The following is a 57,671-nucleotide window of genomic DNA, read 5'->3' as shown; positions in this document are numbered from 1 at the left end:
CGGCGACGTCGACGAGATCATCGGCGCCACGCTCGCCATGGACACCGCCCGGCTCATCGACTTCAACCGGATGACCGGCCAGGTCGTCAGGGCGATCCGGGAGTGCCCGTTCCCCGTGATCGCGGCGGTGCACGGCGTGGCCGCCGGCGCCGGCGCGGTCCTCGCCCTGGCCGCCGACTTCCGCGTCGCCGACCCCACCGCCCGCTTCGCGTTCCTCTTCACCCGGGTCGGCCTCTCCGGCGGCGACATGGGTGCGGCGTATCTGCTGCCGAGGGTCGTCGGCCTCGGACACGCGACCCGGCTGCTGATGCTGGGTGAGCCGGTGCGCGCGCTGGAGGCCGAGCGGATCGGCCTGCTCAGCGAACTGTCGGAGGAGGGCAAGGCAGACGAGTCCGCCCGAGCTCTCGCCCGCCGCCTGGCCGAGGGCCCGGCTCTGGCGTACGCCCAGACCAAGGCCCTCCTGACGGCGGAACTGGACATGCCCCTGGCGGCGGCGGTGGAACTGGACGCCTCGACCCAGGCCCTGCTGATGACCGGCGAGGACTACAAGGAGTTCCACCAGGCGTTCACCCAGAAGCGCCCTCCGAAATGGAGCGGACGGTGACGATGCCCACCTCAGGGGCGCGGGGAACCGTGCGATCGACCACCGGCCACCCGCACCCGCGTCAGCACATGAACCACCCCCTACGCGTGGCGGTCATCGGCGGCGGCCCCGGCGGCCTCTACGCCGCCGCCCTGCTGAAACGCCTCGACCCCCGACGCACCGTCACCGTCTGGGAACGCGACACCCCCGACGACACCTTCGGCTTCGGCGTCGTCCTCTCGGACGAGACCCTCGGCGGCATCGAGCACGCCGACCCCGCCGTCCACGAGGCGATGCGGCGCCACTTCGTCCGCTGGGACGACATCCACATCGTCCACCGGGGCATCCGCCACACCTCCGGAGGACACGGCTTCGCCGCCCTCGGCAGGAGACGCCTCCTGGAGATCCTCCACCGGCGCTGCCGCGACCTCGGCGTCGAGCTGCGCTTCCGGTCCGAGGCGCCGTACCCGGCCTGGCTCGCGGAGACCCACGACCTGGTCATCGCCGCCGACGGCGCGGGCAGCACCACCCGCGAGGCCTACGCGCACGTCTTCCGGCCCCAGCTCACCGCCCACCGCTGCCGCTACATCTGGCTCGCCGCCGACTTCCCCTTCGACGCCTTCCGCTTCGAGATCGCCGAGACCGAGCACGGCGTGATGCAGCTGCACGGCTACCCGTACGCGGACGACGCCTCCACCGTGATCGTCGAGATGCGCGAGGAGGTGTGGCGCGCCGCCGGTCTCGACCTCGTCGACGAGCAGGAGTCCGTCGACCGCTGCGCCAAGATCTTCTCCGACGCCCTGCGCGGCCGGCCCCTGCGGTCCAACAAGTCGGCCTGGACCACCTTCCGCACGGTCGTCAACGACCGCTGGTCCGCGGGCAACGTCGTCCTCCTCGGCGACGCCGCCCACACCGCGCACTTCTCCATCGGCTCCGGCACCAAACTCGCCGTCGAGGACGCCCTCGCCCTGGCCGCCTGCCTGGAGGAACAGCCGGACCTGCGCAGCGCGCTCGCCGCCTACGAGGAGGAACGCAAACCCGTCGTCGCCTCCACCCAGCGGGCCGCCCGCGCCAGCCTGGAGTGGTTCGAGGAGCTGCGGCACCATCTGGGCCAGCCGCCCCGCCAGTTCGCCTTCAACCTGCTCACCCGCAGCCGCCGCGTCACCCACGACAACCTGCGGCTGCGCGACCCGCGCTTCACCGAGGCCGTGGAACGCGAGTTCGGCTGCCCGCCCGGCACGCCCCCGATGTTCACCCCGTTCCGGATGCGCGGACTGACCCTGCGCAACCGGGTGGTCGTCTCGCCGATGGACATGTACTCGGCGGTCGACGGCCTCCCCGGCGACTTCCACCTCGTCCACCTGGGCGCCCGGGCGCTCGGCGGCGCCGGGCTGGTGATGACCGAGATGGTGTGCGTCAGCGAGGAGGGCCGCATCACCCCCGGCTGCGCCGGGCTCTACACCGGCAAGCAGGCCGAGGCCTGGAAGCGGATCACCGACTTCGTGCACCGGCAGGCGCCCGGCACGGCGATCGGCGTCCAGCTCGGCCACTCCGGGCGCAAGGGCTCGACGAAGCTGATGTGGGAGGGCATGGACGAGCCGCTGCCCGACGGCAACTGGCCGCTGGTCGCCGCCTCCCCGCTGCCCTACAAGCCGGGCAGCCAGACGCCGCGGCAGCTGTCCCGGGCCCAGCTCACCGATCTGCGCGAGCAGTTCGCGGCGGCCGCCTGCCGCGCCGCCCGCGCCGGGTTCGACCTGCTCGAACTGCACTGCGCGCACGGCTATCTGCTCTCCGGCTTCCTCTCCCCGCTCACCAACCGGCGCACCGACGCCTACGGCGGCTCGCTGGAGAGACGGCTGCGCTTCCCGCTGGAGGTCTTCGACGCCGTACGCGCCGTGTGGCCCGAGGAACGGCCCATGACCGTGCGGATCTCCGCCACCGACTGGGCGCGGGGCGGCACCACCGCCGAGGACGCCGTCGCGATCGCCCGCGCCTTCGCCGCGCACGGCGCCGACGCGATCGACGTGTCGACCGGGCAGGTGGTGGCCGAGGAGCGGCCGGAGTTCGGGCGGTCCTACCAGACGCCGTTCGCCGACCGAATCCGGCACGAGGCCGGTGTCCCGGTGATCGCGGTCGGCGCGATCTCCTCCTGGGACGACGTCAACTCCCTCGTGCTGGCCGGACGCGCCGACCTGTGCGCGCTGGCCCGCCCGCATCTGTACGACCCGCACTGGACGCTGCACGCCGCCGCCGAGCAGGGCTACGACGGTCCGGGCGCCGTCTGGCCGGCCCCGTACCGGGCGGGCAGCAGACGCCCCCGGACCGGGCGCACCGACGCGCCCAAGCCCCGTCTCACGCTCGGGAGCTGAGGTCCACCATGCCCGCCGTGAGGGTCGCCCCGTCCGCCGGGTCGACGAGGGAGAACGCGCCGGTGCGCCGGGACACCGCGCAGTCGTCGAGGGGCAGCGGCTCGGCGGTGCGCAGGGCGATCCGGCCGAGGTCGTTCACGGTCGGCTCCGCCGCGCCGCCCAGGTCCGCGACGACCGCCCGCACGGTCCGCGTGGTGTGCCGGACCAGCACGCGGTCGCCGACCCGCGCCGGCCGGTCGGCCGCGAACGACCTCACGGACGCCAGGCAAGGAGTGTGAGAGGAAGGACAAAGGAGTGTGAGAGGAAGGACAGAGGAAGCTGAGGCTTCCGTCAGCGGGCGGTGACGCCGGCGAAGGCCGCCCCCGCGTCCCGCAGCCGCTCGTGCAGCCCCCGGAACACGGCCGCCGAGCGCACTCCCGGCCAGTCCTGCGGCAGCAGCCCCGCGGGCAGCCCCGGGTCGGCGTACGGCAGATGGCGCCAGGAGTCCAGGGCGAGCAGATAGTCGCGGTAGGCCTCCTCGGGCGGGGTGTCCTGCCGTCGCTCCCAGTCGTGCAGCACGCCCGCGTGCCGGTCCAGGAACGCCTCGTGCTGCTTGGCGATCGCTGCCAGGTCCCACCAGCGGGCGACCGCCTCGACGGTCGGCGCGAAGCCGAGGTGCTCGCCGCGGAAGAAGTCCACGTACGAGTCGAGGCGCAGCCGCTCCAGGGTGTGCCGGGTCTCCTCGTACAGCCGGGCCGGGGCGATCCACACGCCGGGCGCCGCCGTGCCGAAACCCAGCCCGGCCAGCCGGGAGCGCAGCACGTGCCGCTTCTGCCGTTCCGTCTCCGGGACGGAGAACACCGCCAGCACCCAGCCCTCGTCCTCCGGCGGCGCGGTGGCGTAGACCCGCCGGTCGCCGTCGTCGAGGAGCTGGCGGGCGTCCGGGGACAGCTCGTAGCCCGCCGCGCCCTGCCCGGTGCGGGCCGGGACGAGCAGACCGCGCCGTTTCAGCCGGGACACCGACGACCGCACCGAGGGCGCGTCCACGCCGACCGCGGCCAGCAGCCGGATCAGCTCGGCGACGGGCACCGGGCCGGGGAAGTGGCGGCCGTACGCCCCGTAGAGCGTGACGATGAGGGACCGGGGTGCGTGCTGCTCGGACACGTTGATCATTTTAGGTCGTGCCGGCGTGTGCGGATCACTGCTGGTCAGCTTCGGTGCGCAGGCGGAACCTCTGAAGCTTTCCGGTCGCCGTGCGCGGCAGCGCGGCCAGGAACACGATCTCGCGCGGGCACTTGTACGGCGCCAGCTCGCTCTTGACGAACACGCGCAGCGCCCCGGCGTCCTGCTCGGCGCCCTCCTTTACGACGACGTACGCCACCACGGCCGCCCCGCGTGCCTCGTCGGGCCGGCCGACGACCGCCGCCTCGACCACGTCGGGGTGGCGCAGCAACGCGTCCTCGACCTCCGGGCCAGCGATGTTGTACCCGGCGGAGATGATCATGTCGTCGGCGCGGGCCACGTACCGGAACCAGCCGTCGGGCTCGCGGACGTAGGTGTCGCCGGTGATGTTCCAGCCGCCCCGCACGTACTCCGTCTGCCGGGGGTCGGCGAGATAGCGGCAGCCGACCGGGCCGCGCACGGCCAGCAGACCGGGCTCCCCGTCGGGCACCGGCTCGCCGTGCTCGTCCTGCACCCGCGCCTGCCAGCCGGGCACCGGCACCCCGGTGGTCCCCGGCCGGATGTGCTCGTCGGCGGCCGAGATGAAGATGTGCAGCAGCTCGGTCGCGCCGATGCCGTTGATGATCCGCAGGCCGGTGCGTTCGCGCCAGGCGTGCCAGGTGGCGGCGGGCAGGTTCTCGCCCGCGGAGACACAGCGGCGCAGCGAGGAGAGGTCGTGCCCGTCCGGTTCGGCGAGCATCGCGCGGTACGCCGTCGGCGCGGTGAACAGCACCGACACCCGGTGCTCGGCGATCGCGGGCAGCAGCTGCCGGGGGCCCGCCTGTTCCAGGAGCAGCGCGCTCGCGCCGGCCCGCAGCGGGAAGACGACCAGGCCGCCGAGGCCGAAGGTGAAGCCGAGCGGGGGACTGCCCGCGAAGACGTCGTCCGCGTGCGGCCGCAGCACGTGCCGGGAGAAGGTGTCGGCGACGGCCAGCACGTCCCGGTGGAAGTGCATGCACCCTTTCGGACGGCCCGTCGTGCCGGAGGTGAACGCGATCAGCGCCACGTCGTCGGCCGCCGTGTCGACGGCGGGGTACGGCGTCGCGGGCGCCGGACGGACCAGCAGGTCGTCCGGGGCGTCACCGCCGTACGTGGCGATGGACAGGCCCGGTATCTCGGCCTTCGCGAGGTCGTCGACCGCGCGGATGTCGCACAGCGCGTGCCGCACCCGGGCGATCTCGCACATCGTGGCCAGCTCGTGCGGACGCTGCTGGGCCAGCACGGTCACGGCGACCGCGCCCGCCTTCAGCACCGCCAGCCAGCAGGCCGCCAGCCACGGGGTGGTGGGTCCGCGCAGCAGCACCCGGTTGCCGGGGACCACGCCGAGGTCGTCGGTGAGCAGGTGGGCGAGGCGGTCGACGCGGGCGCGCAGATCGCCGTACGTCCAGGTCGGGCCGGTCGGGGTGTGGAAGACCGGGCGGTCGTCCGGGGGGCCGTCGAGCAGGGCCGCGGCGCAGTTGAGCCGTTCGGGGTGGTGCAGCTCCGGCAGGTCGAAGCGAAGCTCGGGCCACTGGTCGGGCGGCGGGAGGTGGTCGCGCGCGAAGGTGTCGACGTGGGCGGAGCGGATCGGGCGGAGCGGGCGGGTCTGGCCGTCCATGGCGGTTCGCCCCCTTGCCTGGTGGGCGTCGGGTGGGGTCGCGGTCGAAGTCGCGGCCGGGGTCGCTGTCGCACTTGGAGCGTATCGTCTTGATGACGGCAGTCAATGGAGCGCGATACCGTTCGGGTGAGGCGTCAGGCGAGGCGTCAGGCCTTCGAGTGGCCTTCGAGAGGGAGGACCGCACGTGCCCGCATTCTCACTCGACCCGGAGCGCACCGCCTGGTGCGCCGAACTGCGCGCCCTGGCCGCCGAACGGCTGCGCCCGCTCGCCGAGAAGAGCGAGCCGGGCCACGTCAACCGCCCCCTCGTCGCCGAACTGGGCCGGCTCGGCCTGCTGGACCGGCTCTTCGGCTCCGGCGCGCTCGACCTGTGCCTGATGCGCGAGTCCCTCGCCCACACCTGCACCGAGGCGGAGACCGCCCTCGCCCTCCAGGGCCTCGGCGCCCACCCCGTCCACGCCCACGGCAACCCCGCCCAGCGCGACCGCTGGCTCCCGGCGGTCCGCGAGGGCACCGCGATCGCCGCGTTCGCCCTGACCGAGCCGGGGGCCGGTTCGGACGCGGCGGCACTGTCCCTGACCGCCGCCCCCGACGGCCCCGCGGGCTGGCGGCTCACCGGCGGCAAGTGCTGGATCTCCAACGCGCCCGAGGCCGATTTCTACACCGTGTTCGCCCGGACCACCCCCGGCGCCGGCGCCCGCGGGGTGACCGCGTTCCTCGTGCCCGCAGACCGGCCAGGACTGACCGGCACCGCGCTCGACATGCTCTCCCCGCACCCGATCGGCGCCCTGGACTTCGACGCCGTACCCGTCACGGCCGACGACGTGCTCGGGAAACCCGACCGGGGCTTCCGGGTCGCCATGGGGACCCTCAACCTGTTCCGGCCCAGCGTCGGCGCCTTCGCCGTCGGCATGGCGCAGGCCGCCCTCGACGCGACCCTGGAGCACACCGCGCGCCGGGAGGCCTTCGGGGGCCCGCTCCGCGACCGGCAGGCCGTCGCCCACCAGGTCGCCGAGATGGCCCTGCGCACCGAGGCGGCCCGGCTCATGGTGTACGCGGCGGCGACGGCGTACGACGACGGCGCCGCCGACGTGCCCAAGCGCGCGGCGATGGCGAAGCTGCTGGCCACCGAGACCGCTCAGTACGTCGTCGACCGCGCCGTCCAGCTGCACGGGGCCCGCGCGCTGCGCCGCGGCCATCTGCTCGAACACCTCTACCGCGAGGTGCGCGCGCCCCGCGTCTACGAGGGGGCCAGCGAGATCCAGCGCGAGATCATCGCGAAAGAGCTGTACCGGGAGGCCCAGTGACCGCCGAGCGCGTCAACCCGCCCGACCTCTCCCCGCCGACCGGCTTCTCGCATGCCGTCGTCGCCACCGGCTCCCGCCTCGTCTTCCTGGCCGGCCAGACCGCCCTCGACACCGACGGCAAGATCACCGGTGACGGTCTGCCCGAGCAGTTCGAGCGGGCGCTCGGCAACCTGCTGACGGCGCTGCGCGCGGCCGGCGGCACCCCGGCCGACCTGGCCCGCGTCACCGTCTACGCCACGGACGTCGCCGACTACCGCGTCCACGCGGCCGAACTCGGCCGGATCTGGCGGCGGTCCGCCGGCCGCGACTATCCGGCGATGGCGGTCGTCGAAGTCGTACGCCTGTGGGACGAGCGGGCGCTCGTGGAACTGGACGGGTTTGCTGTGCTGCCGTGATGGTGGTGGCGGTGGGTTCGCTGTGCTGCGGTGACGGTGGTGGCGGCGGTTGCGGCCTGATTGCCGTGCTGCCGTGGCGGCGGTTGCGGCCTGATCGCCGTGCTGCCGTGGCGGCGGTGGCGGCGGGTTCGCCGTGCCGCCCGACCGCTGTGCCGCCCCGACCGCCGTGCCGCCCCACCGCTGGACCCGGGTGACGCGCCACCGGAGGGGTGACGGTCACGCGGGCCGGCCCGGCCGCCCGTTACCTGTGGAAGCCCCACACCAGGAGGTTTCCCATGCCCGTTCGCCCGCTCCTCGGCGCTGCCGCCGCGGCCGTCCTGGCCCTGACCGCCGGCGTCTGCGCGACGCCCGCGGCCGCCGCCGACCCGTACGGGTCGGTCACCGTCGACCCGATCGGCCGGATCACCCCCGACGGCACGGTCACCCTCTCCGGCACCTATCGCTGCACCGGCGGCACCGGCCCGGTGTTCGTCAGCTCCTCCGTCGCCCAGTCCGCCGCGTCGATGTGGCAGGGCATCGGCGGCACGCGCGCGGTGTGCGACGGTCTGGAGCACCGCTGGGAGAACACCGGCAAGGCGCTGCTCGGCGCGCTGAAGCCGGGCGCGGCCCAGGTCGAGGCCACCGTGACGGAGCTGAACACGGGCAGCGGCCTGCCACTGCCCGTCTTCCACGCGGCGCACCGGCAGGACGTCACCCTGGTCGCGTCCTGACCCGCGTCCTGACCGCACGCGCCCGCGTCACACGGCCTCCCGGGGGCTTCCACAAGCCTTGACGAGGGAACAGTCAGACTTGATGATTCCATCATCGCGACTCGTTGCCGCGCATCGCGGCGCCGTTGCACGGAGGGCACCATGTCTGACACCCGCGGCCGACACCCGGGCCGGTCCCGGAACCCCGTGATCAAGGTCGCGGATCTGGCCTGGCTGGAGTTCGAGAAACCCGACCTGGACCGGGCCGAGGTGTTCGCCCGCGACTTCGGCTTCCAGACAGCCGCACGCACCGAGGGCGAGCTGTGGCTGCGCGGCACCTTCGCCGGTTCGCCGTGCATGGTGATCCGGCGCGGCCGTACGTCCCGTTTCATCGGTCCGGCGTTCCGCGCGGCCGAGCGGGCCGACGTCGACCGGCTCGCGCGGGCGACGGGGACGGCCGTACGGGACGCGGACGTGCCCGGCGGCGGCAAGGCGGTCGCCCTGCTCGACCCCTCGGGCATCCCCGTCCGGGTCGTGCACTGCGCCGAACCGCTCCCCGAACTGCCCGGCCAGCGGCCGCTGCTCCTCAACGCCGGCACGGACCACCCCCGGGTCAACGCCCCCCAGCGCCCGCCGAGGGAACCGGCCCGTATCCAGCGCCTGGGCCATCTGGTGCTGGAGACAAGGGTGTTCGCCCGCGCCCTGGACTGGTACCTGGACACCCTCGGCATGATCGTGTCCGACTTCCTCTTCCTGGACGGCCAGCGCGACCGCGGCCCCACGATGGCCTTCATCCGCTGCGACCTGGGCAGCGTCCCGGCCGACCACCACACGCTGGCCATGCACCTGGGCCCGGGCACGGGATACGTCCACTCCGCCTACCAGGTCACCGACCTGGACGCCCTCGCGGCCGGCGGCGAGTACCTGGGGGAGCGCGGCTACAAACGCAGCTGGGGCATCGGCCGGCACATCCAGGGCAGCCAGCTGTTCGACTACTGGCGCGACCCCGACCACTTCATGCTCGAGCACTTCACCGACGGCGACCTGTTCTCCTGCGACATCGAGCCCGGCTGGGCGCCCATGTCCACGAGCGGCCTCGCCCAGTGGGGCCCGCCGGCCACCCGTGACTTCCTCGGCGCCACGCCCACACCCGCGAAGCTCCGCGAGGTCCTGACGGCCCTGCGCGGCGACAACGAACTCGACCCCGCCCGCCTGCTGGGCCTCCTGAAAGCCGTGAACTCATGAGCATCAACGTGCTGCGCACCGCCGAGGGCTGGTGGGCGGTCCTCGGCGACCGTGCCGTCCCCGTCGGCACCGACGCCGTCACCACGGCCGAACTGCTGGCCGACCGCACCGCCGTACGGGAGGCCGCGGGCTCCGGCGCGGCGGGCACACCCGTCACCGAGCTGGCCGCTCTCTCGCCGGTCACCACCCCGTGCCGGGTGGTCGCCCAGATGGTCAACTACCACAGCCACGCCCGCGACTCGGGCTTCACCGGAGACATCCCGCCCACCTTCTTCCGCAAGGCGTCCGGCTCGGTCAGCGGCCCGTCGGAGGCCGTCGTACGGCCCTCCCACGTACGGTTCCTCGACTACGAGATCGAACTAGGCCTGGTCATGGGCGCGCCGCTGCCGGTAGGCACCGTCGTGGACGAACGCGACCTGCCGACGTACGTCGCCGGACTAGTGATCACGAACGACATAAGCGCCCGCGACGTACAACTGACCAAGACGCAGTTCTACGAGAGCAAGTCGTACCCCACCTTCACACCGACCGGCCCGTACCTGACGCTGCTGGAACCGGAGGACTTCACCCATCTCCTCGACCTGCGGCTGAAATTGAGCGTCAACGACGAACCGCGCCAGGACCGCACCCTCGCCGACATGATCGTCCGCCCGGCGCGGGCGCTGACCCTGCTGGCCCGCTTCCAGACCCTCGACCCCGGAGACCTGCTCCTGACCGGCACCCCCGGCGGCACCGCGCTGAAGGCCCCGCCCAAGCCGGTGGAGAAGATCGGCGCGCTGCTGCCGCCCGCCCTGAAGTGGAAGGCGTTCTTCAGGACCCAGGCCCGCAACCCGCACTACCTGCGTGCCGGTGACGTGATCACGGCGACGATCTCGACCCCGGACGGCCGGATCGACCTGGGCGAGCAGCGCACGCCCGTCACGGACGGCAAGAGCATTCAGGGGTGATCCGCCCATGACCGCAGACCAGGCCCCCGACCACACGCCTGTCGTGATCATCGGCGCGGGCCCGGTCGGCGTGACCGCCGCCCTCCTCCTCGCCCGGCGCGGAGTCCGAACCGTCGTCCTCGAACGCCACCACGACATCTACCCCCTCCCGCGCGCCGTCGCCACCGACGACGAGGTGCGCAGAATCCTCCAAGCGGCGGGTGTCGGCGAGGAGTTCGCCGCGATCGCCCGCCCGGCGGCCGGACTGCGCCTCCTCGACGCCCGGCACCGGGTGATGGCCGAGTTCCGGCGCTCCGGGCACGGCCATCACGGCTACCCGCAGACCAGCATGTTCGACCAGCCCGAGCTGGAACGCCTGCTGCGCGACGCCCTGGCCCGCCGCCCCGAGTGCGAACTGCGCGGCGGCGTCGAGGTCACCGGCATCGGCACCGGCACCGCGGGCCCCGTGCGCGTGACCTACCGCGACGACGACGGGGAACACCACCTGTGGGCCGACGCGGTCCTCGGCTGCGACGGCGCGAACGGCCTCACCCGCGACGCCATCGGCGCCGTATGGGAGGACCTGCGCTTCGAGGAACGCTGGACCGTCATCGACGTGCGGACACCGGCCGAAGTCCGCTGCTGGGAGGGCGTCGACCAGGTCTGCGACCCGGAGCGGCCGGCCACGTTCATGCGCGTCGGCGAGGACCGCTACCGCTGGGAGTTCCGCCTGCGCAATGGCGAGATGCCGGTCCGCGAACTGACAGCCCCCTGGCTTCCCCACGCCTACGACGGCGACTTCGAGATCGTCCGGCGCACGGACTACACGTTCCGCGCCCGCATCGCCGACCGCTGGCGCCGCGGCCGGGTCTTCCTCCTCGGCGACGCCGCCCACCTCACCCCGCCGTTCATCGGGCAGGGCCTCTGCGCGGGCCTGCGGGACGCCCACAACCTCACCTGGAAACTCGCCCGCGTCCTGAAGCAGGGCGGGGACGAACGGCTCCTGGACACCTACGAACGCGAACGCAAGCCGCACACCCGGCACATGATCCGCCTCGCGGTCGCCATGGGCTGGGCCATGACCGGCGGCCAGGACGGCGCCGCCGCCCTCCGCCGCGGCGCCCTCGCCGCCGCCTTCCGCATCCCCGGCCTCGCCGCCCTCGCCGGCCGCGACCTCAGCCCACCCCTGACCGCCGGCCCCCTCGTACGCCGACGCGCCCACCTCACCGGCCGAGGCCTCGCCGGCACCCACTGCCCACAACCCTGGATACGCTCCACCGACCGCCCCACTCGCCTCGACGACCTCCTCGGCGACTCCTTCACGATCCTGACCGCCACCACCCCCTGGCCCTCCCTGACCGCCCTCGCCCAAGCCCTCGACGCCCCCACCGTCCCCCTGTCCACCCTGAACGACGACGGCACCCTCACCGCCTGGCTCCACGCGGGACGAGCGGACGCCGTGCTGCTCCGCCCGGACCGCGTGGTGACGGACGTGGTCCCGTGTGGGGGGCGGGGGTTCACGGATGCAGGGGTGTGGGCGCCGCTGCTGCATACCTCGCGCGGCAGTGCAATGGATTGGGACGGCGGGGACGGCTGACGCCTCACGGCCTGCCGTTTCGGGCCTCAGTGGGTGAGGCAGGCCCTTGCCCACTGAGAACAGCTCACCACACGGGCACATGGTGGTCCTTGTGCTGAAGGAGCTGGACCCGCAGCTGCTGTTGAGCTGCGGGGCCATGGGAGCTTCCGTTGCGGCGGCCTTGCCGCTTCAGGGTGTCGTGGGCCTTAGGCCGAGGGTGCTCGGGACGGGTGAACTGCGGGCCCGGGCTCCGGTTCTGGACCTGCTCAAGGCAGGTTCCTCCGGCGGCGGTGACGTACCGGGAGACGGCTGGCCGGCTCACGACGCCCGGCGTCGCCGTTCAGTCGGCGATGTCGACCCCGTATCTGCGTGCGAGGGCGTCGAGGCCGTGGTCGTAGCCCTGGCCGACGGCACGTAGACGCCAGAGCGGACTCTGGACCACTACCAGGCACGCCACTACCGGGCCTGGTACCGGCACATCGAGCGTGAACGAGATCAGCCGCCTGCTGGCCAAGATCGTCCACGCCGTCGGGCACGGGGCCGGACACCTCCTTTACTGGTTACGCCGGCAACGCCGCCACCAGCACCGAGCCCGCCTCGGCCACTACCGCCGCCGCGGCCAACGACGCTCGTAACCGTGGCTGCGTGATTCAGGCCCCAGGATCTCCCGCCCCCATGGCAGCTCCCGCCCGAAGCCGCTCCATGCCCACCGCGCGTTACGGTGCGGTTCACACGTGCCAGGGAGCGACAGAGGTGATCATGAACGATGAGACGATCAAGGTGGGTGACATCTTGCGTGTCAGCTGTGCCTTCACCCCTACACGGGCGGTCAAGGTCTCAGACTGGGACGTGTCCATCATCTGGCCATGGGAGCAGATCGATCCTGACTCTGAAATCCAATGGAACGGACAGTACGCCATACCGCGCAAGCAAGGCTCCTTCGAGTCTCGGCTCAGCCTCTTCCAGACCGATCCTGCCCCCTGGACGCTATCTGCGGGCGACAGCTGCGGCGTGGGTATTCCCGAGCAGTTGGTACGGGTGATCGACATCGGGTATTGCGATCCGCCTCAAGATGTTGGGTGGCTGCCGCGTCCGCACACGATGTTGATCGTGCTACCCGTCGATTACGAGGACCCTCAAGGTCTCGCTGAGGGCGACACAATCTCCATACCATCCGTGGCGCCGGTCAGGTTCGAGCTTGTGTAGCAGCAGACTTGCTCCAGCGGGTTAATCGGCGTGCCCGATCGCATGTCTCCTATCCGAGGTAGGGCGTCGGCGAGTTCTCCAGAAAATGTCGGAGTCTCAAGCGTTGCGTGTGGTGCATGGGCAGCTCGTCAAGGTGTGACGGCGCGACGAAGCGGACCTCTGTCGACTCGTCCGAGATGGTCAGTTGCCCTCCGACGATGCGGGCCCGGAAGCAGATGTTGAACTGGCGGCGTACTTCGCCGTCGCCGTAGGCGATGACGTGGCGCGGATCTGTGTATGTGCCGACAAGCCCCGTGATCTCGATGTCGTAGCCGGTCTCTTCCTTGACTTCCCGAACGGCGCAGCCGGGCAATGAGTCGTCCATGTCCATGCCGCCGCCCGGCAGGGCCCACAGGCCGTTGTCGCGGCGGCGCTGGACCAGGATGCGGCCCTGATCGTCGGTGACCACGGCCGAGGCCGCGACAACGAGGCTGTTCGGCTTCGGGGCGTTCGGGTCGTCGTAGTACTCAGTGCGGGTCACTGGGCTTCCTCCACGGGCCGGGCGGTCTGCCACACGGCCTCGAAGCTGTCGGCGTACGTGTCGAACATGCCACCTGGGTCGTTGCGGCGCAGATGCCACACAGGGGCACGGTAGGCATTCGTCCCGAACACGTGGGCGTTGACCAGTATCTGGTCATCGGCGCGGTACAGGCTGTTGTAAAGAGTCGTAGCGTGCGTGCGCACTTCGATTTTCTGCACTGCCAGGAGCGGTCGGCAGTGCAACAACACCAGTCGGCACCGGGACTCGATTCCGTGGCCGAACTGCTCTCCTTGCCTCGCTGGCGGACGTTCGGAGAGTCGGCGTCGCCCAGTGCGATGCGCACCGCACAGCCGGCCTCAGCCCGTTCCCGCAAGAGTTCATTGAAGCGGGGGTACGCCTCGTGCAGGAACACCGCGGCGTATACCAGGATGTCGATGCGTTCCCGCGCCAATGCCAGGAGGTTGACGAACACGGACACCGGCAGGTCCGCCCGGTGGCCGTAGAGAGCGACGAGTTCAGGGCTCACCGCCCGCGCCGCTTGCGCCTGCCGTAGTGCCGGCCATAAGGCGCGATAGGCGCCCAGCTCCACGACGAGTACCGGCAGGCGCGGCGCGGGCCCGGGGTTCGGCAAGGACGACCTGCGCCTGGGGCCGCCGACGACTGAGTGGTGCGGTCCTGGTGCGGCAACGCTCACCAGGGCCGGCAACCAAAACCCGGGTCGATGGCCCTGGGGGCGAACGAGCCAGCGGGGTTACGGCGGGCCGGGTTGCATTGCCCGCCGTTCCACGCTGGGCCCCTCGCCTCTGGTGCGCTTCCGGTGCGAGCCACCACCGACGGTTGCAACCGGCACGGCAAGGAGCTCACTTCCTGCGGCGCCTGCTCGCCTTCTTTTTCAGCTCGGCCTGGCCGCGTTTCGTCCAGTCACCTTGATGCAGGTAGCAGCGCGAGGTGCCCTTCATCGTCTTGTTCTGGCAGCGGCCACCTGCTGCAGTTGGCCATCCGCACTTTCCTTGCTTCCAATCACCCACCGTCCACCCCCGGGTGTTTGCTTCAAGGACCGGAACCCAGAATGCGCTTCCAATCAAGCATCGGGGTAGGGCTCACGGCCGACGGCATGAAGGCTCCATGCGTACGCGAGTCCGTACATCCGGCGCGTGGTCTCGATGCGGGCTTCCCAAGCGGACTCTGGGCAAGTGAGCCGGTGTCGCACAAACTGTGCGCATGGATACCGGCGCTCTGTGGGCGGCTCTACTGACCGCGGCTACAGCGGTGATCGCCAGCTGGGTGACCAGCAGGGGCAACGCGCAAGCTGCTCGCATTCAGGCACAGGCTGTCGCCGAAGCCGCGCACATCGCTCGGGTACGCGAGGCACGCAGAGCCACGCAGCTCGACTTCATCCAGCAGGCCAATCAGATGGGGATCCTGTACCGCAGGATCCCCAAGTTCCTGGAGGTGGAGAACGAAGAGGCTAGATCGGCATCCATCACAGAGCTTCGCGATCAACTCCGTGACTCCTACGGGCCCTTTCTGCGTGCCCTGGCTGTCGTCTCTCTGGAGTGTGACCCCGAGCCGATAGCAGCGGCGCACGCTGTCCACACGGCCTCCGGTGGGGCTTACATTCGTCTCGTCGCCGTCGAGGCGGACATACGCGAGGCCGAAAGCTTCCGCCGGGCCATGAACGCCTACTTGTCCTCAATCGACTCATTCATTGAAGCAGCGCGCCAGGCGGAGCACGAGTCCTGATTTCACCCGGCAAGTGGCGTGATTCTCTTCGGGCTCGGCCGCCTTTCCCGTCGTTCCGTCCTGAGCTGTTGCGCTTGTGGTGCGCCGGCGGCGGTGGGCTCAGCGGCGGTGGAGTGTTCAGCAGTTCCCGCCACTGCACTGTGAGTTCATGCCGGTCGAGGCCACCTGCCACTCTCGCTCGCCGGCCGTTCCAGGCCATGTCCGGACGCTGTCGCCGTGCTCGTCGTGTTCACCCCCGTTGCAGGGGAACTGATCGCGGCGAACTCGACGGCTGGGGGACCGGGCGCGCGGAGTGGTGAACTACTCGATGCGGCGAGGTTCAGCGGCGATATGAAATGACCGGCTCGCGCCCAGTTTCACGTCTGTACCCAGGGCGCCTGTCCTGGCCCCTGCCCGCGGGGCCGCCCGGGGTTTACGCCTCGGTGCGCTCCGCGCCGTAGCGGACAAGCCTTGATTACACACAGCAGTCATCTGAACACTTAATGTCAGCGCGGTCGTACGGCTGCGTCGTCGATCAGATCCGCCGTCAGGTTCCGCGCGGCCCGCGCGGAGGCGGGTCGCGTCTCCTGTGTGGAGGAGAAGATGACGGACATCACCAAGGTCAGCGTCAAGCTGTGGACGGCGGACGAGACGGGTGCCGGCACCAACGGCTTCGTGTACGTCGGGATCGCCGGCCGGGAGCTCCATGTGGACTCTTCCCGCAACGACTTCGAACCCGGCGACAACTACACCTACGTCTTCGGCGACGGAGCCAACGTGCTCGACGCCGCGCGCAACGACCCGCGCCGGCCCCGCCTCGACACCGACGACGCGGACCGGTACCCCGTCTACCTCCGCTTCGAGGGCAACGACAACGACGACGACTGGTGCCTCGAAGGTGTCACCGTCACCGTCAACCCGGGCGGCAGCGGCACCCGCACCTACGACAACCCGCGGCTCGCCGGGACCGGCGCCGACGAGAAGATCTGGCTCGGCAAGCGCTTCGGCGGGACCGTCCACCTCCGGCGTATCTGACGGGGCGTCCTCCGCCGCACGTCTCCCGGGTTCGCGGGAGTGCCGGTCGGCGCGGCGGAGGGTTCCGCGACAGCCTTGCCCGCCCCTCAGATGTCCCGGAAGATCTCGATCTGCGCCCCGATCGAGTTCAGCCGCTCCGCCAGATCCTCGTAACCCCGGTTGATGACGTACACGTTCCGCAGTACGGACGTCCCCTCCGCCGCCATCATCGCCAGCAGGACGACCACGGCGGGGCGCAGGGCCGGTGGGCACATCATCTCGGCGGCGCGCCAGCGGGTGGGGCCCTCGACCAGGACGCGGTGGGGGTCGAGGAGCTGGAGGCGGCCGCCGAGGCGGTTGAGGTCGGTCAGGTAGATCGCGCGGTTGTCGTAGACCCAGTCGTGGATGAGGGTCTTGCCCTGCGCGGTCGCCGCGATGGCCGCGAAGAACGGGACGTTGTCGATGTTCAGGCCGGGGAACGGCATGGGGTGGATCTTGTCGATGGGCGCCTCCAGCTTGGAGGGGCGTACGGTCAGGTCCACCAGGCGGGTGCGGCCGTTGTCGGCGAAGTACTCGGGCGTGCGGTCGTGGTCGAGGCCCATCTCCTCCAGGACCGCCAGCTCGATCTCCAGGAACTCGATGGGGACCCGGCGCACCGTCAGTTCCGACTCCGTGACGACCGCGGCGGCGAGCAGGCTCATCGCCTCGACCGGGTCCTCGGAGGGGGAGTAGTCGACGTCCACGTCGATCTCCGGCATGCCGTACACGGTGAGCGTGGTGGTGCCGACGCCCTCCACCTTCACGCCCAGGGCCTCCAGGAAGAAGCACAGGTCCTGGACCATGTAGTTGGAGGAGGCGTTGCGGATGACGGTGACGCCGTCGTGCCGGGCGGCGGCCAGCAGCGCGTTCTCGGTGACCGTGTCGCCGCGTTCGGTCAGGACGATCGGGCGGTCGGGGCGCACGCCGCGGTCCACCATGGCGTGGTACTGGCCCTCGGTCGCGGCGACCTCCAGGCCGAACCGGCGCAGCGCGATCATGTGCGGTTCGATGGTCCGGGTGCCGAGGTCGCAGCCGCCGGCGTACGGCAGCTTGAAGCGGTCCAGGCGGTGCAGCAGCGGGCCGAGGAACATGATGATCGAGCGGGTGCGGCGGGCCGCCTCCGCGTCGATGGAGTCCAGGTCGAGACCGGCCGGCGGCACGATCTCCAGGTCGACGCCGTTGTTGATCCAGCGGGTGCGCACGCCGATGGAGTTCAGGACCTCCAGCAGGCGGTACACCTCCTCGATGCGGGCGACCCGGCGCAGTACCGTGCGCCCCTGGTTGAGCAGCGAGGCGCACAGCAGGGCCACGCACGCGTTCTTGCTCGTCTTCACATCGATGGCGCCGGACAGCCGGCGGCCGCCCACCACCCTGAGGTGCATCGGACCGGCGTAGCCCAGCGAGACGATTTCGCTGTCCAGGGCTTCTCCGATGCGGGCGATCATCTCAAGACTGATGTTCTGGTTACCGCGCTCGATGCGATTGACGGCGCTCTGCGAGGTGCCGAGCGCCTCGGCAAGCTGCGACTGCGTCCAGCCCCGGTGCTGCCGGGCGTCACGGATGAGCTTGCCGATGCGTACGAGGTAGTCGTCTGCCATGAGGCTGAGGTTATCTCAGATATGAGATGGCACATCCCTCGGGGGCCATTCGGGTGACGTTTCGTCAACGTCGCCTGGTGGTACGCGTCCGGCGCCACCCGAAAGGTCCGGGCAAATCCACCGATGTCGTACGACGTCCGGTGCTGCTGTAGGTGCGGCGGGGGCCGTTCCGGCCGCCCGTGGTGAGGGACCAGGAGCGACGGTTGATGTTCAGGCGCACGCCGGGCAGGATGCGGATGCTCTTGCGGAAGGTGAGGGGCATAATGCCTCCTTTCGCTCGTCCGCCCTTCGGGTACCCCGCGTCCGGGCTCCAAGCCCTTTCCGTTGAGCTCGAGTTCGGTTGAGGTCCTAGGTCGTGTCCGCATGTCACGGCAGCCAGAGTCGCAGGCACGCGATGGTGACCAGGGCTTGGTAGTGACGGGCGCGTTTGTCGTAGCGGGTCGCCAGGGCTTTGTTGTGCTTCAGCTTGTTGAAGCAGCGCTCGACGGTGTTGCGGCGCCGGTAGGCGGCCCGGTCAAGCCGGCATCTGCTCTCTCCGCGTCGGATGCGGCCGTTGATCTGGTCGATCCGCTCCGGAATGGCGGCTTTGATGCCGCGCCTGCGCAGGTAGGAGCGGATCTTCGTGGACGAATACCCCTTGTCCGCGACGACCAGGGTGGGTCGGGTGCGAGGACGGCCGGGCCCGCACCGCCCGATGCGGATGCGGGCCATCACCGCTTCGAACTGGGTGCAGTCGTTGACGTTCCCGGCGGTCAGGGTGAAGGCCAGTGGCCTGCCCTCGCCGTCGCAGGCGAGGTGGATCTTCGTGGTCAGCCCGCCGCGGGACCGGCCGATCGCCTCACCCGGCCAGAGCCCCCTTTTCGCGCCCCGGCCGCGTGCTGGTGAGCCCGCACGGTCGTGGAGTCGACACACACGACCGTCCAGTCAACGGCACCGACGGCATCCGAGTGCTGCTGGACGTGGGCCAGCAGCCGGTCCCAGGTGCCGTCGGCCGACCAGCGGCGGAAGCGTTCGTAGACCGTCTTCCACGGCCCGTAACGCTCGGGCAGGTCCCGCCAGGCCGCCCCCGTGGACAGCTTCCACAGGATGCCGTTGAGGACCTGCCGCCGGTCGCGGGCCGGGCGGCCCATCCGCGACGGAGCCAGCAACGGCTCAATGACCGCCCATGCCTGATCAGTCAGCTCGTGACGACGCACCACGAACAGACCAACGCGCCAACCACTTTGCGGACACGACCTAGGGGGTGTCTCGTCGATCAGGCCGGATCAGGGAGCGGCGTCTGGTGCCGTGCATCGCAAGGCGGAGGAGGGAGCCGATGCGGCGCATCGGGGACCGACGACAACGCGGCGAGGCGCGGTGCCAGGCGCCGCGAGCCCGGCATGATCGGCGAGACGCCCCCTAGCGTCCGCCGCATGATTCTCGTCACCGGTGCCACCGGAAACATCGGCTGTCCCCTCGTGTCGGACCTGTACCGCCACGGCGCCCTGCCGGTCCGCGCGCTGAGTCGCGAACCGGCGCGGGCCGGTCTCCCGGAGGGTGTGGAGGTGTTCGAGGGCGACCTCGCGGACCCCGGCTCGGTCGCGCCCGCGCTGAAAGGGGCGCGCGCGCTCTTCCTGCTCTCCGGTCACGGTGCGGAGGCGGACCTGCTCGCGGCGGCCCGGGAGGCGGGTGTCGGGCACGTGGTGCTCGTCTCGTCCCTCGCGGTGGGTACGCACCCTCGTCTGCGTGCCGTGGCCGGGCATCTGGCCGCCGAGCGGCTGCTGCGGGACAGCGGCATGGCGTGGACGGTCCTGCGGCCGACCCGGTTCGCCTCGAACGCGCTGTGGTGGGCGGACTCGATCCGGGCGGAGGGCGTGGTGCGCGTGCCGTACCCCGACGTCGGCCTGCCGGCCGTCCAGCCCGCCGACGTCGCCGCCGTCGCCCGCGTGGCGCTGACCGAGCCGGGCCACGCGGGACGGGTGTACGAGGTGACCGGGCCGGAGCGGGTCACGCCCCGGGAGCAGGCCGCCGCCCTCTCCGTCGTGCTCGGCCGGGACGTCGGCGTCGTGCGGACCGATCCCGAGGAGGCGCGCCGGGAGCTGTCGGCGCTGATCGGCGAGGGCGGCGCGGCCGGCGTCCTCGACCTCACTGGCCGGCACCTCACCGACGATCTGGTCAGGGTGCGCGACACGGTGCCGCGGATCACCGGCGCGCCCGCCCGGACCTTCCGCGAGTGGGCGGCCGGGCAGCGCGCGGCGTTCTGCTGATCGGGGCGGCGTGGTGCTTCGGTGGGGTCAGGGCATGACCATCCGGCCCCCATGTACTAGAGTTATCTCGACATCGAGATATCTGCCGAGGCGCACTGCCGCCGCACGCCGCTGACGAGTCTGACGGTAAGGGTTACCTAACTTAGCCTTACCTTAGCGGATCGGCCAATACGGCGTGGCGGCAGGATGCGGTGAAACGCGCACATCAATGAAGGAGACTGTCGTGTCGGCGAACAGCTTCGACGCCCGCAGCACGCTGCAGGTGGGCGACGAGTCGTACGAGATCTTCCGGCTTGACAAGGTCGAGGGCTCCGCCCGGCTGCCTTACAGCCTGAAGGTCCTGCTGGAGAACCTGCTCCGCACCGAGGACGGCGCGAACATCACCGCCGACCACATCCGTGCCCTCGGCAACTGGGACTCCCAGGCCCAGCCGTCGCAGGAGATCCAGTTCACGCCGGCCCGCGTGATCATGCAGGACTTCACCGGTGTTCCGTGCGTCGTGGACCTCGCGACCATGCGTGAGGCCGTGAAGGAGCTGGGCGGCGACCCGGCGAAGATCAACCCGCTGGCCCCGGCCGAGCTGGTCATCGACCACTCCGTCATCGCCGACAAGTTCGGCACGCCGGACGCCTTCGGCCAGAACGTCGAGCTGGAGTACGGCCGCAACAAGGAGCGCTACCAGTTCCTGCGCTGGGGCCAGACCGCGTTCGACGAGTTCAAGGTCGTCCCGCCGGGCACCGGCATCGTCCACCAGGTGAACATCGAACACCTGGCCCGTACGGTCATGGTCCGAGGCGGCCAGGCCTACCCCGACACCCTCGTCGGCACCGACTCGCACACCACCATGGTCAACGGCCTCGGCGTCCTCGGCTGGGGCGTCGGCGGCATCGAGGCCGAGGCCGCCATGCTCGGCCAGCCGGTCTCCATGCTGATCCCGCGCGTCGTCGGCTTCAAGCTGACCGGCGAGCTGCCCACCGGCACCACCGCCACCGACCTGGTGCTCACCATCACCGAGATGCTGCGCAAGCACGGCGTCGTCGGCAAGTTCGTCGAGTTCTACGGCGAGGGCGTGGCCGCCACCTCGCTCGCCAACCGCGCCACCATCGGCAACATGTCGCCCGAGTTCGGCTCCACCGCCGCGATCTTCCCGATCGACGGCGAGACCCTGAACTACCTCAAGCTCACCGGCCGCTCCGAGCAGCAGGTCGCGCTGGTCGAGGCGTACGCCAAGGAGCAGGGCCTCTGGCTGGACCCGGCCGCCGAGCCGGACTTCTCCGAGAAGCTGGAGCTGGACCTGTCGACGGTCGTCCCGTCGATCGCCGGCCCGAAGCGCCCGCAGGACCGGATCGTCCTCGCCGACGCCGCGCAGCAGTTCGCCAAGGACGTGCTCAACTACGTCGAGGCCCCCGTCGCGCAGTCCCCGGAGGCCGCCGCCTCCCCGGTCGACGAGGCCAGCGCCGAGTCCTTCCCGGCCTCCGACGCCCCGGCCTACTGCCACCAGGAGAACGGAGCCGGTGCCCCGCAGCACGGCCAGGGCACCGGTGCCGTACCGTCCAACCCGGTCCAGGTGACCGCCCCCGACGGCACCACCTACGAGCTGGACCACGGTGCGGTGACGGTCGCGGCCATCACCTCCTGCACCAACACCTCGAACCCGTACGTCATGGTCGCCGCCGCGCTCGTCGCGAAGAAGGCCGTGGAGAAGGGCCTGACCCGCAAGCCGTGGGTCAAGACCACCCTCGCCCCGGGTTCGAAGGTCGTCACCGACTACTTCGACAAGGCGGGCCTGACCCCGTACCTCGACAAGGTCGGCTTCAACCTCGTCGGCTACGGCTGCACCACCTGCATCGGCAACTCCGGCCCGCTGCCGGAGGAGGTCTCCAAGGCCGTCAACGACAACGACCTCGCGGTCACCTCGGTCCTCTCCGGCAACCGGAACTTCGAGGGCCGTATCAACCCCGACGTCAAGATGAACTACCTGGCGTCCCCGCCGCTGGTCGTCGCCTACGCGATCGCCGGCTCCATGAAGGTGGACATCACCAAGGACGCCCTGGGCACCGACCAGGACGGCAACCCGGTCTTCCTGAAGGACATCTGGCCCTCCGAGGCCGAGGTCAATGACGTCGTCGCCAACGCCATCGGCGAGGACATGTTCTCCAAGTCCTACCAGGACGTCTTCGCCGGCGACGCCCAGTGGCAGTCGCTCCCGGTCCCGACCGGCAACACCTTCGAGTGGGACACCGAGTCGACGTACGTCCGCAAGCCCCCGTACTTCGAGGGCATGGAGATGGAGCCGGCCCCGGTCCAGGACATCGCGGGCGCCCGCGTCCTCGCCAAGCTGGGCGACTCGGTCACCACCGACCACATCTCCCCGGCCGGCGCCATCAAGGCCGACACCCCGGCCGGCCAGTACCTCACCGAGCACGGTGTGGAGCGTCGTGACTTCAACTCCTACGGCTCCCGCCGAGGCAACCACGAGGTCATGATCCGCGGCACGTTCGCCAACATCCGCCTGCGCAACCAGATCGCGCCGGGCACCGAGGGCGGCTACACCCGCGACTTCACCCAGGACGGCGGTCCGGTGTCGTTCATCTACGACGCCTCCCGCAACTACATCGAGCAGGGCATCCCGCTGGTCGTCCTGGCCGGCAAGGAGTACGGCTCCGGCTCGTCCCGTGACTGGGCGGCCAAGGGCACGGCCCTCCTCGGCGTCAAGGCCGTCATCGCCGAGTCGTACGAGCGCATCCACCGCTCCAACCTCATCGGCATGGGCGTCCTCCCGCTGCAGTTCCCGGAGGGCCAGTCCGCCGAGTCCCTCGGCCTGACCGGCGAGGAGACCTTCTCCATCTCCGGCGTCACCGAGCTGAACGACGGCACCACCCCGCGCACGGTGAAGGTCACCACCGACACCGGCGTCGAGTTCGACGCGGTCGTCCGCATCGACACCCCCGGTGAGGCCGACTACTACCGCAACGGCGGCATCATGCAGTACGTGCTGCGCAGCCTGATCCGCAAGTAAGCCTCTGCGGCACGGCGTTCGAGGGCCGCTCCCCCGGTGACGGGGGTGCGGCCCTTCGCCGTGCCGGGACGGGTCAGTTCACACAGCCCGGAACGGCTCCCGCCGGACGGCAGTCGTTCGGAACGTTGCCGGTGACGGAGGCGCCGATCAGGGACACCTGGCTGCTCGTGCCCTCGAATATGCCGCCGCCTCCCAGCAGGCCGTTCGCGGTGTTGCCGGTCACCGTGCTCTGCACCAGCGTCGCGGTGCTCGTCCCGGAGGCGCGCAGGCCGCCGCCCTCCTGAGCGGCCGTGTTGCCCTGGACCCTGCTGATGTTGAGCCGCAGCGTGGACCCGGCGTGGCTGATGCCGCCGCCACCGCCGCTGCCGGTCGCGGTGTTCCCGCTGACCAGGGTGTAGCTCAGGATGGCCGCGCCGCCGTCGCGGGTGTGGATGCCGCCGCCGGTCCCGGCGTTGTTGTCCCGCACGCTGCCGCTCTGGACGGTGAGGGTGCTGCCGGTGCCGGAGACCCGGATGCCGCCGCCGGAGTCGCCCGGCACGTTGCCCCCGCGGACGTGGATCGAGTTCAGGGTCAGGTCGCCGCCCGCCTCGACGTCGAAGACACGGAAGTCCGGTGTCCCCGCCGCCGCCGAGCGGCGGACCGTGGTGTTGTACCCGTTGATGGTGTACGAGCCCGTGACCTGCGGCAGACCGTTGTCCGGCGACACGGTCGTCGAGATCGTGTACGTGCAGAACGGCGCCAGGGTTATGTTCTCGTCACTCGCGTTCGAGGCGGTGATCGCGTTCCTGAGCGCGGTGATGTTGTTGCAGGGCACGAACGTCTGCGCGTGGGCCGGCGAGGCCGGCAGCAGGGTCAGGGTGAGGCCGAGACCGGCCAGGGCCCCCAGGACCGTCGGGCGGTGCGTGCTCTTCCTCGTCATCGAGGACTCCTCGGTTCATGCGCGATGCGCGCGTGGACGAATCCGCTCCCCTGGGCACCCGTTGGCAACGGGTGCCCATCTCTCCGAGCGGCGCTACCAGAGAACGCCCGGGTCGAGGGGACACGCCAAGCGGACTGGGCCGAACAGGGACCGGATCCACCCGTCCGGCCGCCCGGGGCTCCGAACCGGGCCGCGCGGCCCCGGGCACACCGCGGAGCCGGGCAGGGCGTCGGACGTCCGAGCACGACGCGGAAACCGGCACGCCGAAGGCGCGGAAGCCGCCGTACGGCTCCCGCGCCCGCCCGTCGTCGGTCACTTCGGGTCGAGTACGACCCTCAGCTCCTCGAGGCCGCGGAAGGCGGGGAAGGGAACCTCCAGCCACCGGGGCTCGGCGGCCGGGTCCGCCAGGGTCATCCTCGGGTACCGGCCGAACAGTCCGGTGATGGCCGCCTCCGTCTCCACCCGGGCCAGCGGGGCGCCCAGGCAGTAGTGGGAGCCGTGCCCGAAGCCGAGATGGGCGTTGTTGGCGCCCTTCCGCGTCACGTCGAACTCGTCCGGGCGGTCGAACTTCAGCGGATCGCGGTTGGCCGAACTGAGCGCGATCTGGACCAGCGAGCCCTTCGGGATGCGCGTCCCGGAGTACTCCACGTCCTCGGTCGCGTAGCGGAACGTCGAGCTCTCCACCGAACCGTCGTAGCGCAGGACCTCCTCGACCGCCTGCCCCACCAGCTCCGGGTTCTGCTGCACGGCGCGCAACTGCGCGGGGTGGGACAGGAGATGGTGGACGGCGTTGCCGAGGAGGTACGCGGTCGTCTTGTGGCCGGCGAACATCAGCAGGAACGCCGTGGAGACCAGCTCGTGCTCGCTGAGCCCGCCGTCGTTGTCCCACACGGAGGTGAGCGCGCTCATCAGATCGTCACCGGGGTTCTCACGCTTGGTCCGCACGAGGTCCGTGAAGAACGCGTGCAGATCCAGTTCGGCCTGCTGCTGGGCCCGCTTGGCCTCCTCGCTGAAGCCTGTCTGCGCCACCGTGGTGGACAGGTGCTGCATCCGCTCCCGGTCCAGCGGCGGCACGCCGAGCAGGTCGCAGATCACGATGATCGGCAGCGGGAACGCGAAGACGGGCAGCAGGTCGAACGGCTCCCGGGCCGGGCAGTCGTCGATCAGCGTCTTGACGACGGCCTCGATCTGCGGCCGCAGGGCCTCCACGCGCCGCGGGGTGAACGCGGAACTGACCAGCTTGCGCAGCCGGGTGTGCTTGGGCGGATCCGAGTTGAGCATGTTGTCGTCCAGCGCCACGGACGAGTCACCGAAGATGCTCCGGTAGGCGTCCATGGCCCCGTACATGTCCTTGCTCAACCGCGGGTCCGCCAGGGCGGCCCGCGCGTCCTCGTACCGTGTGATCAGGTACGTCTCGTTGCCGTGCGGCGGTCTCATGGGGCAGACCGGCGCCGCTTCCCGGAGTTGGGCGTAGACCGCGTGAGGGTTGCGCCGGTACTCCGGAGTGCACCGCTCGGCCGCGGTGACGGCGTCTTGGGTGGTGGTCACGGACGACTCCTCAGGTCGAAGAGGGCCTCGGCGTTGCCGCCGAGGATGCGCTGCTGGGACGCCTTGTCGATCGGCAGCTTCTCGATCATGCGGACGAAGTCCTCCAGCGGCGCCGCCATCGGCGGCGAGTCGGTCGCGAAGAGCATCCGTTCGGGGCCCAGTACCTCCGCGTTGAGGTTCAGGTGGGCCTGGCTGAACGGGCTCGTGTCGACGTACATGCGCTGGAGCGCCGCGGCGGGGTCGGCCGATGGCGGGGCGGCGGCCCCACCGGGGGGCGGTGCCCCCCCGGCCCAGTGCCGGGGGCGCGCCGCCGTCTGCAGGCGCTCCGGCAACAGCGCCATCGCGCCGCCGCCGGTCGCGCCGATCAGCCGCAGACCTGGGTACTTGTCCAGCCATCCCGCGAACGCGATCATGGCCATGCCGATGGTGAGATCACCGAACCGGCCGATCTGCTCCACGAAGGAGATGTCGTCGACCCGTTCCGTGCCGGCCGGTTCGGCCGGGGCGTGCACCAGGACCGGCACCCCCGCCTCCGCGGCCAGCGCGAAGAAGGAGTCGGCGCGCGGGGAGCCCAGCAGCTCCCCGTGCACACTGGACGTGGTGATCAGGCCGACGAACGCGGGATCCTCCAGGGTCTCCCGCACCCCTTCCAGATGATCGTCGTCACCGAACGGGTTGGCGTACACGTACCCGCGCAACTGGTCCGGGAACTTGGCGATCAGGCCCGACATCCAGGCGTGGAAGCCGCGCAGCCTGTCACGTGGTTGCGCGTAGTTGTCGACGCCCGGGACCCGCGCCATCGCCCCGGCGCCCACGGGGCTGCCGATGATGGTGAGGTCGATTCCGGCCTGGGCGCGGGCGGCGAGCATGCCGTCGACGTCGGTCAGGCTCGGGGGCATCGGGAACCGTTCCGCCGCCTCCGGTGGGGACAGGTGCCCGTGGATGTCGATGATCATGTGTGGTTTCCCCGGTTGGGTGTCAGTGCGCGGACGATCGCGGCGCAGTCCTCGTCGCCCAGCCCCTGCTCACTCGCCCGGCGATGGGTCTCGGCCGCGGCCGCCGCCAGTGGCAGGTTCAGGCCGCACGCTGCTGCCTGCTTGGAAGCGAGCATGAGGTCTTTCGCCATGAGCCGCAGCTTGAAGTCCGGCTCGTCGAAGCGTCCGGAGGCCAGCCGCCTGGACTTGAACGCCATGACCGGCGAGGCGAAGCCGCTGCCCGCGATCGTCTTGAGGACCTGCTGCCGGTCGAGCCCGCAGGCGGCCGCCAGCTCGGAGGCCTCGGCCATGGCCTGCACCTCCACACCCATCAGCAGGTTGAGGAGGAGCTTCATCCGCATGCCGGACCCGAGTGCGCCCAGATGGACGACCTCCTTGCCCAGCGTCTCCAGCAGCGGCCGGCACGACTCGAACACCCGCTCCTCGCCGCCCACGAACAGGCGCAGTTCGCCGTCGTGGGCGTGCTCGCGGTTGCCGAGCATGCCGACGTCCAGGACCGACGCGACGTCCCCGGCGATCTGCATGACCTCGTCCGGGCCCACGGTGCCGGCGCAGATCAGGACGCCCTCGTACGGGCCCTGGGACAGCACGCCGTCGGGACCGTGCAGCACGGAGCCGAGGGCCTCACCGTCGGCGAGGGTGCACACCGCGGCGCTCGTCCCCTCGACGGCTTCCCGGGGGTGGGCGGCCGTGAAGGCGCCCATGCCGGCGAGCGGTTGGGCCCGCTCCGGGGTACGGTTCCAAACCCGCACCTGAATTCCCTGGTCGAGGAGGCGGGCGGCCAGGCCGGTGCCCATGCTGCCCAGACCGAGTACGGCGACGGGGCCGTGGGGCGTGTGCGTCATGACGCCACCCCCGCAGTCTCCTTGACGATCCGGAACCGCAGCGACTGCGTCGAGTCGACCCACTGGCGCAGCGGGGCCACCAGCGCCTGGTGCTCGTCGCTCTGCTGCCAGGCGAAGAAGTGCTCCGGCGTCTCCCACTCGCTGGTGATCACCCACTGACGGGAGTCGTCCACGGGTTCGCCCAGCCGCTCGACGATGTGGCCGGGGGTGCGGGAGACGGACTCCCGCATCTTGTCGTACATGTCCAGGAACCCTTGCTCGCCGCCCTCGATCACACGGACCGTGAAGACGACGCACAGCTTCTCGGCCGAACGGCCGTTCTGCTTGGTGCCCATATCTCCTCCTGAAGGTGAGATCCGGCAGGACACGACACCTACCGACTCATGTCGCCCATGCGGACGCAACTCCGAACGGGGGACGACCCAGTCCCCACAAGGGCGTCACGCTCCGCTGTTGGGCCGTTCGGGTGAGTGACGGAGGCGTCCCGTGACGGTCTCGCCGGGGGTGGGGCGGTGCCTGGGTCGCCGGGGCGGACGAGAAGGAATTCTTGGGAATGCGTAAGGAAATCCGAAGCGGGTCCGTAGGCGGGTCCGAAGGAAATCCGAAGGGGAACGAGAGGAAATCCGAAGGGCGCCCGAAGGGTGAATTGTCGGCAGGTCGACAACCGGTAATCGAAAAGGGCCGGACCTCCGAGGGAGTCCGGCCCTGATGTGTGTGCGTGTGTCAGGACGCCATGGCCTGGTCGGCCCGGCGGTCGTACTCCGCGCGTGCCGCGGCGATCTCGTCCTGGTGGTCCTCCGTCCAGACCACCAGGCTCCGGATGGTGTCGTGCAGCGTCGCCCCCAAGGGGGTCAGCTCGTAGTCCACGCGCGGCGGCACGACCGGGTGCACCGTGCGGCTGACCAGGCCGTCCCGCTCCAGCTGGCGCAGGGTGACGGTCAGCATGCGCTGGCTGATGCCGTCGATCCGGCGGCGCAGTTCCGAGAAGCGGAGCCTGCGGCGGTCCAGCAGCGCGATCACCAGCAGGGACCACTTGTCCGCCACGCGGTCGAGGATCTGCCGTACCTCACAGCCCTGCCGGGTGTCCCACTGCAGAGCGTCGTAATCGCCCTCGGTATCCGCGCAGTGAGTCGGTGACTTCAAAGTGCCTTCTTCCATGGTCGCCGAGCCTGCCTGAAAATTCCTGTGGTTACAAGTGGGAACCGCCTTTCATTCGTTTTCTCCACTTCTCCAGCAGGGAGTTGTTTCCGTGTCCGCAACGCAATCCCCTCAGGCCGGCGGCGCCGACCGTATGACCGGGCGCGCCTGGGGCGTGCTGTTCGTGCTCTGTGGCGCGATCTTCCTCGAAGGCGTCGACGTGGCCATGCTCAACGTGGCCCTGCCGTCCATCCGCGCCGACCTCGGGCTGTCCACCGGCATGCTCCAGTGGGTGATGAGCGCCTACGTCCTCGGCTACGGCGGCTTCATGCTGCTCGGCGGACGCGCCGCCGACCTGTTCGGGCGCCGCCGGATGTTCCTGTTCTGGCTGACCGTCTTCCTGCTCTTCTCCGGGCTGGGCGGTCTCGCCGACGACGGCTGGACGCTGATCGTCGCCCGGTTCGTCACCGGTGTGGCGGCGGCCTTCATGACGCCCGCCGGCCTGTCGATCATCACCACGAGCTTCGCGGAGGGCCCCCAGCGCAACAAGGCCCTGCTCGTCTACTCGGGCACCGCCGCCGGCGGTTTCTCCGTCGGCCTGGTGGTCGGCGGACTGCTCGCCGCGGTCGACTGGCGCTGGGTGTTCTTCGCCCCGGTGATCCTGTCGTTCCTCGTCCTCGTCGTCGGCACGGCCCTCATCCCCAGGCCGGCCGAGCCGGGCGGCCGCGCCGGCCGGCGGGTGGACGTGGCCGGCGCGGTCAGCGTGACCGCGGCCGTCCTGCTCCTGGTGGTGTCCGTCGAGCGCGCCGGACACGAGCCGGCGGGCGTGACCGCGCTGACCGTCGCGGCGGGCCTGCTGCTGGTCCTCGCGTTCGTGCTGATCGAACGCAAGGCCGCCGAGCCGCTGGTCCGTCTCGGCCTCTTCCGCAGCGGAAGCCTGGTCCGCTCCAACCTCGCCGGTCTGCTGTTCGCCGCCGGGTTCTTCGGCTTCCAGTTCGTCGTCGTGCTCTATCTGCGGGAGCTGCGCGGCTGGTCGACGCTGGAGACCAGCTTCGCGATGATCGTGATCGGGGTCGACGCGATCCTGTCGCCCACGCTCACCCCGAGGCTGGTGAGCCGGTTCGGCAACGCCCGGGTCATCTTCGGCGGGCTGCTGCTGGCGACGCTGTCCTACGCGCTGATGCTGCCGCTGGGGCCGGACTGGACCTACCTGATGATGTTCCCGAGCCTCATCCTCCTGGGCCTCGCCTTCTCGCTGGCCTACGGCCCGCTGACCATCGTCGCCACCGAGGGCGTCGCGGAGGAGGAGCAGGGCGTCGCCGGCGGACTGCTGTACACCTCCTTCCAGTTCGGTGCGGCCCTCGGCCTCTCCGCCGCCACCAGCGTCATCACCGCGGCGACCCACGGCACGAGTGACCAGGCCGTCCTCGACGGTCACCGCGCGGCCCTGCTCGTCCCGCTGGTCGCCGCCGCGCTCGCCACCGTGATCAGCGCGTTCGGCCTGCGCCGCAAGCCCGGCACGGCGTCCACGGAGCCCGTCCGGGCGCACGACGTCCCCGCACACGACGTCCCGGCGTACGACCCCGCCCTGGAGTCGACCGACTCCGCCCGCTGACCCTCGTTCTGGAGCCCCCGGCAGAACGCCGTCTTCACAAGGGCAGCCCGGCCGGCGTCGGCTACGACCCGCGGAACTTCTGGAACTCGGGCCCGTCGCACCCGGAGTACCACGTGCTGCGGGGCTCGGACCTGAGCAGCCGCATCTGGACGGACGTGGCCCACCGCTGACCGTCGCGCCCGGCGGTGCGCCTCACGCCGGGCCGCCGGCCTCCCGGCCCAGCTCCGCGTCCGCCGCCCCCCGGTGATCCACCGCGCGCCCCACCGCGTGCTCCGCCGTGAAGGCCTCCGCGCCGAGCGCGTCGCGGGCCCGCGACGACACGCGCCGCACATCGCCCTGTTCCGCCGGGGGCAGCGGCGCGCCGGAGCGCTCCCGGGTCGCCTCCGCGGTGCCGAGCAGCCGGGCCGCCCTGGCCGGCCGGCCGCCCAGCGCATGGGCGCCGGCCAGGCCCTCCAGGGCGAGCGCCACCGCACGCGGGTCCTCGGAGGCCAGTGCGGCGGCGAGCCCGTCGCGATGCAGGGCGAGGCTCCGCCCGGCGTCGCCGCGCAGCTCCGCGCAGAAGCCCAGTTCGGCCAGGATCAGCGCGACGCCGATGTCCGCGCCCCGGCTGCGGTTCCAGTCCAGCCACGGCCGCAGGTGTGCCTCCGCCGCGTCCAGGTCGCCCCGGCGCCGGGCGCCGAGTGCCAGCCCCAGTTCGGCCATCTGCTCGGCAGGCTGGTTGCCCTGTTCCACCGCCAGGCGCAGCGCCCGCCGGTGGAACGCGTCCGCCTCGTCGTGGCGTTCGGACAGCAGCGCGATCCGGCCGAGGCCGGTCAACCGGCTCGACACCTCCGGCCACAGCTCCAGGGACTCCGCGATCAGCAGCCCTTCGCGGTGCAGCCGGGCCGCCTGCTCGTACGCGGCGACGATCTCGGCGTGCGCGGCCAGCGCCTGCGCCGCCTTCAGCTCGCCCCAGGCGTCGCCGAGCCGGACGAACCGGGCGCGTGCCTCGGACGCGTCGTCGTGCAGGCTCGCCAGGTCCCCGCGCGTCATGGCCAGTTCGGCCCGGCTGCTCAGCGCGGCGGCCATGCCCCAGGCGTCGTCCAGGGCCCGGAAGTCGGCCAGGGCGCCGTCGGTCCGCCGCTCGGCCGCGGCGAGCGCGCCCACCTCCCACAGGGCGTGACCGACGAACCACTTGGCGCGGGCGAGGCCCGGGGTGCGGGCCGTGGGAGCGGTGTCCTGGCCGGGGGCCGGGCCGTGGTCCTCCGGCTTGAGCTCGCCGAGCAGCAGCCGTACGCCGTCACGCCAAGCGGCGGCCTCGGCCACCAGCAGCCCGGCCTCGGACCCCTCGGGGCCGGGCCGCAGCACCGCCGTGTCCAGAGCCGAGGACAGCGCCCGATGGGCCTCGGTGAGCCGGCCCCGCAGGATCCAGAACCAGGCCAGCGCGTTGACCAGTCGCAGGGCCGGCGCCGCCGACCGTGCCCCGCGCAGTTCCCGGAGCGTCCGCCGGAAGTTGCCGCTCTCCGCCGAGAGCCGCCGCAGCCACCGGCGCTGCTCGGGCCCGCCGAGGTGCGGGCGGGCCTCCTCGGCCAGCCCGGCGTAGTGGGCGGCGTGCCGCCGGGCCAGCCGCTCCGCCTCGCCCGACTCGGCCAGCCGGGCCTGCGCGTACGCCGCCACCGATTCCGGCATCCGGTACCGGATGCCGGACGGGGTGTCGCCGCGCACGAGCAGCGACCGGTCCACCAGCCGGGCCAGGACGTCGACCACGTCGGCGGCGGCCAACTCGCCGCCCGCGCCGACCTCTTCGGCGGCTTCCAGCGTGCAGCCGTCGACGTGCACGGACAGCCGCCGAAGCAGGGTCCGTTCCTCGGGTGTGAGCAGGCTCCAGCTCCACTCGAGGGTCGCCTGGAGCGTCCGCTGGCGGTGCGGGGCGCCCCGGTAGCCGGAGTTGAGGACGCGGAACCGGTCGTCGAGCCGTTCCAGCAGCTGGTGCGCGCCGAGCGCCCGCACGCGGGTGGCGGCCAGCTCCAGCGCCAGCGGGATCCCGTCCAGGCGGCGGCAGATCGCGGCGACGGCGGGAGCCGTCCCGGCGTCCACGACGAAGGACGGGTCGGCGGACCGCGCCCGCTCGACGAACAGCCGTACGGCACTGGACCGTTCCAGGGCGTCCGGCTCCGCGGAGTCCGGCAGTTCCAGCGGGGGCACGGGCCACACCGTCTCGCCCGGCACCCGCAGCGGCTCCTGGCTGGTGGCCAGCAGGGTGACGCCGGGTGCCCGTTCCAGGAGCCGGCGCGCCAGCGTCGCGACGTCGTCCACCAGGTGCTCGCAGTTGTCCAGGACGAGCAGCATCCGGCGGGACGCCGCGAACTCCTCCAGCCGCCGGTCCGACCGGCACCCCTGGCCGTCGGCCTCCGCCGCGGCGCTGCCGGGGCCCTCCCGGATGTCGAGGGCGGCCAGCACCTGCTGGGACGGACAGATCCCATGGGTCTCGTCGACGGACCCGAGCCCCGCGAGTTGCACCAGCCAGACCCCGTCCGGGAACTCGCCGACGAGCCCGGCCGCCGCCGCGACGGCCAGCCGTGTCTTGCCGACCCCGCCCGGCCCGGTGAACGTGACCAGCCGGTGCCGGGCCAGGAGCCGCTGCCCCTCGGCCACCGCGTCCTCCCGCCCCACCAGGTCGTCCGCGGCGAGCGGCAGGTTGGTGCGGGGCCGTGTCGGAGGCGCGGGCTCCGGCGGGGCCGCCGCGCCGCCCGGCGCGGGATCCCGGCGCAGGATCGCCTGCCGCAACGCGTCGATGGCCTCGCCGGGCGCCAGGCCCGGCTCGCCGGCCAGCCGGCGGCGCAGGTCGGCGTGGCTGTCGAGCGCCTCCGCCGACCGGCCCAGCTGGTGCAGCGCGCGCATGTGCGCCATCCGCAGCCGCTCGCGCAGCGGATGGGCGGCGACCAGCGCCGTGAGCTCACCCACCAGCAGGCCGTGCTCACCGAGGTCGAGACGCGCCTCCAGGTGCTCCTCGACCGCGGTCAGCCGTTCCTCCTCCAGCCCGGCGACCGCGGCCCGCACGAAGGGTTCACCGGCGAAGTCCGCGAACGCCGGCCCTCGCCACAGCGCCAGCGCGTCCGCGAGGGACGCCGCCCTGGCCCGCGGGTCCTCCAGGGTGCGGGCGTGCGCGACCAGGGCCCGGAACCGCTCCGCGTCGACGGCGTCCGGCGCGGCTCGCAGCACATAGCCGGGGGCCTGGTGCACGACCAGGTCGCGGGCGCCTTCCTCGGCGTCCTCCAGGGCGCGGCGCAACTGGGAGACCTTCGCCTGCAACGAGGCGGCGGGGCGGGCGGGCGGCGCTCCCGCCCACAGTGCCTCGACCAGCCGGGCCGCTGGGACGACCCGGCCGGGGTCGGCGATGAGACCGGCCAGCAGGGTGCGGACCTTGAGCTCCGGCACCCGGACCGGTCTCCCCGTCGCCGTGCGCACTTCCAGCGGGCCCAGCACCCCGAATCGCATGGCGCCACAGTAACCCGCAGGTCGACGCGGTCAGGCCAGCAACTCCACCTCCGCCAGGGCCGGTTCACCGTCGAAGACCAGACGGTAGTGCGCGTACGCGTCCGGTGACCGGACGGAGAACGCGCGGGTCTGCCGGTCCCAGCGGAACGACTCCGCCGAGCGCTCGTCCAGCGTCTCCCAGACCGTGCCGTCGGCCGAGCCCTGGAGGGTCCAGCCGGTGGGGGCGCGGGTGTGGTCGGCGGGGGAGGTGAGGGTGTACTGCACGGCCTTCACCCGCCCGTCGACCGGCAGGTCCACCGTGGTCACGGGCGCCTGCGTCGCAGAGGTGTCGTCGAAGAGCGGACCGCCGGGCCTCAGCGCGTCCGAGCGCGGGGCCGGCATCTCGTCGCCCCGGGTGATCGACACCGGCGCCGCGTGCTTGCCGGTGCCCCAGTCCGACGGCCTCGGGCCCATGTCGAACTCCATGACCCCGCCCCGCGCGATGAGCTTGTGGGGGAGCGAAGTCGACTGCCACCGGTGGCCGTTGATCCTCACGCCCTGCACGTAGACGTTCCGCGCGCTGTTCCGCGGCGCCTTGATCACCAGGTCCCGGCCGTTCTCCAGATGGACGGTCACCTTGGTGAACAGCGGGGAGCCGATGGCGTACTCGCCGCTGCCCATGACCAGCGGGTAGAAGCCGAGCGCGGAGAACAGGTACCAGGCCGACTGCTCGCCGTTGTCCTCGTCGCCGTGGTAGCCCTGCCCGATCTCGCTGCCCACGTACAGCCGCGACAGCACCTCGCGGACCTTCTCCTGCGTCTTCCAGGGCTGCCCGGCCGCGTCGTACATGTAGATCGCGTGGTGGGCGACCTGGTTGGAGTGGCCGTACATGCCCATCCGGACGTCCCGCGCCTCCGTCATCTCGTGGATCACACCGCCGTAGGAGCCCGCGAACTCCGGTGACGCGGTCTCCGGGGTGGCGAAGTACTCGTCCAGCTTGTCGGCGAGACCCTGCCTGCCGCCGTACAGGTTGGCCAGGCCCCGGCTGTCCTGTGGGGCGGTGAAGGCGTACCCCCAGCCGTTGGTCTCGGTGTAGTCGTGGCCCCACACGCGCGGGTCGTACGCCGAGGAGTCGACCCGCCAGTCGCCCCGCGGGGTCCGGCCCTGGAAGAACCCGGCCTTCGTGTCGAAGAGGTTCACGTAGTCCTGGGCGCGGTCCAGGAAGTACGCCGACTCCTCCTTGTAGCGCCGCTCGCCGGTCTCGCGGTACAGCGCCTGGCCCATCTTCGCGATGCCGTAGTCGTTGAGGTAGCCCTCCAGGGCCCACGACAGGCCCTCGTGGGTGTCGGTGGCGGTGTAGCCGAGGAAGGGCGAGGTGGCCATGCCCTTGCGGCCGACGCCCGAGGCGGGCGGCACCACCGTCGCGTTCTTCAGGGCCGCGTCGTAGGCCGCCTCGGCGTCGAAGCCGACGCCCTTGACGTACGCGTCGGCGAACGCGACGTCCGAGGAGGTGCCGGTCATCAGGTCGGCGTAGCCCGGGGACGACCAGCGGGAGGTCCAGCCGCCGTCCTTGAAGTGCTGCACGAACCCGTCGACCAGCTCGCCCGCCCGGGACGGGGTCAGCAGGGAGTACGCGGGCCAGGTCGTCCGGTAGGTGTCCCAGAAGCCGTTGTTGACGTACACCTTGCCCTCGACGATCTTGGCGCCGGTGTGGGTGGGGGTGTCGGGACCCGGCATGGGGGAGAAGGGCGAGGCGTACTTGTACGTCGAACCCACCTTCTCGAAGCCGGAGTTGGGGTACAGGTACAGGCGATACAGGCTGGAGTACAGCGTGGTCAGCTGGTCCGGTGTGGCGCCCTCGACCTCCACCTTGCCGAGCAGCCGGTCCCACTGGCGCCGGGCGCGGTCCTTCACCGTCTCGAAGGAGGTGCCTTCCGGGATCTCCTGGCGCAGGTTGTCCTTAGCCTGCTCGACGCCGATCAGCGAGGTCGCCAGGCGCAGGGTCACCGTGCGGTCGGCACCCGCGTCGAACCGCAGCCGGCCCTTGACGCCGGAAGCCGCCGCCTCCGTCACCGGCTTGTCGAAGACGCCGTGGAAGAACAGGCGGGTGGCGCCGGTCGACAGGCCCGACTTCACGTCCGAGTAGCCGGTGACCGTTCCGGCGGCGGGATCGAGGGTCAGCCCCGCCTGGTCCGTGACGTTGTCGAACAGCACGCTCGCGTCGTCACCGGGATAGGTGAAGCGCAGCATCGCCGCGTGGTCCGTCGGGGTCATCTCGGCCTTGAGGCCGTTCTCGAAGCGGACGCCGTAGTAGTGCGGTCGGGCGGTCTCGTTCTCGTGCCGGAACGGCAGCGCCCGTGCCGTGCGGCCGGTGTCGGGGGTTCCGGCGGCCGCGGACGGCATCACCTGGAAGGTCTGCCGGTCGCCCATCCACGGGCTCGGCTCGTGGCTCGCGCTGAACGCCTGGATCGTGGGCAGGTTGTCCGCGTTGTTCGCCCGCGCGTAGTCGTACAGCCAGCTCAGCGAACCCGCGTTGGTGACCGGCGTCCAGAAGTTGAAGCCGTGCGGCACGGCGGTCGCGGGGAAGGTGTTGCCGCGCGAGAAGGCACCGCTGGAGTTGGTGCCGCGGGTGGTCACCGCGTAGTCGGACAGATGGGCCCGGGGCCGCTCCGGGGGCGCGGCCTCCAGGGTCACGTCGTCCACCCAGCCACGGAACCGCGCCGGGCCCTTCGGGGCGTCGTACGCCAGCAGGATCCGGTCGACGGTCCGGCCCGCCGCCACCGAGCCGATCCGCGACACCACGTCGTTCCACTGGTTGACGTACAGCACCTTCGAGGCGCCCTGTCCCCGCGGGGAGAGCCGGAATCCGTGCTGGTCGGTGGCGCCCAGGTCGCTGAGGTAGGTGCCGTCGGTGAAGGCCAGGTCGACGGAGACGTGCGTGGCGGCGTAGTCGAGGTCGCCGTCGGCCATCGACGGGAAGACCCGGTACGACAGCCGGGTGTCGCGGGTGACTGCCACGTCGACGTCGAACACCTTGTGGTAGGCGTACGCCCGCCCGTCCGCCGTGTGCCGGCCGGCGTAGCGCAGGGCTCGCTTGCCGGTGAAGCCGGCGCCCGCCTTCGCGGTGGGGGAGCCGCTGGGGCCGCGGTCGACCAGGGACAGCATGTGCTCGGGGACCGGGCCGGTGCCGCCCCCGGTGGATAACTGCACGTCGGCGAGCTGGAGCAGCCCGCCTTCGTGGTTCTTGGTGAAGTCGATCCGGAAGTGCCGGAATTCAGCAGGTTCGGCCAGGTCGTACGATTTCGTCTGGAAGCGTTCGGAGAAGGACTCGCCGGTGCGGGTGTCCAGGGTCTTCCAGTCCTTGCCGTCCGTGGAGCCGCGCAGGGTCCAGTCGGCCGGGTCGCGTTCCGCGTGGTCGTTGGCGGAGGTGAGCGCGTACGTCCTGAGTCCGACCGGTGCGTCCAGGTCGAACTCCACCCAGCCGGCGGGCTCGAAGACCAGCCACTTGGTGCCGGGTTCGCCGTCGGTCAGGTTCTCCTTCACCTCGCCGCCGCCGCTGTTCTCGCCGCTGGCGCGGACGTCCGTGACGCGGTCGGTGACGTTGCCGGGGATGCCGCTGCTGTAACCGCCGTCGACGCCCGAGGTCCGCGGGGTGCCGTCCGGCGCGGTGTCGGGTGTGTTCAGCCAGTCCGGTGCCGGGTCCGCCGGCTCGAAGGAGGAGGTGAACTCCCGGTCGGCGGCCGTGGGGGCGGCCGGCAGGGCGACCGCCGCACCCGGTGAGCCGATGGCCAGAGCGAAGGCGGCCGCCGCGACGACCGCCGTGCTCCGTCTGTGCCGATATCCGTGTCGCATCCGCGAACACCCTCCCTGCGCCGCTGGACAACGTTGTCAGATTCGGGGCGCAAGGTCAGTTGTGACTCAAGTGATGGGCGCTGTCAAGGGTGTTGACTGCGTCATTCGGCGGGCGTGTCACGGATTTTTTCGGCGGGACACCGCGTCGGCGGCTCATATTTCCGGGAGGTCTCAACTCGGAAAAGACAAACGGCCAACCTTGCATTCGATCTTGATCCCCTGGCGGGAAGTGGACTATACCTGTCGGCGATTCACACGAACCGCACATCCTGTACGACCCTGCTTGACCCCACCGCGGTGCCGGGGAGGATCCGGTTCACCGCCTGAGTCCTGGAAGAAGGCGAGGACTTGAGCATGGGATCCACTTCCGCCGAGAACGGCGCCGGGAACAGTGCCGAGAGCACGGCAGCGCAGCACGGGACCGACGGTGTCGGCCGGCGCGCGCTGATCAAGCGGTCCGCCGCTCTCGGGCTGGTCTCCGTACCGGCCATGGGCTTCCTGTCCGCCTGCGCCAGCGGCGGCGGCGAGGAGTCGAACGACGACACCCAGGGGGAGACCTCCAAGGACAACCCCTTCGGCGTGAAGAAGGGCAGCAAGCTCGACGTCGTCATCTTCAAGGGCGGCTACGGTGACGACTACGCCAAGGCCTGGGAGGCCGCCTTCCAGAAGAAGTGGGGCGTGACCTCCACCCACACCGGCACCCAGGAGATCACCGGCAAGCTCCAGCCGCGGTTCAACGCCGGCAACCCGCCGGACATCGTGGACAACTCCGGCGCCCAGAAGATCAAGATCGACGTTCTCCACAAGAACGGCCAGCTCCTCGACCTCGCCGAGGTCCTGGACGCGCCCAGCGTGGACGACCCGTCGAAGAAGGTCCGCGACACCGTCATCCCCGGCACCCTCGACCCGGGTCTGCAGGAGGGCAAGGTCGTCGCCCTCAACTACATCTACACGGTGTGGGGCCTGTGGTACTCCGGCAAGCTCTTCAAGGACAAGGGCTGGGAGGAGCCCAAGACCTGGGACGACTTCCTCGCCATCTGCAAGGACGCCAAGTCCCAGGGCATCGGCGGCCTCGCCCACCAGGGCAAGTACCCGTACTACATCAACGTCGCCATCATGGACCTGATCGCCAAGAAGGGCGGCCTGGACGCCATGAAGGCGATCGACAACCTCGACCCCAAGGCGTTCGTCGGCTCCGAGGCGGCGCAGGCCGCCGTCGAGGCGGTCTACGAGGTCGTCGAGAAGGGCTATCTGATGCCCGGTACGAACGGCCTGACCCACACCGAGTCGCAGACCCGCTGGAACCAGTACAAGGCCGCCTTCATCACCTCCGGCTCCTGGCTGGAGAACGAGCAGCTGAAGCAGACGCCGTCGGACTTCGACATGAAGTTCCTGCCGATGCCGCTGCTCGAGGGCAGCGTGATGCCGTTCGAGGCGATCCGGGCCGGTTCCGGGGAGCCCTTCATCATCCCGAGCAAGGCGAAGAACCTGCCCGCGGCCAAGGAGTTCATGCGGCTGATGCTCTCCCGGGAGTGGTCGACGCTGTTCGCCAAGGAGGCGAACTCGCTGACCATCCTCAAGGACGGCGTCGACCCGAGCGTGCAGCTGCGGCCGGGCACCCAGTCCACCGTCGAGGCCTCCAAGGCGGCCGGCGACAACACCTTCCGCTTCCTGTACACCGAGTGGTACAGCGAGATGGACACCGCCATCCAGAACGCCTCCAACGAGCTGATGGCCCGGCGCATCCAGCCCAAGGAGTGGCTCAAGCGGGCGCAGGCGGCCGTCGACAAGGCCGCCAAGGATCCGGCGTCCAAGAACAACCGCCGCGAGTAGTCCCGCGCGGGACGCACGGTCACACCGTCGGGAACACCAGGGGCAGGAAACGCCAATGCGCAAGGGGCAGTACGGGTTCGTCGCGGGATTTCTCCTCATTCCCGTGGCGCTTTACCTGATCTTCGTCATCTGGCCGTACATCCAGACGTTCGGCTATTCGCTGACCGACTGGAAGGGCCAGTCGCAGACCTTCAGCTTTGTCGGGCTGGACAACTACAAGGCGCTGTTCCAGGACGACATCTTCCTGGGGGCCATCTGGCACAACATCCTGTTCCTGGTGTTCATCCCGGTGATCACCATTCTGCTCGCCCTGTTCTTCGCGTTCATGCTGAACGCGGGCGGCCGCGGCCGGGCCGGCGGGGTGTCCGGGGTCGCCGGTTCCAGGTTCTACAAGGTCGTCTACTTCTTCCCGCAGGTCCTGTCGCTGGCGATCCTCGCCGTGCTGTTCGGCGCGGTCTACCGCAGCGACAGCGGCGGCATGCTCAACGGCGTCCTGGTCAAGCTGGGCCTGGTGGACGCCGGCCGGCCGGTGGAGTGGCTGAACGAGCCGGACTTCGTGCTCTGGGCGCTGATCGTGGTCGTCGTCTGGCACGGCGTCGGCTTCTATCTGGTGCTGTTCTCCGCCGCCATGCAGTCCATCCCGAAGGACATCTACGAGGCCGCCCTCATCGACGGCGCCGGCCGCGCCCAGTCCTTCTTCCGCATCACCCTGCCGCTGCTGTGGGACTCCGTGCAGACGGCCTGGGTCTATCTCGGCATCGCGGCGATGGACATGTTCATCCTCGTCTCGACCATGACGTCCGGCGAGTTCGGCGGCGGCCCCGACCACCACAGCGAGGTCATGGCGACCGTGATGATGCGGAACTTCCTCTACTACGGCAAGAGCGGCTACGCCTGCGCCATGGGCGTGGTCATGCTGCTCCTCACCCTGATCCTGTCCGTGGTCATGCTGCGCGCCACCCGCCGCGACCGCGTCGAGTTCTGAGCGGGAGAGACGAGATGAGCGCACCCCTGAAGGAACCGGCGCCGGCCCCGGTCGGACACACGGTCGAGAAGATCCCGCCCCGCGCCGGCGAGCGGCGCGGCGAGGGCGTCACCCTGAACGCCTTCTCGCACGGCTTCCTCGCCCTGTGGGCCCTGATGATCGTCCTGCCGCTGCTGTGGCTGGTGCTCAGCGCCTTCAAGACCGACGCCCAGATCGCCGGCTCCGCCTTCGGGTGGCCCGAGAACTGGACGCTAGACGTCTTGTCGCGCGCCTGGGAGAAGGGCATCGGCGACTACTTCCTCAACACCGTCGTCGTGCTCCTGTTCTCGGTGCCGCTGACGATGCTGTTCGGCTCGATGGCCGCGTACGTGCTGGCCCGCTACCAGTTCTGGGGGAACCGCTTCCTCTACTACTTCTTCGTCGCGGGCGCGATGTTCCCGGTCTTCCTGGCCCTGGTCCCGCTGTTCTTCATGGTCAAACGGTTGGACATGCTGAACACCTACCAGGGCCTGATCCTGGTGTACGTCGCCTACTCCATGCCGTTCACCGTCTTCTTCATGCACGCCTTCTTCCGGACCCTGCCGACGGCGGTGTTCGAGGCGGCGATCCTGGACGGGGCCTCGCACACCCGGACGTTCTTCCAGGTGATGCTGCCGATGGCGAAGCCGGGCCTGATCAGCGTGGGGATCTTCAACACGCTCGGCCAGTGGAACCAGTTCATCCTGCCGACAGTGCTGATGCAGCCGCAGAGCGGCGACGACCCCGAGCGCTATGTGCTCACCCAGGGACTGATCCAGCTCCAGCAGCAGCAGGGCTACGCCTCCGACCTGCCGGTGCTCTTCGCCGGCGTCACCATCGCGATGATCCCGATGCTGGTGGTCTATCTGTCCTTCCAGCGCCAGGTGCAGGCGGGACTCACCTCGGCGACCCTGAAGTAGCGCTCCGCGCGCGACCGTGTGCACACCGTTCCCGGCGTGGGAGCGGTGCGCACACGTGTGTGCCTGGTCCCGGAAACTGTTCAACCTCTTGACGGGCGGCCCCCCGAACGGCTCAGCTTAGAGTTCACTAGTTGGACATAGACGGGGCCTCATCGATGCGGTCCCGCGCGCAGGAGGTCGTCGTGGAGACTCCGGGGTCGCAGTCGTCGCTGCACCGAGCCAACCTGGAGCGGGTCGTACGAGCCGTGCGGCTGGCGGGATCCCTCACCCAGGCGGAGATCGCGAGGACGACGGGTCTGTCCGCGGCGACCGTCTCCAACATCGTCCGGGAACTGAAGGACGGCGGGACCGTCGAGGTCACACCCACCTCGGCGGGCGGCCGGCGGGCCCGCAGCGTCAGCCTGAGCGGGGACGCCGGCATCGTGATCGGCGTGGACTTCGGGCACACCCATCTACGGGTGGCGGTGGGCAACCTGGCCCATCAGGTGCTGGCCGAGGAGTCCGAACCGCTGGATGTGGACGCCTCCGCCGCGCAGGGCTTCGACCGGGCAGAAGAGCTGGTCAACCGGCTGATCGCGGCGACCGGCGTGGACCGCACGAAGATCGCCGGGGTGGGTCTCGGCGTGCCCGGCCCGATCGACGTGGAGTCCGGCACGCTGGGCTCGACGGCGATCCTGCCGGGCTGGACCGGCGCCAAGCCGGCCGAGGAGCTGCGGGGCCGGCTCGGCGTGCCCGTGCACGTGGACAACGACGCCAACCTGGGCGCCCTCGGCGAGCTGGTGTGGGGCAGCGGCAAGGGCGTACGGGACCTGGCGTACATCAAGGTGTCCAGCGGTGTCGGCGCGGGCCTGGTGATCGACGGGAAGATCTACCGCGGTCCGGGCGGCACAGCGGGTGAAATCGGACATATTACACTTGATGAATCCGGCCCCGTCTGCCGCTGCGGAAACCGGGGCTGCCTGGAGACGTTCGCGGCCGCGCGGTACGTGCTGCCGCTGCTCCAGTCCAGTCACGGCACGGATCTGACCATGGAGGGCGTCGTCCGCCTGGCACGGGACGGAGATCCGGGCTGCCGTCGGGTGATCGCCGACGTCGGCCGTCACATCGGCAGTGGAGTCGCCAACCTCTGCAACCTTCTGAACCCGAGCCGGGTGGTCCTGGGCGGTGATCTCGCCGAGGCCGGAGAGCTGGTGCTCGGGCCGATCAGGGAGTCCGTCGGCCGCTATGCCATTCCCAGTGCGGCGCGCCAACTCTCCGTTCTTCCCGGGGCACTTGGGGGCCGTGCGGAGGTGCTCGGAGCGCTCGCACTCGCGCTCAGCGAGATGGGTGACTCGACCCTTTTGGACGGAAGCGTGTCCGGCGCTCTGCCGGCTGCGACACCTGCCTTCACTTAGAGAACGGATGGCACCGTTGCCAACCCGTTAAGGATTTACTTCTTGACGTCGCACGTGTGGCCGAGTTGACTTCCAGCCACCTCGGCCGCAACGACGCGGCCTCGTCAGGGAGGTTTCAGAAGTGAACACGCGTATGCGTCGTGCCGCCGTCGCCATCGCCGCGGGTGCGATGGCCGTCTCTCTCGCCGCCTGTGGCAGTGCTGAGGAAGCCGGCGGAGACAAGGAGTCCAAGGGCTCCGGCGCCGCCAAGGGCGACGACATCAAGATCGGTCTTCTCCTTCCGGAGAACCAGACCGCGCGGTACGAGAAGTTCGACCGGCCTCTGATCGAAGAGAAGATCAAGGAGCTGACGAACAACAAGGCGACTGTCGAGTACAACAACGCCAAGCAGGACGCCAACCTCCAGGCCCAGCAGGTCGACACGATGATCACCAACAAGGTGGACGTGCTGATCCTGGACGCCGTGGACGCCAAGGCGATCAAGAACTCCGTCCAGAAGGCCGTGGACAACGGCATCAAGGTCGTCGCCTACGACCGCCTCGCCGAGGGCCCGATCAGCGCCTACACGTCGTTCGACAACGTGGCGGTCGGCAAGACCCAGGGCGAGGCCCTGCTGGAGGAGCTCGGCGACAAGGCCAAGGACGGCCAGATCGTCATGATGAACGGCTCCGTCACCGACCCGAACGCCGCCCAGTTCAAGGAGGGCGCGCACTCCGCCCTCGACGGCAAGGTGAAGGTCGGCAAGGAGTACGACACCAAGGAGTGGAAGCCGGAGAACGCCAACGCCAACATGGAGGCGGCGATCTCGGCTCTCGGCAAGAAGAAGATCGTCGGTGTCTACTCCGCCAACGACGGCATGGCCGGCGGCATCATCACCGCCCTGAAGGCTGCCGGCATCGACGTGCCGGTCACCGGCCAGGACGCCGAACTCGCCGCCGTCCAGCGCATCGTCGCCGGCGAGCAGTTCATGAGCGTCTACAAGCCGTACGCCCCCGAGGCCGAGGCCGCCGCCCAGATGGCCGTCGCGCTGGCCAAGGGCGAGGACCTGGGCGCCATCGCCAAGGACAAGGTCTCCAGCGACAGCGCCAAGGACGTCCCGTCCGTCCTGGTCGACGTCACCTCGCTGACCCAGGAGAACATCAACGACACCGTCATCAAGGACGGCGTCTACACCGCCGACGAGATCTGCACGGCCAAGTACAAGTCGGCCTGCGACAAGCTCGGCATCAAGTAAGCGGCCCACGAGTCCCCTTCCCCTGAGGGACACGGGAGCAGGCCCCCGCCGCTCCCGTGCGGGACGGCCGCCACACAGGCTCCGCCGGCGCCCCGCGTCAACAAAGCCCCGCAAGCTCGTTGCGGGGCGCCGGTCGGAACACTCCGGGCCCGGGCAACGGTCCCGGCAACCCCCCAAACTTCTGCACAACCTCCCGCCGGGTCAGGCGGCGAAGGAGATGGTTCACGTGTCCGCTACGCCCGTGCTGGCGTTGCGCGGGGTCTCCAAGCGGTTCGGTGCCGTCCAGGCGCTCACCGACGTAGAGCTTGAGGTCCACGCCGGTGAAGTGGTCGCCCTGGTCGGCGACAACGGCGCCGGAAAGTCCACGCTGGTCAAGACGATCGCCGGCGTGCACCCCATCGATGAGGGCGCCATCGAATGGGAAGGCAAGTCCGTAACGATCAGCAAGCCGCACGACGCCCAGGCCCTGGGCATCGCGACGGTCTACCAGGACCTCGCGCTGTGCGACAACATCGACGTGGTCGGCAACCTGTTCCTCGGCCGTGAGCTGAGGAAGTGGGGCGTGCTCGACGAGGTCGAGATGGAGCGCCGTGCCCGCGAGCTGCTGACGACCCTGTCGATCCGCATCCCCAGCGTGCGTATCCCGATCGCCTCGCTCTCCGGCGGTCAGCGCCAGACCGTGGCCATCGCCCGCTCGATGCTGGGCGAGCCCAAGCTGGTCATCCTCGACGAGCCCACCGCCGCCCTCGGCGTGGAGCAGACCGCCCAGGTGCTCGACCTGGTCGAGCGGCTGCGGGAGCGCGGCCACGCCGTCATCCTGATCAGCCACAACATGGCCGACGTCAAGGCCGTCGCCGACAAGGTGGCGGTGCTGCGCCTCGGCCGCAACAACGGCGTCTTCGAGGTCAAGACGACCTCGCAGGAGGAGATCATCTCCGCCATCACCGGCGCCACCGACAACGCCGTGACCCGCCGTGCGGCGCGCACGAACGGGGAGGTTTCCAAGTGAGCACCGACAAGACCTCCACCAAGGCGGCCGCGCAGGACGAGCACCTCGTGGAGAACCCGGAGGCGGCCGCCGCGGCGGTCACCGCGGTCGACCCCCGCCTCCTCGTCCGTGAGGAGGGCCTGCTCGGCTACTGGAGCGAGTTCAAGCGCAAGATGCGCGCCGGTGAGCTGGGCTCCCTCCCGGTCATCGTCGGCCTGGTCGTCATCTGCGTCGTCTTCCAGAGCCTGAACTCGGCGTTCCTGTCCGCGCAGAACCTCAGTGACATCACCGTCACGATGGTCGGCACCGGCATGATCTCCGTCGGCATCGTCTTCGTGCTGCTGCTCGGCGAGATCGACCTGTCCGTCGGCTCGGTCAGCGGCGCGGCCAGCGCCATCGCGGCCGTCCTCGCGGTCAACCAGGGCTGGCCGGAGTGGATCGCGGTGCTCTTCGCGATCGCCGCGGGCGCCGCCATCGGTGCCGTGCACGGCTTCTTCTTCGCCGTCCTCGGAGCGCCCGCCTTCGCGGTCACGCTGGCCGGCCTGCTCTTCTGGCTGGGCTTCATGCTCCAGACGCTGGGCGAGAACGGCACGATCAACCTGGACAGCGACGGCTTCATCGGCCAGCTGACCACGTACTTCTTCACGGACATCGCCGCCGCGTACGGTCTGGCGGCCGTGGTGACGGTGGTCTTCTTCGTCACCTCGTTCCTGGGCAACAAGCGGCGTGACGCGGCGGGCATCCCGTCCCGGCCGCTGAACGAGACGATCCTGCGCACCGCGCTGCTCGCGGTGATCTCCTTCGCCGCGGCGTTCATGTACAACCAGTACAAGGGCCTGCCGCTGGCCACGGTGATCTTCCTGGTGTTCCTGGTGGCGACGGACTTCCTGCTGCGGCGCACCTCCTACGGCCGCAAGGTCTTCGCGCTCGGCGGCAGCGTCGAGGCGTCCCGGCGCGCCGGCATCAACGTCACCGCGGTGCGGATCTCGGTCTTCGCGATCTCCGGCGGCTTCGCGGCGATCGGCGGCCTCTTCCTGGCCTCCAAGATCGCCTCGGCCAACCAGAGCGCGGGTACCGGTGACCTGCTGATGAACGCGATCGCCGCGGCCGTGATCGGTGGCACCAGCCTCTTCGGCGGCCGGGGACGCACCTGGAACGCCCTCCTGGGCGTCCTGGTGATCGTGTCCATCCAGTACGGGCTCCAGCTGGAGTCCATCGCCGAGCCGGTGAAGTACATGATCACCGCGGGTGTGCTGTTGACCACGGTGGTCATCGACTCGATCACCCGCAAGACGCAGAAGACCGCAGGGCGCGCGTAGCACCGCGCCCCGCCCCCGGCCTGTGCCCGGCACCAATGGCGGTGCCGGGCACAGCCATGTCGGGCGGAACATTAGACTCGTCGAGCCCGGCAACAGCTCGAAACAGCTCTACTGCAAGGAGGCACGGGTGCCGCTGCTGACCCGCATCAGGGGACCGCGCGATCTGGACCGGCTCAGCCTGGAGGAGCTGGACCAGCTGGCAGAGGAGATCCGGACCTTCCTCGTCGACGCGGTCTCCAAGACCGGCGGCCACCTCGGCCCGAACCTCGGCGTGGTGGAGCTCACCATCGCCCTGCACCGCGTCTTCGAGTCCCCCAAGGACAAGGTGCTGTGGGACACCGGACACCAGTCCTACGTGCACAAGCTGCTCACCGGCCGGCAGGACTTCTCCCGGCTGAAGATGAAGGGCGGCCTGTCCGGCTACCCCTCGCAGGCCGAGTCCGAGCACGACGTCATCGAGAACAGCCACGCCTCCACGGTGCTCGGCTGGGCCGACGGCCTCGCCAAGGCGAACCAGCTGCTGAAACGCGACAGCCACGTGGTCGCCGTCATCGGTGACGGCGCCCTGACCGGCGGTATGGCCTGGGAGGCGCTGAACAACATCGCCGAGGCCAAGGACCGCCCGCTCGTCATCGTCGTCAACGACAACGAGCGCTCCTACGCGCCGACCATCGGCGGCCTCGCCAACCACCTCGCCACGCTCCGCACCACCGACGGCTACGAGCGCTTCCTGGCCCGGACCAAGGAGATCCTCGACCGCACCCCGGTGGTCGGCAAGCCGCTGTACGAGACGCTGCACGGCGCCAAGAAGGGCCTGAAGGACTTCATCGCCCCGCAGGGCATGTTCGAGGACCTGGGCCTGAAGTACGTCGGCCCGATCGACGGCCACGACATCGAGGCGCTGGAGTCCGCGCTGGCCCGCGCCAAGCGCTTCGGCGGCCCGGTCATCGTGCACTGCCTCACCGAGAAGGGCCGCGGCTACCAGCCCGCCCTCCAGGACGAGGCGGACCGCTTCCACGCCGTCGGCAAGATCCACCCCGACACGGGCCTGCCGATCGCCTCCTCGGGCGCCGACTGGACCTCCGTCTTCGGCGACGAGATGGTCAAGCTCGGCGAGGAGCGCGAGGACGTCGTCGCGATCACCGCGGCCATGCTCCAGCCGGTGGGCCTGGACCGGTTCGCCAAGCGGTTCCCGGAGCGGGTCTACGACGTCGGCATCGCCGAGCAGCACGGCGCCGTGTCCGCCGCCGGCCTGGCCACGGGCGGCCTGCACCCGGTCTTCGCGGTGTACGCCACCTTCCTCAACCGCGCCTTCGACCAGGTGCTGATGGACGTGGCCCTGCACAAGTGCGGGGTGACGTTCGTGCTGGACCGGGCCGGCGTCACCGGCACCGACGGCGCCTCCCACAACGGCATGTGGGACATGTCGATCCTCCAGGTCGTGCCCGGCCTGCGGCTCGCCGCCCCGCGCGACGCCGATCAGGTCCGCGCCCAGCTGCGCGAGGCCGTCGAGGTCGAGGACGCGCCGACCGTGGTCCGCTTCTCCAAGGGCGCCGTCGGCCCCGCCGTACCCGCCGTCGGGCGCGTGGGCGGCATGGACGTGCTGCGCGAGCCCGGCACCGACCGCCCGGACGTGCTGCTCGTCTCCGTCGGCGCCCTGGCCCCGATGTGCCTGGAGATCGCCGCCCTCCTCGACCAGCAGGGCATCTCCACCACCGTCGTCGACCCGCGCTGGGTCAAGCCGGTGGACGAGGCGCTGGCCCCGCTCGCCGAGCGGCACCGCGTGGTCGTCACCGTCGAGGACAACTCCCGCGTCGGCGGTGTCGGCGCCGCCATCGCCCAGACCCTGCGGGACGCGGGCGTCGACGTCCCGCTGCGCGACTTCGGCATCCCGCCGCGCTTCCTCGACCACGCCTCCCGCGCCGAGGTGATGGCGGAGATCGGCCTGACCGCCCCGGACATCGCCCGCCAGGTCACCGGACTGGTCTCCAAGCTCGACGGCCGGTACGACCGTGCCGCGGCCGAGGTCGAGCCCGCCCGGGACTGATCCGCCGCACCGCCTCATGGGCCGGTTCCACCACATGCCAAGAGTGGTGAAACCGGCCCATTGGCGTGAAACTGCCCGCGTCGGGGCATACGCAACACGCCCCCTCTCGATCATGTCGGGGACGACAAGCGTGGGAGGTACGCCCGATGAGCAGCACCCTCTTCCGGACGAAGAAGGTCGAGCAATCCATCCTCGACACCGAGGAGCCGGAGCACGCGCTCAAGAAGTCACTCTCGGCCCTTGACCTCACGGTCTTCGGCGTCGGCGTGATCATCGGCACCGGCATCTTCGTCCTGACCGGCACGGTCGCCAAGAACAACGCGGGCCCCGCGGTGGCCCTGGCGTTCGTCGCGGCCGGCGTCGCCTGCGCGCTCGCCGCGCTCTGCTACGCCGAGTTCGCCTCCACGGTCCCCGTCGCCGGATCGGCGTACACGTTCTCCTACGCCTCGCTCGGTGAACTGCCCGCCTGGATCATCGGGTGGGACCTGGTCCTGGAGTTCGCGCTCGGCACGGCGGTGGTGGCCGTCGGCTGGTCGGGCTACGTCCAGTCACTGCTGGACAACGCGGGCTGGCACATGCCCGCGGTGCTCGGCAGCCGGGAGGGCGCCGAGGGCTTCGGCTTCGACCTCCTCGCCGCCGTGCTGGTCCTGCTGCTCACCGTGATCCTGGTGATCGGCATGAAGCTGTCCGCGCGGGTCACCCAGGTCGTCGTCGCCATCAAGGTGACCGTCGTCCTCGTCGTGATCATCGCCGGCGCCTTCCTGATCAACAGCGCCAACTACAAGCCGTTCGTCCCCAAGGCGCAGGAAGTGCCCGCCGCGGACAGTCTCCAGGCCCCGCTGATCCAGTTGATGTTCGGATGGGCGCCCTCCAACTTCGGCGTGATGGGCATCTTCACCGCCGCCTCCGTCGTCTTCTTCGCCTTCATCGGCTTCGACGTGGTGGCCACCGCCGCCGAGGAGACCCGAAACCCGCAGCGCGACATGCCGCGCGGCATCCTCGGCTCGCTGCTGATCTGCACCACCCTGTACGTCCTCGTGTCGATCGTCGTCACCGGTATGCAGCACTACAGCCGGCTCTCCGAGAGCGCCCCGCTCGCCGACGCCTTCAAGGCCACCGGGCACCCCTGGTACGCGGGCTTCATCAGCTTCGGCGCCGCCGTCGGCCTCACCACCGTCTGCATGATCCTGCTGCTCGGCCAGACCCGGGTGTTCTTCGCGATGAGCCGTGACGGGCTGCTGCCCCGGTTCTTCTCCCACGTCCACCCCCGCTTCAAGACCCCGCACCGCCCCACCATCCTGCTCGGCGTCCTCATCGCGGTCCTCGCCGGCTTCACCCCGCTGAACGAACTGGCCGCGCTGGTGAACATCGGCACCCTGTTCGCCTTCGTGGTGGTGGCGATCGGCGTGATCGTCCTCCGCCGCACCCGCCCCGACCTGCACCGCGCCTTCCGCACCCCGTGGGTGCCGGTCATCCCGATCCTGTCGGTGGCGGCGTCGCTGTGGCTGATGGTGAACCTGCCCGCCGAGACCTGGGTGCGGTTCGCGATCTGGATGGCGGTCGGGTTCGTCGTCTACTTCGTGTACGGCCGCTCCCACAGCCGCCTCGGCACGCACGAGGAGACCACGGTCGAGGACGTCGTCGAGGGCCACCCCCACCACGACCGCCCGCACCCCCACCACGGCCGCTCCCACCCCGACCAGTAGCCGACCGCTGCCCACGTGGCGTCACCACCCCGCCCACGCACGGCCCCGTATGTCCCGCTTCGGTGGGAGGTGCGGGGCCGGATAGCGTTCGCCCCATGCGCGCCCAGCCCCTCGCCCCGACACATACCGTCACCGGGTCCCGTGCGGACCGCGGCTACTGGCGGAGGCTGCTGCCCGCGCTGGCCCTGCTCGCCTGCGTCACCCGCCTGCCCTCCTTCGCCCGGCCGCTGTGGAACCCCGACGAGGGCTACCTCGCCGTACAGGCGCGGATACTGGCGCACGGCGGACAGCTCTACGAGACGGTCGTCGACCGCAAGCCGCCCCTGGTGCCCTGGCTGTACGAGGCGGCCTTCGCGCTGACCGGCCCCGGCTCGCTCACCACCGTCCGGGTGCTCGCGATCCTCGCCCAGCTGCTCACCGCCGCCCTGCTCGCCTCGCTGGCCCGCCGCCGCTGGGGCGACCGCGCGGGCCGCACCGCCGGCGTGCTCCATCTGCTGCTCTCCGTGGGGCTCAACCCCGAGGACGCGCAGGCCGCCGGGTTCGAGCTGTTCATACTGCCGGGAACCGCCGCCGCGATGTGGTGCGCCGACCGGCGCCGCTGGGGCGCGGCTGGCGCGGCCGCCGCCTGCGCCTTCCTCGCCAAACAGACCGGGGCGGCCGTGCTGCTGCCCGTGCTGTGGCTGTGCGTCACCTCGGGCGCCGCGCGCACCGGCCTGGCCCGGCTGGCCGCCGGGGCGGCCCTGCCCGTCGTGGCGGCCGCCCTGCTCACCGACCCGGCAGGCTTCCTGTTCTGGACCGTCACCGGCTCCACGGCCTACGCCACCCTCACCGGCTCCGGACTGCACGCCCTGACCCGCGGCGTGGGCAACGCGGCGATCCTCGCGGCGGCCTGCGCGGGAGTGCTCCCCGCGGTCGCGCGGATACTGCGGCGCGACCGCACCGGGGCCGGCGACCTGTGGCTGTGGCTCGCCGCCTCCGCCGGGGCGGTGCTGACCGGCTTCCACTTCTTCGGCCACTACTACCTGCAACTCGTACCGCCCCTCGCCCTGCTGGCGGCGGCGGCCCTGCGACACGCGCCCCGCGAACGCCTGGCGCGGGCCGTCCTCGCCTCCGGCTGCGCCTGCGCCGCCTTCCTCGCCTGGGCCCTGACCGCGCCGCGCCCCGAACTCGCCCACGCCCAGCGGCTCGCCGAGGCCACCGCCCGCCGTACCGAACCCGGCGACCGCGTGCTGATCTGGGGCATGCACCCGGAGACGTACTGGTTCGCCGGCCGTGCCCCCGCCAGCCGCTATCTCACCGCGGGACTGCTCACCAACTACAGCGGCGGACGCGACGGCGCCCGGGTCGGCGAGCAGCACGCCGTCGACGGGGCCTGGCCGGTGTTCCGCCGGGAGCTGGCCGCCGACGCCCCGGCGCTGATCGTCGACGACTCCCGGGGCAAGCCGTACGCACCGGCACGACTGCCGACCCTGCGGCGGCTGCTGACGGACCGCTACGAGGTGGTGGGCAGGGTGGACGGGGCGGTGCTGTACGCGCGGATCCCCTGAGCCCGGCCGCCCGGCGTCAGCCGCGCACCGTACGCGGCCCCGCCACCTCCGCGCCCAGGTCCGTCACCCGGCGGCGCAGTTCCCGGTCGGCCGTGACCACCAGGCAGGGCCGCTCGCCGGCCGCGGCGACCAGTTCGACCATGCGGTCGTCGCCGCTGCCGGGCGCCGCCTCGACCCGCACGCCGGGCACCGAGTCCACACCGCGGGCCGCGCCCTCCACCACCAGTACGATCTCGGTGGGCTCCGCACGCCCCGGCAGCCCGTCCGCCGCCAGCCGGTCCCGCAGCCGCTCCGCCGCCCCGCGCCGGTCCCGCCACCATCCGTCGGGCACCGACCCGACCACGTTCGCGGCGTCGACGATGACCAGCAACGGGACACTCATGCCCCCAGGGTCGCACGGGCCCACCCGGCGAACCGCGTCCGCCGCCCGATTAGAGTGGGGCCGTGTCAATGGTCCGTACAGTGAACGGCGACTGGCTCATACGCGGCCGCGACGGCCGGCTCGGCGTCTACACCACCCGTGACGAGGCCGTCTGGTGCCGGGCCGAGCGCCACCCGGGCGGCGCCTGGCTGCCCTGGCGGAGGATGGGCGGCGACCAGCGCCTGCACACCGTCCTCGCCGTCGGTCAGGGTGCCGACGGCTACGCCCACCTCGTGGCCTGGCAGCCCACCACCGGCGACGAGGCGGGCCTGGTGCACTCCACCCACTTCCGCGGGCACCTCGCCGCCCTCGACTGGATCCCGATCGGCCACCCCAACAAGAACTGGGCGCGGACCGGCCGGCCCGCCGTGGCCGTGGACGCCGAGGGACGGGCGTACGTCTTCGTCGGCAACCGCGGCAAGGGGGTGCACACCGTCAACCAGAAGGTGCGCGGCGGCTGGAACGCCTGGCACGACCTCAAGGGATCCAAGGTGCACGAGGAACTCGTCGCCGTCACCGGGGAGTCGGGCCTGGTCGAGCTCTACGGCGTGAGCCCGGCCGGCATCCTGCGCTGGCTCCAGGAGGAGCCCGGCGGACGCCCGGTGACGGCCGATCCGCTGCCGGTGCCGGTCGAACCGGGCACGCTGGCCGCCCTGCCCACGTCCAAGGAGCACACCACCCTGTTCTTCGCGGACCGGGAGGGCATGATCCACGCCTGGCGGCCGGACACCGACCCGGTGCCGCTGCTCGCCGCGGCCGGCCCCGGCCCGCTGTCCCTGCTGCGCTGCGTCCTCGACGGCCACGACTGCACGGTGCTCGCCCAGCGCTCGGCCTCCGGCCGGGTCGCCTTCGCCGCCTACCCCACCGAGCGGGAGTCGGCGGGCCTGTGGTGGACGGAGTCCGGGCCGCAACTGCCCGTCGGGACGCGGGTGGCGCTCGCGGAGGACGCCGGGGGCCGGGTCGTGGCCGCGACGGTGACGCCCGACGGCGAACTGCGGGTGGCCCGTCAGAAGGACGAGCCCGGACTGGCGTTGGCGGCCTGGCAGACCGTCTGACGGCCCTGCGACGGCTCCCTGACGGCCTCGGAGACGAAGGTGCCCCGCACACCTGACGTGTGCGGGGCACCTGCTTCACGCGAAGGGGTTACGCCGGGACGCTCGCCACGCCCTGCGCCAGGAACCGCTTCCCGTTCACCCGCTCGGCGACGCCCTCACGGTCCAGGTACGGCGTGATGCCGCCCAGGTGGAAGGGCCAGCCGGCGCCGGTGATCAGGCACAGGTCGATGTCCTGCGCCTCGGCGACGACGCCCTCGTCGAGCATGAGCCCGATCTCCTGGGCGACGGCGTCCAGCACGCGGGCGCGGACCTGCTCCTCGGTCAGGACGACGTCGCCCTGCTTGAGGAGGGCGGCGACCTCCGGGTCCAGCTCGGGCTTGCCGCTGTCGTAGACGTAGAAGCCGCGCTTGCCCGCCTCGACGACCGCCTTGAGGTTCGGGGAGACCGTGAAGCGGTCCGGGAACGCCCTGTTGAGCGTCTCCGAGACGTGCAGACCGATCGCCGGGCCGACCAGCTCCAGCAGCACCAGCGGCGACATCGGCAGGCCCAGCGGCTCGACCGCCTTCTCCGCGACCTCGACCGGGGTGCCCTCGTCGATGACGTTCTGGATCTCGCCCATGAAGCGGGTCAGGATGCGGTTGACGACGAACGCCGGGGCGTCCTTCACCAGCACCGCGGTCTTCTTCAGCTTCTTGGCCACGCCGAAGGCGGTCGCCAGGGAGGCGTCGTCCGTCTTCTCGCCGCGGACGATCTCCAGCAGCGGCAGGATCGCGACGGGGTTGAAGAAGTGGAAGCCGACGACCCGCTCGGGGTGCTTCAGCTTCGACGCCATCTCCGAGACCGACAGCGAGGAGGTGTTGGTGGCGAGGATCGCGTGCGCCGGGGCGACCGCCTCTACCTCCGCGAACACCTGCTGCTTGACGCCCATCTCCTCGAACACGGCCTCGATGATGAAGTCCGCGTCCGCGAAGCCCTCGGCCTTGTCCAGGACACCGGTCACCAGCGCCTTGAGGCGGTTGGCCTTGTCCTGGTTGATCCGGCCCTTGCCGAGCAGCTTGTCGATCTCGGCGTGGACGTAGCCCACACCCTTGTCGACGCGCTCCTGGTCGATGTCCGTGAGGACGACCGGGACCTCCAGGCGGCGCAGGAAGAGCAGCGCGAGCTGCGAGGCCATCAGGCCCGCGCCCACGACGCCCACCTTCGTCACCGGGCGCGCCAGGCTCTTGTCCGGGGCGCCGGCGGGGCGCTTGCCGCGCTTCTGCACCAGGTTGAAGGCGTAGATGCCGGAGCGCAGTTCACCACCCATGATCAGGTCGGCGAGCGCCTTGTCCTCGGCGTCGTAGCCCTGCTGGAGGTCGCCGTTCTTGGCGGCGGCGATGATGTCGAGGGCGCGGTAGGCGGCCGGGGCGGCGCCGTGCACCTTGCCGTCGGCGATGAAGCGGCCCTTGGCGACGGCCTGGTCCCAGGCCTCGCCGCGGTCGATCACCGGGCGCTCGACCTCGATGTCGCCCTTGAGGACCTGCGCGGTCCACAGCAGCGACTGCTCCAGGAAGTCGGCACCCTCGAACAGCGCGTCCGCGATGCCGAGTTCGAAGACCTGCCGGCCCTTGAGCTGCTTGTTCTGGTTGAGGCTGTTCTCGATGATCACCGAGACGGCCTTGTCGGCGCCGATCAGGTTCGGCAGGATCGTGCAGCCGCCCCAGCCGGGGACCAGACCGAGGAAGACCTCGGGGAGGGAGAACGCCGGGACGGCCTTGGAAACCGTGCGGTAGGTGCAGTGCAGGCCGACCTCGACGCCGCCGCCCATGGCGGCGCCGTTGTAGTAGGCGAAGGTCGGCACGGCGAGGCCGGACAGGCGCTTGAAGACGTCGTGGCCGCCCTTGCCGATGGCGTAGGCGTGGTCCCACTCCTTCAGCAGCTCGACGCCCTTGAGGTCGGCGCCGACGGCGAAGATGAACGGCTTGCCGGTGATGCCGACGCCGACGATCTCGCCGTCCCGGGCCTCCTTCTCGACCTGGTCGATGGCGGTGTTCAGGTTCGCCAGCGACTGGGGGCCGAAGGTGGTCGGCTTGGTGTGGTCGTGCCCGTTGTCGAGGGTGATCAGGGCGAACCGGCCCGCCCCGAACGGAAGGTCGAAGTGGCGTACGTGCGCCGACGTGACGACCTCGTCCGGGAACAGCTCGGCCGCACCCTTCAGCAGCTCAGCGGTGGTGCTCACTTGTCCCCCTCGAAGTGCGGGTTCTCCCAGATGACCGTCGCGCCCATGCCGAAGCCCACGCACATGGTGGTCAGGCCGTAGCGGACGTGCGGCTGCTCCTCGAACTGGCGGGCCAGCTGCGTCATCAGACGGACGCCGGAGGAGGCCAGCGGGTGGCCGAAGGCGATGGCGCCGCCGTACTGGTTGACGCGCTCGTCGTCGTCGGCGATGCCGTAGTGGTCCAGGAAGGCCAGGACCTGGACGGCGAAGGCCTCGTTGATCTCGAACAGGCCGATGTCGGAGATGGACAGACCCGCCTGGGCGAGCGCCTTCTCCGTGGCCGGGATCGGGCCGTAGCCCATGACCTCCGGCTCCACGCCCGCGAAGGCGTAGGAGACCAGGCGCATCTTGACGGGCAGGCCGTTCTCGCGCGCGAAGTCCTCGGAGGCGATGAGGGAGGCGGTGGCGCCGTCGTTCAGACCGGCCGCGTTACCGGCGGTGACCCGGCCGTGGACGCGGAACGGGGTCTTCAGGCCGGAGAGGTTCTCCAGCGTGGTGCCCGGGCGCATCGGCTCGTCGGCGGTGACCAGGCCCCAGCCGGTCTCGCCGGCCTCCGGGTTGGTGCGGCGCACCGAGATCGGCACCAGGTCGGCCTGGATCTTGCCGTTGGCGTACGCCTTGGCGGCCTTCTCCTGCGAGCGCACGGCGTACTCGTCGGCGCGCAGCTTGGTGATCTGCGGGTAGCGGTCGTGCAGGTTCTCCGCGGTCATGCCCATGAACAGGGCGGACTCGTCGACCAGCTTCTCGCTCACGAACCGCGGGTTCGGGTCGACGCCCTCGCCCATCGGGTGACGGCCCATGTGCTCGACACCGCCCGCGACGGCGATGTCGTACGCGCCGAAGGCGACGGAGCCGGCGACCGTGGTGACCGCGGTCAGCGCGCCCGCGCACATCCGGTCGATGGAGTAGCCCGGAACCGACTGCGGCAGGCCCGCGAGGATGCCGGCCGTGCGGCCGATGGTCAGGCCCTGGTCGCCGATCTGCGTGGTCGCGGCGATGGCGACCTCGTCGATCTTCTTGGGGTCCAGACCGGGGTTGCGGCGCAGCAGCTCCCGGATCGCCTTGACGACGAGGTCGTCGGCGCGGGTCTCGTGGTAGATGCCCTTCGGGCCCGCCTTGCCGAACGGGGTGCGGACGCCGTCGACGAAGACGACGTCCCTGACGGTACGAGGCACGATGGCTCTCCTCCAGGGTGCGGGACGCTGAGCGCTTGCTCAGACCATGCTACTTATGAGTAACGTAGCTGCCCAGTCCTGGTAGGTCGAGCGGCGAAGGTCACATCGAGGCGGGGTGCTGCCGAGACGGCGGCGCCGTGGACCCACGTGGCGTCAGCACCGGCGTCGGCACCGGATGCGAACCCGGCCCCTCCCCGGTGATCACCCCGAACAAGGTGCGTGCCACCTCCGCCCCGAACCCGTGCACGTCATGACTCATCGCGGACAGCGTCGGGTGCGTCAGCCGGCACAGCTGCGAGTCGTCCCACGCCAGCAGCGACACGTCCTCCGGCACCCGCAGACCCATCTCCGCCGCCACCGACAGACCCGCGACCGCCATGATGTCGTTGTCGTACACGATCGCCGTGGGCCGGTCCGGCGGCGACGCCGTCAGCAGGGACCGCGTGGCCCTGGCACCCGCCTCGCCCGAGAAGTCCGTGGCCACCTGCCAGGCCCCCGCCAGCGCCAGCTGCCGCGTCGCCTCGTCGAACGCGGCCGTGCGCAGCGCCGTGTGCCCGAGCGCCGCCGCCCCGCCGACCCGGGCGATCCGCCGGTGCCCGAGCGCGGCCAGATAGCGCACCGCCTCGCCGACCGCGCTGGTGTCGTCGGTCCACACCGACGTCAGCGAGCCGGTCAGCGAGGGATGGCCGACCGCGACCACCGGCAGCCCGAGCCGTTCGGCGACCCGCACCCGGGGGTCGTCCGCGCGGAAGTCGACCAGGATCGAGCCGCCGATCTGCCGCGCCTTCCACCAGGACTCCAGCAGCCCGGCCTCCTCGTCCGGCGTCTTCACCAGCCGCAGCAGCAGCGAGCAGGAGTGCTCGGTCAGCACGCTCTCCACGCCCGAGACGAACTCCATGTAGAACGGCTCCAGGCCGAGCATCCGGGCGGGCCGGCAGATCGCCAGCCCCACCACGTCCACCCGCGCGCCCGCCAGCGACCGCGCGGTCAGGTTCGGCGCCCAGCCCAGCTCCCGGGCGGCCCGGAAGATCCGGTCCCGGGTCGCCTCCGAGAGCCCCGGCTTGTGGTTGAAGGCGAGGGAGACGGCTCCCTTGGAGACGCCGGCGCGCGCGGCGACGTCCTTGATGGTGACGCGGGAGGCGGTCATCGCGTGGG

42 protein-coding genes and 4 pseudogenes (2 of these 46 running past the window's edge) are annotated in these 57,671 nt (G+C 71.0%); 25 read left to right on the top strand and 21 right to left on the bottom strand.

The genetic code is table 11. The annotated features are described in order from the left end of the window. A protein-coding gene (locus ACSU6L_RS08910; protein ID WP_437055259.1) for an enoyl-CoA hydratase family protein crosses the window boundary here: on the top strand, positions 1-604 show its 3' portion. Its footprint begins 224 nt before the window's first position; the window shows 604 of its 828 coding nt (coding positions 225-828); its start codon lies off the left edge, out of view; it ends in the stop codon at positions 602-604. Positions 605-672: 68 nt separating this feature from the next. Further along, positions 673-2,952, top strand: coding sequence for a bifunctional salicylyl-CoA 5-hydroxylase/oxidoreductase (locus ACSU6L_RS08905; protein WP_437055257.1), 2,280 nt, complete (start codon positions 673-675; stop codon positions 2,950-2,952). On the opposite strand, the pseudogene ACSU6L_RS08900 reads toward ACSU6L_RS08905, so the two are convergent. From ACSU6L_RS08900 to ACSU6L_RS08890, 3 genes and pseudogenes are all read right to left on the bottom strand, one after another. Further along, positions 2,936-3,193, bottom strand: a pseudogene (locus tag ACSU6L_RS08900) (elongation factor 1-alpha C-terminal domain-related protein); the annotation flags it as partial. The gene ACSU6L_RS08905 and the pseudogene ACSU6L_RS08900 sit on opposite strands and share 17 nt — an antisense overlap. Positions 3,194-3,282: 89 nt before the next feature. Beyond that, complete coding sequence (locus ACSU6L_RS08895; RefSeq protein WP_437055255.1) at positions 3,283-4,104, bottom strand: PaaX family transcriptional regulator; 822 nt, start codon at positions 4,102-4,104, stop codon at positions 3,283-3,285. 25 nt (positions 4,105-4,129) lie between these two features. After that, positions 4,130-5,749 carry an AMP-binding protein gene (locus ACSU6L_RS08890; RefSeq protein WP_437055253.1) on the bottom strand — a complete coding sequence of 540 codons (1,620 nt, stop codon included), beginning with the start codon at positions 5,747-5,749 and terminating at the stop codon, positions 4,130-4,132. A 184-nt stretch (positions 5,750-5,933) separates the two neighbouring features. Here ACSU6L_RS08890 and ACSU6L_RS08885 point away from each other — a divergent pair, with 184 nt between their 5' ends. From ACSU6L_RS08885 to ACSU6L_RS08855, 7 genes are all read left to right on the top strand, one after another. Next, entirely contained in the window at positions 5,934-7,055 is a 1,122-nt protein-coding gene (locus ACSU6L_RS08885) for an acyl-CoA dehydrogenase family protein (RefSeq protein ID WP_437055251.1), read from the top strand. Then, the gene (locus ACSU6L_RS08880) at positions 7,052-7,450 is read left to right on the top strand and encodes a RidA family protein (RefSeq protein ID WP_437055249.1); all 399 of its coding nucleotides are present in this window, start codon (positions 7,052-7,054) and stop codon (positions 7,448-7,450) included. The genes ACSU6L_RS08885 and ACSU6L_RS08880 overlap by 4 nt, the downstream gene beginning before the upstream one ends. Positions 7,451-7,725: 275 nt before the next feature. Next, positions 7,726-8,160, top strand: a complete 435-nt coding sequence (locus ACSU6L_RS08875; protein ID WP_437055247.1) for a DUF6299 family protein — start codon at positions 7,726-7,728, stop codon at positions 8,158-8,160. A gap of 141 nt (positions 8,161-8,301) precedes the next feature. Continuing rightward, entirely contained in the window at positions 8,302-9,384 is a 1,083-nt protein-coding gene (locus tag ACSU6L_RS08870; protein WP_437055246.1) for a VOC family protein, read from the top strand. Beyond that, entirely contained in the window at positions 9,381-10,331 is a 951-nt protein-coding gene (locus tag ACSU6L_RS08865; protein ID WP_437055244.1) for a fumarylacetoacetate hydrolase family protein, read from the top strand. The genes ACSU6L_RS08870 and ACSU6L_RS08865 overlap by 4 nt, the downstream gene beginning before the upstream one ends. A 7-nt stretch (positions 10,332-10,338) precedes the next feature. Then, positions 10,339-11,907 (top strand): bifunctional 3-(3-hydroxy-phenyl)propionate/3-hydroxycinnamic acid hydroxylase, encoded by a 1,569-nt coding sequence (locus ACSU6L_RS08860; RefSeq protein WP_437055242.1) that lies wholly within the window; start codon positions 10,339-10,341, stop codon positions 11,905-11,907. Between the two features lie 732 nt (positions 11,908-12,639). Then, entirely contained in the window at positions 12,640-13,092 is a 453-nt protein-coding gene (locus tag ACSU6L_RS08855) for a hypothetical protein (RefSeq protein WP_437055240.1), read from the top strand. A 49-nt stretch (positions 13,093-13,141) separates the two neighbouring features. Here the strand turns inward: ACSU6L_RS08855 and ACSU6L_RS08850 are convergent, their stop codons facing one another. Together ACSU6L_RS08850 and ACSU6L_RS08845 are read right to left on the bottom strand one after the other, a co-directional pair. Continuing rightward, on the bottom strand, positions 13,142-13,612 hold the full coding sequence (locus ACSU6L_RS08850; protein ID WP_437055238.1) for an NUDIX hydrolase: 471 nt from the start codon (positions 13,610-13,612) through the stop codon (positions 13,142-13,144). Then, a pseudogene (locus ACSU6L_RS08845) lies at positions 13,609-14,180 on the bottom strand (XRE family transcriptional regulator); the annotation flags it as partial. The gene ACSU6L_RS08850 and the pseudogene ACSU6L_RS08845, both read right to left, overlap by 4 nt. 653 nt (positions 14,181-14,833) lie before the next feature. On the opposite strand from ACSU6L_RS08845, the gene ACSU6L_RS08840 reads away from it, so the two are divergent. Further along, positions 14,834-15,355 carry a hypothetical protein gene (locus ACSU6L_RS08840; protein WP_437055236.1) on the top strand — a complete coding sequence of 174 codons (522 nt, stop codon included), beginning with the start codon at positions 14,834-14,836 and terminating at the stop codon, positions 15,353-15,355. Positions 15,356-15,937: 582 nt separating this feature from the next. Beyond that, the gene (locus ACSU6L_RS08835) at positions 15,938-16,369 is read left to right on the top strand and encodes a hypothetical protein (RefSeq protein WP_437055234.1); all 432 of its coding nucleotides are present in this window, start codon (positions 15,938-15,940) and stop codon (positions 16,367-16,369) included. An 86-nt stretch (positions 16,370-16,455) separates the two neighbouring features. Here ACSU6L_RS08835 and ACSU6L_RS08830 read toward each other — a convergent pair whose 3' ends face one another. The 3 genes and pseudogenes from ACSU6L_RS08830 to ACSU6L_RS08820 all read right to left on the bottom strand — a co-directional run bounded on the left by ACSU6L_RS08830 (position 16,456) and on the right by ACSU6L_RS08820 (position 19,115). Next, positions 16,456-17,985: a helix-turn-helix domain-containing protein gene (locus tag ACSU6L_RS08830; RefSeq protein ID WP_073939241.1), complete on the bottom strand. Its 1,530-nt coding sequence runs from the start codon at positions 17,983-17,985 to the stop codon at positions 16,456-16,458. 64 nt (positions 17,986-18,049) lie between these two features. Continuing rightward, entirely contained in the window at positions 18,050-18,247 is a 198-nt protein-coding gene (locus ACSU6L_RS08825; RefSeq protein ID WP_073939240.1) for a DUF4236 domain-containing protein, read from the bottom strand. Between the two features lie 104 nt (positions 18,248-18,351). Then, a pseudogene (locus ACSU6L_RS08820) lies at positions 18,352-19,115 on the bottom strand (IS5 family transposase). Positions 19,116-19,397: 282 nt separating this feature from the next. On the opposite strand from ACSU6L_RS08820, the gene ACSU6L_RS08815 reads away from it, so the two are divergent. Together ACSU6L_RS08815 and ACSU6L_RS08810 are read left to right on the top strand one after the other, a co-directional pair. Then, positions 19,398-20,231, top strand: a complete 834-nt coding sequence (locus tag ACSU6L_RS08815) for an SDR family oxidoreductase (RefSeq protein WP_437055231.1) — start codon at positions 19,398-19,400, stop codon at positions 20,229-20,231. A gap of 208 nt (positions 20,232-20,439) precedes the next feature. Beyond that, positions 20,440-23,250: an aconitate hydratase gene (locus tag ACSU6L_RS08810; RefSeq protein ID WP_437055229.1), complete on the top strand. Its 2,811-nt coding sequence runs from the start codon at positions 20,440-20,442 to the stop codon at positions 23,248-23,250. Between the two features lie 73 nt (positions 23,251-23,323). Here the strand turns inward: ACSU6L_RS08810 and ACSU6L_RS08805 are convergent, their stop codons facing one another. From ACSU6L_RS08805 to ACSU6L_RS08780, 6 genes are all read right to left on the bottom strand, one after another. Then, positions 23,324-24,169, bottom strand: coding sequence for a hypothetical protein (locus ACSU6L_RS08805; RefSeq protein WP_437055227.1), 846 nt, complete (start codon positions 24,167-24,169; stop codon positions 23,324-23,326). A gap of 312 nt (positions 24,170-24,481) precedes the next feature. Further along, positions 24,482-25,717: a cytochrome P450 family protein gene (locus ACSU6L_RS08800; protein WP_437055225.1), complete on the bottom strand. Its 1,236-nt coding sequence runs from the start codon at positions 25,715-25,717 to the stop codon at positions 24,482-24,484. Continuing rightward, a complete protein-coding gene (locus ACSU6L_RS08795; protein WP_073939236.1) occupies positions 25,714-26,673 on the bottom strand; it encodes an amidohydrolase family protein in 960 nt (319 codons plus the stop codon). The genes ACSU6L_RS08800 and ACSU6L_RS08795 overlap by 4 nt, the downstream gene beginning before the upstream one ends. Beyond that, the gene (locus tag ACSU6L_RS08790; RefSeq protein WP_437055223.1) at positions 26,670-27,557 is read right to left on the bottom strand and encodes an NAD(P)-dependent oxidoreductase; all 888 of its coding nucleotides are present in this window, start codon (positions 27,555-27,557) and stop codon (positions 26,670-26,672) included. Before ACSU6L_RS08790 ends, ACSU6L_RS08795 begins: the two co-directional genes overlap by 4 nt. Then, a complete protein-coding gene (locus ACSU6L_RS08785; protein WP_437055221.1) occupies positions 27,554-27,892 on the bottom strand; it encodes an antibiotic biosynthesis monooxygenase family protein in 339 nt (112 codons plus the stop codon). The genes ACSU6L_RS08790 and ACSU6L_RS08785 overlap by 4 nt, the downstream gene beginning before the upstream one ends. Positions 27,893-28,280: 388 nt before the next feature. Continuing rightward, positions 28,281-28,715, bottom strand: coding sequence for a winged helix-turn-helix transcriptional regulator (locus ACSU6L_RS08780; RefSeq protein ID WP_437055219.1), 435 nt, complete (start codon positions 28,713-28,715; stop codon positions 28,281-28,283). Positions 28,716-28,848: 133 nt separating this feature from the next. Between ACSU6L_RS08780 and ACSU6L_RS08775 the strand changes: the two genes are divergently transcribed. Then, positions 28,849-30,309 (top strand): MFS transporter, encoded by a 1,461-nt coding sequence (locus ACSU6L_RS08775; RefSeq protein WP_437064819.1) that lies wholly within the window; start codon positions 28,849-28,851, stop codon positions 30,307-30,309. Between the two features lie 192 nt (positions 30,310-30,501). Here the strand turns inward: ACSU6L_RS08775 and ACSU6L_RS08770 are convergent, their stop codons facing one another. Together ACSU6L_RS08770 and ACSU6L_RS08765 are read right to left on the bottom strand one after the other, a co-directional pair. After that, entirely contained in the window at positions 30,502-33,786 is a 3,285-nt protein-coding gene (locus ACSU6L_RS08770; RefSeq protein WP_437055217.1) for a BTAD domain-containing putative transcriptional regulator, read from the bottom strand. Between the two features lie 30 nt (positions 33,787-33,816). Next, positions 33,817-37,617 carry a GH92 family glycosyl hydrolase gene (locus ACSU6L_RS08765; RefSeq protein ID WP_437055215.1) on the bottom strand — a complete coding sequence of 1,267 codons (3,801 nt, stop codon included), beginning with the start codon at positions 37,615-37,617 and terminating at the stop codon, positions 33,817-33,819. 354 nt (positions 37,618-37,971) lie between these two features. Between ACSU6L_RS08765 and ngcE the strand changes: the two genes are divergently transcribed. The 10 genes from ngcE (at position 37,972) to ACSU6L_RS08715 (ending at position 51,608) form a co-directional block, all read left to right on the top strand. Beyond that, positions 37,972-39,450 (top strand): N-acetylglucosamine/diacetylchitobiose ABC transporter substrate-binding protein, encoded by a 1,479-nt coding sequence (ngcE, locus tag ACSU6L_RS08760; protein WP_437055213.1) that lies wholly within the window; start codon positions 37,972-37,974, stop codon positions 39,448-39,450. A 55-nt stretch (positions 39,451-39,505) separates the two neighbouring features. Next, positions 39,506-40,435 (top strand): carbohydrate ABC transporter permease, encoded by a 930-nt coding sequence (locus tag ACSU6L_RS08755; RefSeq protein ID WP_437055211.1) that lies wholly within the window; start codon positions 39,506-39,508, stop codon positions 40,433-40,435. A 14-nt stretch (positions 40,436-40,449) separates the two neighbouring features. After that, complete coding sequence (locus ACSU6L_RS08750; protein ID WP_437055209.1) at positions 40,450-41,373, top strand: carbohydrate ABC transporter permease; 924 nt, start codon at positions 40,450-40,452, stop codon at positions 41,371-41,373. Between the two features lie 182 nt (positions 41,374-41,555). After that, positions 41,556-42,767: an ROK family transcriptional regulator gene (locus tag ACSU6L_RS08745; RefSeq protein ID WP_073939545.1), complete on the top strand. Its 1,212-nt coding sequence runs from the start codon at positions 41,556-41,558 to the stop codon at positions 42,765-42,767. Between the two features lie 133 nt (positions 42,768-42,900). Then, complete coding sequence (locus tag ACSU6L_RS08740; protein WP_073939225.1) at positions 42,901-44,001, top strand: sugar ABC transporter substrate-binding protein; 1,101 nt, start codon at positions 42,901-42,903, stop codon at positions 43,999-44,001. Positions 44,002-44,218: 217 nt separating this feature from the next. Continuing rightward, positions 44,219-45,010 (top strand): ATP-binding cassette domain-containing protein, encoded by a 792-nt coding sequence (locus ACSU6L_RS08735; protein ID WP_437055206.1) that lies wholly within the window; start codon positions 44,219-44,221, stop codon positions 45,008-45,010. Beyond that, positions 45,007-46,308 (top strand): sugar ABC transporter permease, encoded by a 1,302-nt coding sequence (locus tag ACSU6L_RS08730; protein ID WP_437055204.1) that lies wholly within the window; start codon positions 45,007-45,009, stop codon positions 46,306-46,308. Before ACSU6L_RS08735 ends, ACSU6L_RS08730 begins: the two co-directional genes overlap by 4 nt. Positions 46,309-46,435: 127 nt before the next feature. Then, complete coding sequence (gene dxs, locus ACSU6L_RS08725; protein ID WP_437055202.1) at positions 46,436-48,355, top strand: 1-deoxy-D-xylulose-5-phosphate synthase; 1,920 nt, start codon at positions 46,436-46,438, stop codon at positions 48,353-48,355. Between the two features lie 146 nt (positions 48,356-48,501). Beyond that, positions 48,502-50,061 carry an amino acid permease gene (locus ACSU6L_RS08720; RefSeq protein WP_437055200.1) on the top strand — a complete coding sequence of 520 codons (1,560 nt, stop codon included), beginning with the start codon at positions 48,502-48,504 and terminating at the stop codon, positions 50,059-50,061. A 95-nt stretch (positions 50,062-50,156) separates the two neighbouring features. Continuing rightward, on the top strand, positions 50,157-51,608 hold the full coding sequence (locus ACSU6L_RS08715) for a glycosyltransferase family 39 protein (protein WP_437055198.1): 1,452 nt from the start codon (positions 50,157-50,159) through the stop codon (positions 51,606-51,608). Positions 51,609-51,624: 16 nt separating this feature from the next. On the opposite strand, the gene ACSU6L_RS08710 is transcribed toward ACSU6L_RS08715, so the two are convergent. Next, positions 51,625-51,990 carry an NTP pyrophosphohydrolase gene (locus tag ACSU6L_RS08710; protein ID WP_437055196.1) on the bottom strand — a complete coding sequence of 122 codons (366 nt, stop codon included), beginning with the start codon at positions 51,988-51,990 and terminating at the stop codon, positions 51,625-51,627. A 68-nt stretch (positions 51,991-52,058) separates the two neighbouring features. On the opposite strand from ACSU6L_RS08710, the gene ACSU6L_RS08705 reads away from it, so the two are divergent. Continuing rightward, on the top strand, positions 52,059-53,084 hold the full coding sequence (locus tag ACSU6L_RS08705; protein WP_437064817.1) for a hypothetical protein: 1,026 nt from the start codon (positions 52,059-52,061) through the stop codon (positions 53,082-53,084). 88 nt (positions 53,085-53,172) lie between these two features. Here the strand turns inward: ACSU6L_RS08705 and ACSU6L_RS08700 are convergent, their stop codons facing one another. The 4 genes and pseudogenes from ACSU6L_RS08700 to ACSU6L_RS08685 all read right to left on the bottom strand — a co-directional run. After that, positions 53,173-55,302, bottom strand: coding sequence for a 3-hydroxyacyl-CoA dehydrogenase NAD-binding domain-containing protein (locus ACSU6L_RS08700; protein WP_073939217.1), 2,130 nt, complete (start codon positions 55,300-55,302; stop codon positions 53,173-53,175). After that, positions 55,299-56,516, bottom strand: a complete 1,218-nt coding sequence (locus ACSU6L_RS08695) for a thiolase family protein (protein ID WP_437055194.1) — start codon at positions 56,514-56,516, stop codon at positions 55,299-55,301. Before ACSU6L_RS08695 ends, ACSU6L_RS08700 begins: the two co-directional genes overlap by 4 nt. 100 nt (positions 56,517-56,616) lie before the next feature. After that, on the bottom strand, positions 56,617-57,663 hold the full coding sequence (locus ACSU6L_RS08690) for a LacI family DNA-binding transcriptional regulator (RefSeq protein WP_437055192.1): 1,047 nt from the start codon (positions 57,661-57,663) through the stop codon (positions 56,617-56,619). Beyond that, positions 57,660-57,671, bottom strand: a pseudogene (locus tag ACSU6L_RS08685) (hypothetical protein) (its annotated part continues 189 nt past the right edge of the window); the annotation flags it as partial. The gene ACSU6L_RS08690 and the pseudogene ACSU6L_RS08685, both read right to left, overlap by 4 nt.

The sequence above is a fragment of the Streptomyces sp. enrichment culture genome (genome assembly GCF_964272855.1).
In the GTDB taxonomy this organism is placed as follows: domain Bacteria; phylum Actinomycetota; class Actinomycetes; order Streptomycetales; family Streptomycetaceae; genus Streptomyces.
Note: the sequence above shows the minus strand (reverse complement) of the source record. Positions and strands in the feature narration are given on the sequence as shown.

Bases quoted from the DNA above. Each gene is read 5' to 3' on its own strand.
- ACSU6L_RS08905 (WP_437055257.1), top strand. From the start codon at position 673: ATGAACCACCCCCTACGCGTGGCGGTCATCGGCGGCGGCCCCGGCGGC.
- ACSU6L_RS08895 (WP_437055255.1), bottom strand. From the start codon at position 4,104: ATGATCAACGTGTCCGAGCAGCACGCACCCCGGTCCCTCATCGTCACG.
- ACSU6L_RS08890 (WP_437055253.1), bottom strand. From the start codon at position 5,749: ATGGACGGCCAGACCCGCCCGCTCCGCCCGATCCGCTCCGCCCACGTC.
- ACSU6L_RS08875 (WP_437055247.1), top strand. From the start codon at position 7,726: ATGCCCGTTCGCCCGCTCCTCGGCGCTGCCGCCGCGGCCGTCCTGGCC.
- ACSU6L_RS08870 (WP_437055246.1), top strand. From the start codon at position 8,302: ATGTCTGACACCCGCGGCCGACACCCGGGCCGGTCCCGGAACCCCGTG.
- ACSU6L_RS08865 (WP_437055244.1), top strand. From the start codon at position 9,381: ATGAGCATCAACGTGCTGCGCACCGCCGAGGGCTGGTGGGCGGTCCTC.
- ACSU6L_RS08860 (WP_437055242.1), top strand. From the start codon at position 10,339: ATGACCGCAGACCAGGCCCCCGACCACACGCCTGTCGTGATCATCGGC.
- ACSU6L_RS08840 (WP_437055236.1), top strand. From the start codon at position 14,834: ATGGATACCGGCGCTCTGTGGGCGGCTCTACTGACCGCGGCTACAGCG.
- ACSU6L_RS08835 (WP_437055234.1), top strand. From the start codon at position 15,938: ATGACGGACATCACCAAGGTCAGCGTCAAGCTGTGGACGGCGGACGAG.
- ACSU6L_RS08830 (WP_073939241.1), bottom strand. From the start codon at position 17,985: ATGGCAGACGACTACCTCGTACGCATCGGCAAGCTCATCCGTGACGCC.
- ACSU6L_RS08825 (WP_073939240.1), bottom strand. From the start codon at position 18,247: ATGCCCCTCACCTTCCGCAAGAGCATCCGCATCCTGCCCGGCGTGCGC.
- ACSU6L_RS08815 (WP_437055231.1), top strand. From the start codon at position 19,398: ATGATTCTCGTCACCGGTGCCACCGGAAACATCGGCTGTCCCCTCGTG.
- ACSU6L_RS08810 (WP_437055229.1), top strand. From the start codon at position 20,440: ATGAAGGAGACTGTCGTGTCGGCGAACAGCTTCGACGCCCGCAGCACG.
- ACSU6L_RS08805 (WP_437055227.1), bottom strand. From the start codon at position 24,169: ATGACGAGGAAGAGCACGCACCGCCCGACGGTCCTGGGGGCCCTGGCC.
- ACSU6L_RS08795 (WP_073939236.1), bottom strand. From the start codon at position 26,673: ATGATCATCGACATCCACGGGCACCTGTCCCCACCGGAGGCGGCGGAA.
- ACSU6L_RS08790 (WP_437055223.1), bottom strand. From the start codon at position 27,557: ATGACGCACACGCCCCACGGCCCCGTCGCCGTACTCGGTCTGGGCAGC.
- ACSU6L_RS08785 (WP_437055221.1), bottom strand. From the start codon at position 27,892: ATGGGCACCAAGCAGAACGGCCGTTCGGCCGAGAAGCTGTGCGTCGTC.
- ACSU6L_RS08780 (WP_437055219.1), bottom strand. From the start codon at position 28,715: ATGGAAGAAGGCACTTTGAAGTCACCGACTCACTGCGCGGATACCGAG.
- ACSU6L_RS08775 (WP_437064819.1), top strand. From the start codon at position 28,849: ATGACCGGGCGCGCCTGGGGCGTGCTGTTCGTGCTCTGTGGCGCGATC.
- ACSU6L_RS08770 (WP_437055217.1), bottom strand. From the start codon at position 33,786: ATGCGATTCGGGGTGCTGGGCCCGCTGGAAGTGCGCACGGCGACGGGG.
- ACSU6L_RS08765 (WP_437055215.1), bottom strand. From the start codon at position 37,617: ATGCGACACGGATATCGGCACAGACGGAGCACGGCGGTCGTCGCGGCG.
- ngcE (WP_437055213.1), top strand. From the start codon at position 37,972: ATGGGATCCACTTCCGCCGAGAACGGCGCCGGGAACAGTGCCGAGAGC.
- ACSU6L_RS08755 (WP_437055211.1), top strand. From the start codon at position 39,506: ATGCGCAAGGGGCAGTACGGGTTCGTCGCGGGATTTCTCCTCATTCCC.
- ACSU6L_RS08750 (WP_437055209.1), top strand. From the start codon at position 40,450: ATGAGCGCACCCCTGAAGGAACCGGCGCCGGCCCCGGTCGGACACACG.
- ACSU6L_RS08740 (WP_073939225.1), top strand. From the start codon at position 42,901: ATGCGTCGTGCCGCCGTCGCCATCGCCGCGGGTGCGATGGCCGTCTCT.
- ACSU6L_RS08735 (WP_437055206.1), top strand. From the start codon at position 44,219: ATGGTTCACGTGTCCGCTACGCCCGTGCTGGCGTTGCGCGGGGTCTCC.
- ACSU6L_RS08720 (WP_437055200.1), top strand. From the start codon at position 48,502: ATGAGCAGCACCCTCTTCCGGACGAAGAAGGTCGAGCAATCCATCCTC.
- ACSU6L_RS08715 (WP_437055198.1), top strand. From the start codon at position 50,157: ATGCGCGCCCAGCCCCTCGCCCCGACACATACCGTCACCGGGTCCCGT.
- ACSU6L_RS08710 (WP_437055196.1), bottom strand. From the start codon at position 51,990: ATGAGTGTCCCGTTGCTGGTCATCGTCGACGCCGCGAACGTGGTCGGG.
- ACSU6L_RS08705 (WP_437064817.1), top strand. From the start codon at position 52,059: ATGGTCCGTACAGTGAACGGCGACTGGCTCATACGCGGCCGCGACGGC.
- ACSU6L_RS08690 (WP_437055192.1), bottom strand. From the start codon at position 57,663: ATGACCGCCTCCCGCGTCACCATCAAGGACGTCGCCGCGCGCGCCGGC.